At 41.0% G+C, this 57,671-nt stretch carries 53 protein-coding genes (2 of these 53 cut by a window edge); 24 read left to right on the top strand and 29 right to left on the bottom strand.

The window, feature by feature from the left end; translation table 11 throughout:
• Nucleotides 1–720: the 3' portion of a peptidoglycan DD-metalloendopeptidase family protein gene (locus ABJV04_RS09675; protein WP_348491320.1), read on the top strand. 150 nt of this gene lie to the left of the window's left edge; 720 of the gene's 870 nt are visible here — the last part of the coding sequence; its start codon lies off the left edge, out of view; it ends in the stop codon at nucleotides 718–720.
• Between the two features lie 71 nt (nucleotides 721–791).
• A complete protein-coding gene (gene rpoS, locus ABJV04_RS09670; protein WP_348491319.1) occupies nucleotides 792–1,778 on the top strand; it encodes an RNA polymerase sigma factor RpoS in 987 nt (328 codons plus the stop codon).
• Between the two features lie 93 nt (nucleotides 1,779–1,871).
• Here rpoS and ABJV04_RS09665 read toward each other — a convergent pair whose 3' ends face one another.
• Both ABJV04_RS09665 and tpx read right to left on the bottom strand, forming a co-directional pair.
• Nucleotides 1,872–2,372, bottom strand: coding sequence for a gluconokinase (locus tag ABJV04_RS09665; RefSeq protein ID WP_348491318.1), 501 nt, complete (start codon nucleotides 2,370–2,372; stop codon nucleotides 1,872–1,874).
• A gap of 267 nt (nucleotides 2,373–2,639) precedes the next feature.
• A complete protein-coding gene (gene tpx, locus ABJV04_RS09660) occupies nucleotides 2,640–3,134 on the bottom strand; it encodes a thiol peroxidase (protein WP_348491317.1) in 495 nt (164 codons plus the stop codon).
• A 201-nt stretch (nucleotides 3,135–3,335) separates the two neighbouring features.
• Between tpx and ABJV04_RS09655 the strand changes: the two genes are divergently transcribed.
• A complete protein-coding gene (locus tag ABJV04_RS09655; protein ID WP_348491316.1) occupies nucleotides 3,336–3,854 on the top strand; it encodes a hypothetical protein in 519 nt (172 codons plus the stop codon).
• Between the two features lie 76 nt (nucleotides 3,855–3,930).
• Nucleotides 3,931–4,506 (top strand): TetR/AcrR family transcriptional regulator, encoded by a 576-nt coding sequence (locus ABJV04_RS09650; RefSeq protein ID WP_348491315.1) that lies wholly within the window; start codon nucleotides 3,931–3,933, stop codon nucleotides 4,504–4,506.
• 43 nt (nucleotides 4,507–4,549) lie between these two features.
• Here the strand turns inward: ABJV04_RS09650 and ABJV04_RS09645 are convergent, their stop codons facing one another.
• The 4 genes from ABJV04_RS09645 to folA form a co-directional block, all read right to left on the bottom strand.
• Nucleotides 4,550–5,629: a hypothetical protein gene (locus tag ABJV04_RS09645; protein ID WP_348491314.1), complete on the bottom strand. Its 1,080-nt coding sequence runs from the start codon at nucleotides 5,627–5,629 to the stop codon at nucleotides 4,550–4,552.
• Between the two features lie 78 nt (nucleotides 5,630–5,707).
• Nucleotides 5,708–6,274, bottom strand: a complete 567-nt coding sequence (gene yeiP / locus ABJV04_RS09640; protein ID WP_348491313.1) for an elongation factor P-like protein YeiP — start codon at nucleotides 6,272–6,274, stop codon at nucleotides 5,708–5,710.
• Nucleotides 6,275–6,367: 93 nt separating this feature from the next.
• Entirely contained in the window at nucleotides 6,368–6,853 is a 486-nt protein-coding gene (locus ABJV04_RS09635; RefSeq protein WP_348491312.1) for a GyrI-like domain-containing protein, read from the bottom strand.
• Between the two features lie 12 nt (nucleotides 6,854–6,865).
• A complete protein-coding gene (gene folA, locus ABJV04_RS09630; RefSeq protein WP_348491311.1) occupies nucleotides 6,866–7,360 on the bottom strand; it encodes a type 3 dihydrofolate reductase in 495 nt (164 codons plus the stop codon).
• Between the two features lie 320 nt (nucleotides 7,361–7,680).
• On the opposite strand from folA, the gene ABJV04_RS09625 reads away from it, so the two are divergent.
• Together ABJV04_RS09625 and ABJV04_RS09620 are read left to right on the top strand one after the other, a co-directional pair.
• Nucleotides 7,681–8,058 carry a PA2779 family protein gene (locus tag ABJV04_RS09625; RefSeq protein WP_348491310.1) on the top strand — a complete coding sequence of 126 codons (378 nt, stop codon included), beginning with the start codon at nucleotides 7,681–7,683 and terminating at the stop codon, nucleotides 8,056–8,058.
• A 15-nt stretch (nucleotides 8,059–8,073) separates the two neighbouring features.
• The gene (locus ABJV04_RS09620; RefSeq protein WP_348491309.1) at nucleotides 8,074–9,087 is read left to right on the top strand and encodes a PA2778 family cysteine peptidase; all 1,014 of its coding nucleotides are present in this window, start codon (nucleotides 8,074–8,076) and stop codon (nucleotides 9,085–9,087) included.
• Between the two features lie 6 nt (nucleotides 9,088–9,093).
• Here the strand turns inward: ABJV04_RS09620 and cgtA are convergent, their stop codons facing one another.
• The 3 genes from cgtA to rplU all read right to left on the bottom strand — a co-directional run bounded on the left by cgtA (nucleotide 9,094) and on the right by rplU (nucleotide 10,967).
• Complete coding sequence (gene cgtA, locus ABJV04_RS09615; protein WP_348491308.1) at nucleotides 9,094–10,263, bottom strand: Obg family GTPase CgtA; 1,170 nt, start codon at nucleotides 10,261–10,263, stop codon at nucleotides 9,094–9,096.
• Between the two features lie 119 nt (nucleotides 10,264–10,382).
• Nucleotides 10,383–10,640 carry a 50S ribosomal protein L27 gene (gene rpmA / locus ABJV04_RS09610; protein WP_216049065.1) on the bottom strand — a complete coding sequence of 86 codons (258 nt, stop codon included), beginning with the start codon at nucleotides 10,638–10,640 and terminating at the stop codon, nucleotides 10,383–10,385.
• Nucleotides 10,641–10,655: 15 nt separating this feature from the next.
• Nucleotides 10,656–10,967, bottom strand: coding sequence for a 50S ribosomal protein L21 (gene rplU / locus ABJV04_RS09605; protein WP_216049066.1), 312 nt, complete (start codon nucleotides 10,965–10,967; stop codon nucleotides 10,656–10,658).
• A 225-nt stretch (nucleotides 10,968–11,192) separates the two neighbouring features.
• Here rplU and ispB point away from each other — a divergent pair, with 225 nt between their 5' ends.
• Nucleotides 11,193–12,164 (top strand): octaprenyl diphosphate synthase, encoded by a 972-nt coding sequence (ispB, locus tag ABJV04_RS09600; RefSeq protein ID WP_348491307.1) that lies wholly within the window; start codon nucleotides 11,193–11,195, stop codon nucleotides 12,162–12,164.
• Nucleotides 12,165–12,194: 30 nt separating this feature from the next.
• Here ispB and pepQ read toward each other — a convergent pair whose 3' ends face one another.
• Complete coding sequence (gene pepQ / locus ABJV04_RS09595; RefSeq protein ID WP_348491306.1) at nucleotides 12,195–13,514, bottom strand: Xaa-Pro dipeptidase; 1,320 nt, start codon at nucleotides 13,512–13,514, stop codon at nucleotides 12,195–12,197.
• 119 nt (nucleotides 13,515–13,633) lie between these two features.
• Entirely contained in the window at nucleotides 13,634–15,556 is a 1,923-nt protein-coding gene (locus ABJV04_RS09590; RefSeq protein ID WP_348491305.1) for a transglycosylase SLT domain-containing protein, read from the bottom strand.
• A gap of 339 nt (nucleotides 15,557–15,895) precedes the next feature.
• On the opposite strand from ABJV04_RS09590, the gene fadB reads away from it, so the two are divergent.
• Together fadB and fadA are read left to right on the top strand one after the other, a co-directional pair.
• Nucleotides 15,896–18,055: a fatty acid oxidation complex subunit alpha FadB gene (fadB, locus tag ABJV04_RS09585; RefSeq protein WP_348491304.1), complete on the top strand. Its 2,160-nt coding sequence runs from the start codon at nucleotides 15,896–15,898 to the stop codon at nucleotides 18,053–18,055.
• 21 nt (nucleotides 18,056–18,076) lie between these two features.
• Nucleotides 18,077–19,237: an acetyl-CoA C-acyltransferase FadA gene (fadA, locus tag ABJV04_RS09580; protein ID WP_348491303.1), complete on the top strand. Its 1,161-nt coding sequence runs from the start codon at nucleotides 18,077–18,079 to the stop codon at nucleotides 19,235–19,237.
• Between the two features lie 80 nt (nucleotides 19,238–19,317).
• On the opposite strand, the gene ABJV04_RS09575 is transcribed toward fadA, so the two are convergent.
• A complete protein-coding gene (locus ABJV04_RS09575) occupies nucleotides 19,318–20,013 on the bottom strand; it encodes an alpha/beta fold hydrolase (RefSeq protein WP_348491302.1) in 696 nt (231 codons plus the stop codon).
• A 719-nt stretch (nucleotides 20,014–20,732) separates the two neighbouring features.
• Between ABJV04_RS09575 and ABJV04_RS09570 the strand changes: the two genes are divergently transcribed.
• Nucleotides 20,733–21,413, top strand: coding sequence for a YitT family protein (locus ABJV04_RS09570; RefSeq protein ID WP_348491301.1), 681 nt, complete (start codon nucleotides 20,733–20,735; stop codon nucleotides 21,411–21,413).
• 9 nt (nucleotides 21,414–21,422) lie between these two features.
• On the opposite strand, the gene ABJV04_RS09565 is transcribed toward ABJV04_RS09570, so the two are convergent.
• The 14 genes from ABJV04_RS09565 to rimK all read right to left on the bottom strand — a co-directional run bounded on the left by ABJV04_RS09565 (nucleotide 21,423) and on the right by rimK (nucleotide 34,305).
• Entirely contained in the window at nucleotides 21,423–21,851 is a 429-nt protein-coding gene (locus ABJV04_RS09565) for a VOC family protein (RefSeq protein WP_348491300.1), read from the bottom strand.
• Nucleotides 21,851–23,260 (bottom strand): aldehyde dehydrogenase family protein, encoded by a 1,410-nt coding sequence (locus ABJV04_RS09560; protein ID WP_348491299.1) that lies wholly within the window; start codon nucleotides 23,258–23,260, stop codon nucleotides 21,851–21,853. Before ABJV04_RS09560 ends, ABJV04_RS09565 begins: the two co-directional genes overlap by 1 nt.
• A gap of 143 nt (nucleotides 23,261–23,403) precedes the next feature.
• Nucleotides 23,404–24,702: an adenylosuccinate synthase gene (locus tag ABJV04_RS09555; RefSeq protein ID WP_348491298.1), complete on the bottom strand. Its 1,299-nt coding sequence runs from the start codon at nucleotides 24,700–24,702 to the stop codon at nucleotides 23,404–23,406.
• A gap of 166 nt (nucleotides 24,703–24,868) precedes the next feature.
• Entirely contained in the window at nucleotides 24,869–25,060 is a 192-nt protein-coding gene (locus ABJV04_RS09550) for a DUF2065 family protein (RefSeq protein ID WP_348491297.1), read from the bottom strand.
• Nucleotides 25,061–25,233: 173 nt separating this feature from the next.
• Nucleotides 25,234–25,971 carry a response regulator transcription factor gene (locus ABJV04_RS09545; protein WP_348491296.1) on the bottom strand — a complete coding sequence of 246 codons (738 nt, stop codon included), beginning with the start codon at nucleotides 25,969–25,971 and terminating at the stop codon, nucleotides 25,234–25,236.
• A 71-nt stretch (nucleotides 25,972–26,042) separates the two neighbouring features.
• Nucleotides 26,043–26,756 carry a spondin domain-containing protein gene (locus ABJV04_RS09540; protein WP_348491295.1) on the bottom strand — a complete coding sequence of 238 codons (714 nt, stop codon included), beginning with the start codon at nucleotides 26,754–26,756 and terminating at the stop codon, nucleotides 26,043–26,045.
• A gap of 9 nt (nucleotides 26,757–26,765) precedes the next feature.
• On the bottom strand, nucleotides 26,766–27,449 hold the full coding sequence (locus ABJV04_RS09535) for a spondin domain-containing protein (protein ID WP_348491294.1): 684 nt from the start codon (nucleotides 27,447–27,449) through the stop codon (nucleotides 26,766–26,768).
• Between the two features lie 134 nt (nucleotides 27,450–27,583).
• Nucleotides 27,584–28,012 carry a group 1 truncated hemoglobin gene (locus ABJV04_RS09530; protein ID WP_348491293.1) on the bottom strand — a complete coding sequence of 143 codons (429 nt, stop codon included), beginning with the start codon at nucleotides 28,010–28,012 and terminating at the stop codon, nucleotides 27,584–27,586.
• A gap of 5 nt (nucleotides 28,013–28,017) precedes the next feature.
• Nucleotides 28,018–28,878, bottom strand: a complete 861-nt coding sequence (locus tag ABJV04_RS09525) for a DUF3034 family protein (protein WP_348491292.1) — start codon at nucleotides 28,876–28,878, stop codon at nucleotides 28,018–28,020.
• A gap of 7 nt (nucleotides 28,879–28,885) precedes the next feature.
• Nucleotides 28,886–31,120, bottom strand: coding sequence for an EAL domain-containing protein (locus ABJV04_RS09520; protein ID WP_348491291.1), 2,235 nt, complete (start codon nucleotides 31,118–31,120; stop codon nucleotides 28,886–28,888).
• A gap of 93 nt (nucleotides 31,121–31,213) precedes the next feature.
• Nucleotides 31,214–31,876, bottom strand: coding sequence for a methylamine utilization protein (locus ABJV04_RS09515; protein ID WP_348491290.1), 663 nt, complete (start codon nucleotides 31,874–31,876; stop codon nucleotides 31,214–31,216).
• Between the two features lie 39 nt (nucleotides 31,877–31,915).
• Entirely contained in the window at nucleotides 31,916–32,371 is a 456-nt protein-coding gene (locus ABJV04_RS09510; protein ID WP_348491289.1) for an ATP-dependent zinc protease, read from the bottom strand.
• A complete protein-coding gene (locus ABJV04_RS09505) occupies nucleotides 32,372–33,400 on the bottom strand; it encodes a succinylglutamate desuccinylase/aspartoacylase family protein (protein WP_348491288.1) in 1,029 nt (342 codons plus the stop codon).
• The gene (rimK, locus tag ABJV04_RS09500; protein WP_348491287.1) at nucleotides 33,400–34,305 is read right to left on the bottom strand and encodes a 30S ribosomal protein S6--L-glutamate ligase; all 906 of its coding nucleotides are present in this window, start codon (nucleotides 34,303–34,305) and stop codon (nucleotides 33,400–33,402) included. Before rimK ends, ABJV04_RS09505 begins: the two co-directional genes overlap by 1 nt.
• 267 nt (nucleotides 34,306–34,572) lie before the next feature.
• Here rimK and ABJV04_RS09495 point away from each other — a divergent pair, with 267 nt between their 5' ends.
• The 5 genes from ABJV04_RS09495 to ABJV04_RS09475 all read left to right on the top strand — a co-directional run bounded on the left by ABJV04_RS09495 (nucleotide 34,573) and on the right by ABJV04_RS09475 (nucleotide 43,737).
• On the top strand, nucleotides 34,573–35,412 hold the full coding sequence (locus ABJV04_RS09495; RefSeq protein ID WP_348491286.1) for a mechanosensitive ion channel family protein: 840 nt from the start codon (nucleotides 34,573–34,575) through the stop codon (nucleotides 35,410–35,412).
• 388 nt (nucleotides 35,413–35,800) lie between these two features.
• Nucleotides 35,801–36,790: a zinc transporter ZntB gene (locus tag ABJV04_RS09490; protein ID WP_348491285.1), complete on the top strand. Its 990-nt coding sequence runs from the start codon at nucleotides 35,801–35,803 to the stop codon at nucleotides 36,788–36,790.
• 17 nt (nucleotides 36,791–36,807) lie between these two features.
• Nucleotides 36,808–38,145: a magnesium transporter gene (locus tag ABJV04_RS09485; RefSeq protein WP_348491284.1), complete on the top strand. Its 1,338-nt coding sequence runs from the start codon at nucleotides 36,808–36,810 to the stop codon at nucleotides 38,143–38,145.
• 109 nt (nucleotides 38,146–38,254) lie between these two features.
• A complete protein-coding gene (locus ABJV04_RS09480) occupies nucleotides 38,255–40,003 on the top strand; it encodes an autotransporter assembly complex family protein (protein ID WP_348491283.1) in 1,749 nt (582 codons plus the stop codon).
• The gene (locus ABJV04_RS09475) at nucleotides 40,000–43,737 is read left to right on the top strand and encodes a translocation/assembly module TamB domain-containing protein (protein WP_348491282.1); all 3,738 of its coding nucleotides are present in this window, start codon (nucleotides 40,000–40,002) and stop codon (nucleotides 43,735–43,737) included. The genes ABJV04_RS09480 and ABJV04_RS09475 overlap by 4 nt, the downstream gene beginning before the upstream one ends.
• A gap of 166 nt (nucleotides 43,738–43,903) precedes the next feature.
• Here ABJV04_RS09475 and ABJV04_RS09470 read toward each other — a convergent pair whose 3' ends face one another.
• Nucleotides 43,904–44,380 (bottom strand): MarR family transcriptional regulator, encoded by a 477-nt coding sequence (locus tag ABJV04_RS09470; RefSeq protein ID WP_348491281.1) that lies wholly within the window; start codon nucleotides 44,378–44,380, stop codon nucleotides 43,904–43,906.
• Nucleotides 44,381–44,708: 328 nt separating this feature from the next.
• On the opposite strand from ABJV04_RS09470, the gene proB reads away from it, so the two are divergent.
• Both proB and ABJV04_RS09460 read left to right on the top strand, forming a co-directional pair.
• Nucleotides 44,709–45,812, top strand: coding sequence for a glutamate 5-kinase (proB, locus tag ABJV04_RS09465; RefSeq protein ID WP_348491280.1), 1,104 nt, complete (start codon nucleotides 44,709–44,711; stop codon nucleotides 45,810–45,812).
• On the top strand, nucleotides 45,809–47,056 hold the full coding sequence (locus ABJV04_RS09460; protein ID WP_348491279.1) for a glutamate-5-semialdehyde dehydrogenase: 1,248 nt from the start codon (nucleotides 45,809–45,811) through the stop codon (nucleotides 47,054–47,056). Before proB ends, ABJV04_RS09460 begins: the two co-directional genes overlap by 4 nt.
• A 130-nt stretch (nucleotides 47,057–47,186) precedes the next feature.
• Here the strand turns inward: ABJV04_RS09460 and ABJV04_RS09455 are convergent, their stop codons facing one another.
• On the bottom strand, nucleotides 47,187–47,597 hold the full coding sequence (locus tag ABJV04_RS09455; RefSeq protein ID WP_348491278.1) for a DUF2177 family protein: 411 nt from the start codon (nucleotides 47,595–47,597) through the stop codon (nucleotides 47,187–47,189).
• A 250-nt stretch (nucleotides 47,598–47,847) separates the two neighbouring features.
• Here ABJV04_RS09455 and ABJV04_RS09450 point away from each other — a divergent pair, with 250 nt between their 5' ends.
• The 6 genes from ABJV04_RS09450 (at nucleotide 47,848) to ABJV04_RS09425 (ending at nucleotide 55,101) form a co-directional block, all read left to right on the top strand.
• Nucleotides 47,848–48,282, top strand: coding sequence for a hemerythrin domain-containing protein (locus ABJV04_RS09450; RefSeq protein ID WP_348491277.1), 435 nt, complete (start codon nucleotides 47,848–47,850; stop codon nucleotides 48,280–48,282).
• 318 nt (nucleotides 48,283–48,600) lie between these two features.
• The gene (locus ABJV04_RS09445) at nucleotides 48,601–49,527 is read left to right on the top strand and encodes a phospholipase A (RefSeq protein ID WP_348491276.1); all 927 of its coding nucleotides are present in this window, start codon (nucleotides 48,601–48,603) and stop codon (nucleotides 49,525–49,527) included.
• A gap of 203 nt (nucleotides 49,528–49,730) precedes the next feature.
• Entirely contained in the window at nucleotides 49,731–51,353 is a 1,623-nt protein-coding gene (locus ABJV04_RS09440) for a diacylglycerol kinase family protein (protein WP_348491275.1), read from the top strand.
• A gap of 297 nt (nucleotides 51,354–51,650) precedes the next feature.
• Nucleotides 51,651–52,136 carry a hypothetical protein gene (locus ABJV04_RS09435; RefSeq protein ID WP_348491274.1) on the top strand — a complete coding sequence of 162 codons (486 nt, stop codon included), beginning with the start codon at nucleotides 51,651–51,653 and terminating at the stop codon, nucleotides 52,134–52,136.
• 17 nt (nucleotides 52,137–52,153) lie between these two features.
• Nucleotides 52,154–53,131 carry a mechanosensitive ion channel family protein gene (locus ABJV04_RS09430; RefSeq protein WP_348491273.1) on the top strand — a complete coding sequence of 326 codons (978 nt, stop codon included), beginning with the start codon at nucleotides 52,154–52,156 and terminating at the stop codon, nucleotides 53,129–53,131.
• A gap of 437 nt (nucleotides 53,132–53,568) precedes the next feature.
• Nucleotides 53,569–55,101, top strand: coding sequence for a diguanylate cyclase (locus tag ABJV04_RS09425; RefSeq protein WP_348491272.1), 1,533 nt, complete (start codon nucleotides 53,569–53,571; stop codon nucleotides 55,099–55,101).
• A 13-nt stretch (nucleotides 55,102–55,114) separates the two neighbouring features.
• Here the strand turns inward: ABJV04_RS09425 and ABJV04_RS09420 are convergent, their stop codons facing one another.
• Nucleotides 55,115–56,515 (bottom strand): hypothetical protein, encoded by a 1,401-nt coding sequence (locus ABJV04_RS09420; protein WP_348491271.1) that lies wholly within the window; start codon nucleotides 56,513–56,515, stop codon nucleotides 55,115–55,117.
• 359 nt (nucleotides 56,516–56,874) lie between these two features.
• Here ABJV04_RS09420 and ABJV04_RS09415 point away from each other — a divergent pair, with 359 nt between their 5' ends.
• Nucleotides 56,875–57,671, top strand: the 5' portion of a protein-coding gene (locus ABJV04_RS09415) for an MATE family efflux transporter (RefSeq protein WP_348491270.1). Its footprint extends 505 nt past the window's final position; the window shows 797 of its 1,302 coding nt (coding positions 1–797); it begins with the start codon at nucleotides 56,875–56,877; its stop codon lies beyond the right edge, outside the window.

The raw sequence follows: 57,671 nt of genomic DNA, 5'->3' as shown, positions 1-57,671 counted from the left end.
GGTAAAGACTACCACGACTTTCAAAAAGACGGATTTAAAGGAAACAAGTACGTCGTGCAAAAAGGCGATACGTTATTTTCCATTGCCTGGTTTTCGGGCAACGATTATCGAGATATTGCCACTCTTAACAAAATCAAGAAACCCTACGCCATATATCCGGGTCAAGAATTAGTCTTAAAATCAACACCTCGTCAAGGGTCTAAAAGGATAAATAACCCTCCTGGTCAGACCAGAAAAGCAAAAACAAACAGGACAGTTGACCCGCCGCAAAAGCAAGCGTATGGTGAAAGTAACAAAGATGTTAACAAGCCTTACAAGCGGTCAGAAACCATTGAATTTCCTACTAGAATAGAGAAATGGATATGGCCAGCAAAGGGGCAATTAGCAACGAAATTTTCTCTTTCTGAGCAGGGAAGTCGAGGTATTGAAATCAGGGGTTCTAAAGGCGACAAAGTAGTTGCCGCCGCTGATGGCAAGGTTGTATACACGGGTAATGCTTTGAGAGGTTATGGTCAGTTGATCATAATTAAGCACTCTGAATCGTTTTTGAGTGCTTATGCGCACAACGATACTGTGATTGTAAAAGAACAGCAGTGGGTTGCAGCGGGGCAAAAAATAGCCTCGATGGGTAGTACGGGTACCGACAAAATTAAGCTTCGTTTTGAAGTTAGGTACAGGGGTAAATCTGTTGACCCTTTAAAGTACTTACCTAGCAAATAATAACAATAAATAATAATTAGAAAGACCTATAGGAGATAAGTGGACTAAATAGAATCTTTTAGGAGAATTATATGGGTGACAAAAATACCATCGTTGTAAATTTGGCTGAGCCGGTTATAAACGAAAAAGAAGTCGACTCTGAGTTAGCAAAAATTGAAGCCGATGATGAGAAAGATCCCATGGAAGAAATACTTGCAGGCCAAGAAGAAATTCAAAAAAACTTGGATGCTACGCAGTTGTATTTAGGTGAAATAGGATTTTCACCTCTGTTGTCAGCAGAAGAAGAAGTATATTTTGCAAGACGCGCTTTAAAGGGTGACGAAGCCTCACGCAAACGTATGATTGTGAGTAACTTGCGTTTAGTGGTCAAAATAGCAAGACGTTATAACAATCGTGGATTGGCTTTATTAGACCTAATAGAGGAAGGCAATCTAGGGTTAATTCGAGCTGTAGAAAAGTTCGACCCTGAACGTGGATTTCGCTTCTCAACATACGCAACTTGGTGGATAAGACAAACCATCGAAAGAGCGATAATGAATCAAACCCGTACCATTCGGTTACCAATTCATGTGGTTAAAGAATTGAATGTGTATCTTAGGGCATCAAGAGAACTCGCCCAAAAACTAGATCATGAGCCTACCGCAGAAGAGATCGCAGGTTCCCTCGACAGACCCGTTGAAGACGTAACAAAAATGCTACGATTAAACGAAAGAATCACATCTGTCGACACTCCCATTGGAAATGATAATGATAAAGCTCTGTTGGATATCATTGCGGACGAAAAGGGTTATGGTCCAGAAGAAGATCTACAAGATAAAGATATTAAATGTAGCATCGTCCGTTGGTTGGAAGAACTCAACCCGAAACAGCGAGAAGTTTTAGCTCGACGCTTTGGATTGATGGGTTATGAACCTTCCACCCTTGAAGATGTTGGCTCTGAAATTGGCCTAACAAGGGAAAGAGTTAGACAAATTCAAGTAGAAGCCTTGCGGCGTTTACGAGATATGCTAGGTCATCAAGGGTTAAATTTAGAAGCACTATTTAATAAAGAAGATTAACCCCTTAAACGAATGTAAAAAGACGTCATAATTGACGTCTTTTTTGTTTTTATAAGAGCTAAATAGCGTTCTGACTAATAGGTAAATTGGTAATTATGAGGACTTATTCGTTGCCAACAATTGTTCCGAAACTCTGGCGGTGATTTCATCAAGGGGTTGTGAGATATCAACTAAATACCCATAACTGGGCAATTCAAACGTGGTTAACTGTGAGTCTAACAAATTGGAATCAAAAAAATGTCCGCTTCTGGCATTGAGTCGCTTAAGAAGTAATTCTCGAGAACCACTTAACACTATCCATTTTATCTCTCCACGACACCTCGACTTTAAGGTTTGACGATAGGACTCTTTCAAAGCTGAGCATGCCAGTACAGCGCCGCCTTTTGCTTCCCAATTAGCCAAATTTAATGACAAGGTTTCTAGCCAAGGTTGGCGATCTTGATCATTAAGGGGTTTTCCATTTTTCATCTTCTGCAGATTCGTTTGCGGATGAAAATCATCAGCATCGAAAAAAGGTAACTCTAAAGCCTTTGCTAATTGACTACCTATGGTTGTCTTCCCTGAACCGGAAACTCCACATACAATCAGTATCACTGCTTCTCCAAAATTAACTAATCGGGACACGAACATCGTAGTAGGAAATGATAGTTGAGAGTACCGTCTCTAAGTTTAAAACTGTTACGCTTAGGGTAATTGAGTGGTCAACCCATATTCGCTCTGAACGAATTATAGTGGGTGTCTAATCATGCTAAACAATCACCTTGGTTAAGTACCGCCTCGACTAATTTACCTGTAGGGAAAAAGGCAGCAACAACACCTTTTCTTTGCTGCCTACCTCTCAATTACTTTTTCATGCTCAATTTATAGGGCCGCTAATACCGCATCGTAATCAGGTTCATCTGCGGTTTCAGCCACTTGTTGGGTAAACACAACCGTGCCATCCGTGTCGATAACCACTACAGCTCTAGACAGTAATCCCGCTAGTGGGCCAGTTTTGAATGTAACTCCATAGTCTTCGCCAAAAGATCCACGAAAGCTCGAACCGTTGATTACATTATCTATTCCCTCTGCACCACAAAATCTAGCAGCGGCGAAAGGAAGATCCTTTGAAACACAAATAACGTTGGTATTTTCCAGGTCTGCAGCTTTTTCATTAAACTTGCGAACCGAAGTAGCACAAGTAGCCGTATCAACCGAAGGGAAAATATTCAGTATAAGTCTAGTTCCCGCATAATCAGATAAGGTTGCGGGTGATAAATCGACTTTAACTAGGTTGAAGTCCGGAGCTTTGCTCCCTACTGCTGGTAATTCACCGACAGTTTCAAAAGAATTACCTTGTAATGTAACAGTTGCCATTTAACACTCCATTTATTGAGGATTTATTTCATATTAGACTACAGTATAGTGTTCAAATGATCCAAAGGATCACTAATGTGAAATGGAAGTCTATCTTTTAAGGTCTAGTGATGTAGCCAACGAAATTACGGTTAATAAGTTACCACTAATTTTAACTTCTCAGAGGCATTACTCATTGGTTTCACACAAGCAAGGACAACTATGTCATCTAATTTACGTTTAATTTTATCTGCCCTGATTTCTTTTGTATTTTACTTTGCTTGGACCTACTGGGCTAACAATATGGTGTCCGAAGACTCCGCTTTGGTGCTGCGTTCCGCTTTAGTGCAAGGTACGCTTAGTGCAACTATCACCTTACTGTTTACCTTTGCATTGGAAAAATCAGTGAAAAAATTTGGTCAAAGTAGTTTTTCACTTGTATTTGTGGTGCCCATCATTTGCACCGTGCACTCTAAAACAAAGCAAAACATCGCCATTTTTAAAACCTTCAACGCAGCATTAAATTTGTCTGCTCAAAAAGCCAGTGGTGCCGCTGTACCAGGTACACTATTGGCACCGCTTCTGCCGCTACTGGTTCAAGCAAGTATCGCGATAACAGTAAATTGGTTGAACCAAACCCCTAACCTTTGGTTGACCGTGGCACCTAGTATATTTTTTACCGGTGTTTATGGTTACATCTATACCTTCACATTGCTCAAAGAAAGAGAAGCCAGCGTATAAATGTAACCTTCAGACAGGCGGAACGGGTGGTCTAAGAATAGTTGAACCACCTCTAAACCTATCGTAAGGTAGTGGGATGAATACAATAAATCCCACTAAAGTTGCACTTTTAGACTTAGCTCAAGAGATATTGCAAACCAAGTCATTTTCCAGTGTTTCTTTCCAAACACTGGCTTTGGGCATTGGAATTAAAAAAGGCAGTGTTTACTATCACTTCAAAACTAAGGAAGAGCTAGGCGAGGCCATCATCGAGCGTTTAACCTCAATGTTGCAGCAGAACTTAGTGGATATTCAAAATGAACCCTCAGAAACTCAACTAACGATTTATCTAAATTGGTATGAAAAACATATTGAAGCTGCACAAAAGCTGTGCCCTGCAGCAAGCTTCGCGGCCACTTGGGATGCTGTTCCCGCACGTACAAAGTTAAAAGTACAAGAATTGTATGACTTACATCACAAAGCATTGCTGGGAATAATCCAAAATGGCAGAGACTCTGGAGAGTTTGCAGTCACAAATAAATCACCTAAAGAACTGGCTATAATCGTCTTTGCACTATTGCAGGGTGGATTAGTCTCTTCACGAGTATCACAAGCTAAAGATGAGTTTGCAGCTTGTAAAGCTGCAGCCTTACAGATGGTTAAAACTGGCTAGCCGCCGCATCAATATCACTGCTAACTTAATCAAAAAATTCTGTTTAAAGACAAGGTTTATAGTAAGGGTTTTGTGACAACGCAATGGCATCTTCAACCAATAAACTGGCTGCGTCTTGTTCACCTAAATGACTAAGATTATCTAGCCAACTACGAAATAAACGCTGATCAAATAACGCTAAATTTGTCGCTTTACGAAAAAGGGCTGCCGAATTCTCAAAATTTTGAGTACGTCTAATCTCAAGTTCATTCAAAGCCAGATCATTCCCTTCTAGGTCATAAATCACCTCTTGATATGCCATACCGATATTTTGCGTCAAATTGGTTTTGCCTTGCTGCTCCATTGTTTCACCTAAGGATAGACAGATCTGTAAATACTCTACATCTTGTTTTGGTTTTTCCGTACATAACTTAGATATAATATTAAAAAAGCTTGGCTGGGCCGCCGCGGCACCAAAAGCCGACAGGGCATTTTGAGTGAAGTTTTCGTTGGGACGACCTTGTAAACTGTCGACGTACAATCGTATATAATCAGCAAAACTTTCTTCAAAAAGCGGCGATGTATTTACTTGGCGAAGGGCATTTTTCACTAACTCTGTAGCATTTCTACTGGCATAAAAATTGGCTATAGCAAACCAAATTACGCCATTATCCCCGCCGGCCGAAATGGCCTGCTCAACGAGTTGCTGATTGCAACCTTCATGACTGTTTACTTCAGTACATAGACCTAAAAGTTGTTCTAAGGCTAATGGATTACCGGGAAAGGTTTGATTAAAGGATAATAACTTATCTAACCGCGTGTCTTGCTCTGATACATCAGAGAAAAATGCATAGGCTAACTGCTTATCCACAGACGTTGAGCTGGCAAAGGTAGCGAAGATTTCTGAATTAGTCAGTCCTGCATAGTCGGTAACTTGCTGCAAGTCACATTCTACAATGTAGTCTTGTTTAACCCAAGGCTCTGCATCTGTTGCGTCTAGGTCATTATTAAAAATTGGGTCGGGAACTACAGTTGAAGGTGAGGATTGCGAGTATTTTGCAGTTGGAGTTTCAAGGGTTTTCGACTGCTTAAACTCCAGTCGTTTTGTAACTTCATCAAATGTTGAGAAATAAATCAAAAACACACACGAAATGACCCCACTTAGCAGTAAGGTCATTGTGATAAACTTGTTCATCTAATGAAAACGGTATTTAAACCGCGGTTAGGCGCGACTTGTGAATTTTTGCTCAGCCGTGTTGATTTTAATTTTCTCACCTGAGGCAATATATTCTGGTACCTGAACCACAAGGCCAGTTGAAAGGGTTGCAGGCTTAGTTCTCGCACTGGCCGATGCCCCTTTAATCGAAGGATCGGTTTCGGTGATAACAAGCTCAACAGAAGGTGGTAATTCAATACCTACGGGTTTACCGTCAACAATTAATATCTGTAAACCTTCGGTTTCTTCGGTAAAAAACAGTAGCTCATCTGCAATAGTATCTTTGTCTAATGAAAACGGCGTGTAATCTTCATTATCCATAAACACGTATTCGGTCCCATCTACGTATGAAAACATCACTTTTCGACGGAAAAACTCGGCAGTATTGATGATTTCATCGGCTTTAAAACTTTCATCGGCCTTTGCCCCAGTAGAAACCTCATACAAACGCATGCGATACAAACTGGCACCGGCGCGGCCACTGGGTGTGAGTTTGTTGATATCTTTTACTAGGTAAACTTTACCATTATGTTCAATTGCTGCGTTCTTTTTTACTTCACTAGCTTTTGGCATTGTTTTGCTCAACTTAAAAATTGCTTACTAATAAAGTACCACGAAGCGCAAAAACACAGAAGCAATTAGCGCGCTAAAATGCATTTTTTGATACTAATTAAGAGGTAAATAAATATCGGTAATCATTTCTGCCTCTGTCAGTTGCTCACCAAAGCTGACACGCTCGAAAAACAAAGGAAACTTAGCCGGAATATTTTCTGTGGCCTCAAGCCAATGGTTGAACAGATAAGTTACTTTATCGGATAATAAATGTTCAGCCCCAATGTATCTAATATAGGCGCATCGGCCACTGGGAATGGTGTCAAAATGCATATTTTCAGGCAGAGAATATTCCTGCGTATTCACTTCTACACCTAAGCCTAAACGATATTGAGCCTCGTCAGTCACCCTAGGATCATCATACATAAAATTAAAAGTACGACTGGTGTTTGGCGAAAGCTTATTTGCTTTACGCCAAGCAATAAAGTTTTGGATACTAGATGGCAAGGCACGAGGTGGGCCTTGATGGGTTAGTATCGCCACGTGAAGTTCACTGAAATCAACAATCTCCACGTCACTGAGGTTAAGGTTTAAATGCATTTAGCCGACTCATTAACTTTCTGAACGCTTCAAGGTAAGAAATTGATAGTTATATTTATTCTTTTCGTCAGGACCATGAGATTCAGTTTCAATCAGCTCCCATTTAGCGGCTTTTGTATAATCGGGGAAGTAGGTATCGCCTTCGACGTCTAAGTCTATTTCCGTTAAATACAAACGATGACATAAAGGTAAAAAGTGATTGTAGATTGTACCGCCGCCAATCACCATGAGCTCTTCAACCTCACCTGCGGCAGTTACGGCATCTTCACAACTGGGCACAACAGTGGCATCCCTGAGTGTGTATTCGGGATCTCGACTAATAACGATATTTAATCTACCGGGAAGGGCTTTACCAATAGACTCATAGGTTTTCCTTCCCATTACAACAGGTTTACCTAGTGTAGTGCGTTTGAAGTGACCTAAATCTGCTGGAAGATGCCACGGCATGCTGTTATCCGCCCCAATTACCCGATTTTTTGCCATGGCGGCGATCATTGATATCAACATATAAACTTACAGCCTTTAAACAGTAAAAATTTTAGAAAATAAATTATCCAGTTATCTTTGAAAATGCATAAGGCGAACACGCGTTTGCATTAAACCCCATACTAACACTTTTACCTATCAAAATGTGTCGTGTAATAGTTACAGAAGCCCTGAAAATATTCACTACTTATACTTAAAATAAATACTTCCATTGAGCTAAAGCCTTTGTTTTATAAGCTTTTCTGTTATTGGTTCGTTTTTTGCTACTTCACCATTTTAGATTGGTTCTACACCAATCAGATAAAATTAATCATTTTTAAAACCAAGTTAAGGAAGTACCTATGAAACTCACTAAACTCTTGATTACAAATTTAATGGCCTTGAGCCTTTTTAGCGGAATAGTCCATGCCGAAGCGGTTAGTTCATCAAGTGTAATGGAAACTCAATCAACTCAATATAATAAACAACAAATTATTTCGATGTTTGATAAACAAGAGGTACAAAATAAACTGGTGGATTTAGGGGTAACTCAAGAAGATGCTTTAGCCAGAATTAATGCCATGACAGATAGTGAGATCAATCAACTTAATAGCCAACTCAATGAAGCCCCAGCAGGCGGTGTAGTTGGCACCATAGTGACGGTGCTAGTGGTTGTTGCCGTGTTAGACGTTTTGGGGATTACTGATGTGTATCCTTTTATTCGTCCCATTAACAGCTAACTAAAACACTAGGCAATGAAAAATATTCGTCGGGTAGCGCAGTGGTTGTTAATAGTAGGTTGCTTCTGGCTAGCAGGCTGTCAATCCACGCCACAAGCGAACGCATTAAAAACGTCCGCACCAACGGATATTCCCCGTCAGAAGAATCTAGATGGGGTTCCTTTTTATGCGCAACAAGAGTTTTACTGTGGGCCAACCACCTTGTCTGAGATCTTTACCTACTACGGCAAACCTGTCTCTTCCGAGCAAATTGCCCCTAAGTTATTCATTCCTGAAAGGCAAGGCAGTTTGCAGTTGGAGATGGTTTCAGCTACTCGGCAATATGGTTTTCTCGCATACACTGGGAAGGGAACCTTAGAGCAACTGTTTTATTCAATTGAACACGATGTTCCGGTTATCGTTTTCCAAAACCAGTCCATTGCTTGGTTGCCTATGTGGCACTATGCAGTGGTTACTGGATATGATCTCGACAAACAGGTGATCCAGCTTCACACCGGCTTAACAGAAAGCCACACTATGTCGTTTGAACTCTTCGAACGCCTTTGGCAAAGGGGAAATTACTGGTATTTAATGCCCCTTCCCCCAGGATTGACCCATCAAGATTTAGACGAGTTTAAATATACCAGTGGCGCATTTGATCTATTACAAACAGGGCAAATTGACGCTGGATTAACGAATCTAATCGCAGCCACACAGCAATGGCCAAATCAGTGGCTTGCTTACTTTTTGATTGCCAATCATTTTGCCGAATCAGATAACGAGCAGGCTAATCGATGGTTTTCTAAAGGATGGCAGCAGGGAAAATACCAAACCGCCTACCTAAACAATTATGCATACTCCCTGTCAAAACAAGGTTGTGGTCAACAAAGTAAGCAACTATTAGAGTATGCCTTAGACAAATTTCCAGACGCGGAACTGTTGAAACGCAGCTACGTAGAGCTTACTGCTCATAAAACAAAGTCAACAGAAACAAAAACGCCTGAAACTCGTTCAGGCGTTCAATGTCAATTACCAAGCTTAGTAGATTAAAAAACGCTACTCTCGGGTGTAAACCACTTCCACATCGTAATCATCATCGTCGTCGTCATCAAAATCATCATCATCTTCAATGTGATCATCTTGTTGCGTCTGGCTATGATATGCATCCCATTTAAAATCGACTTCTTCTTGAGACTCTTCCAAGGCATCCATTTCATTTGGTAATGTATCTAAATAATTCATCACCGCACGACAAAGTTCATCAGTGTTTTTCTTCTGGAAAGCCGAGATTTGGAAACTTGGTCCATCCCATTCTAGGGCTTCTATGATGTTGTCACAGATCTCTTTTGCTTCTTCTTCAAGTAACAAATCGATCTTGTTAAACACTAACCAGCGAGGTTTAGCGGCTAATTTAGGGCTGTATTTGTCTAGCTCGGCGATAATCGCTTTCGCATTTTCCACCGGATCAGACTGATCGGCAGGCATTAAATCGATCATATGTAACAATACCCGACAACGCTCTAAGTGTTTCAAGAAGCGAATACCTAATCCAGCACCATCGGCGGCGCCTTCGATTAAACCAGGTATGTCGGCAATCACGAAGCTACGTTGAGAATCTTGTCTTACCACGCCTAAATTAGGTACTAGTGTAGTAAATGGATAGTCAGCCACTTTCGGTTTTGCAGAAGATACAGAACGAATAAAGGTGGATTTACCGGCATTGGGCAAACCTAATAAACCAACATCAGCAAGCAACATTAACTCTAGGCTCAACCAACGGATCTCACCTGGAGAGCCATTAGACTTCTGTCTTGGCGCTCGGTTAGTACTACTTTTGAATCGCGCATTACCAAGGCCGTGAAAACCACCTTGAGCCACTTTTAAACGCATACCATGCTTAGTGAGATCACCTAAGGCTTCACCTGTATCTTTATCTGTTGCTCGGGTACCGACAGGAACTTTAAGCTCTAAATCTTCACCTGCGCGACCTGTACAATCACTACCTTGACCGTTTTTACCCCGTTCAGCACGATGGAAACGTTCAAAGCGAAAGTCGATCAAGGTGTTAAGATTTTCATCTGCTACCAGATAAACGCTGCCGCCATCACCGCCATCACCTCCATCGGGTCCTCCCCTAGGAACGTATTTTTCGCGGCGAAAACCGATAACGCCATTGCCGCCGTCTCCAGCTTCAACACGTATTTCAGCTTCATCTACAAATTTCATCTCACACCTCAATTAAGCATTCATAGGCCAAGTAATATATTACTCCGCCTCTACTTTTTTCTCTAGCAATAAAAAGCCCCGCAAGAGCGGGGCTTTTTTGATTTATGTGTTAGCTCGTCTTACTCAGCAACGATGCTTACATATTTACGGTTCTTAGGACCTTTAACACCAAATTCCACTTTGCCATCAGACAATGCGAAAAGAGTGTGGTCTTTGCCGATACCCATGTTATCTCCAGGGTGGAAACGTGTTCCACGCTGACGAACAATGATATTACCAGCTAATACAGACTCGCCACCGAAACGCTTAACGCCTAAACGTTTACTTTCTGAGTCACGACCGTTATTAGTACTACCACCCGCCTTTTTATGTGCCATTAGTTCGTACTCCTATTAAGCGTTTATGCCAGTGATTTTCACTTCCGTGAACCACTGACGATGACCTTGGGTCTTACGAGAATGCTTACGACGACGGAATTTGACAATTTTAATTTTGTCACCACGGCCATGAGAAACTACTTCAGCAGTTACTTTGCCGCCATCAACATAAGGCATACCAATTTTTACATCATCACCATTACTAACCATCAAGACATTATCGAACTCAACCGCTTCACCCGGTGCAACTTCGATCTTCTCAAGACGAACGGTTTGGCCTTCGGCCACACGGTGTTGTTTACCACCACTTTGGAAAACCGCGTACATATTTAACTCCGCTCTGCGCCCACGGCGCTACAATTCAAAAACAGGGCGCGAATTGTACGTGAACTGAACTATCGTAGCAAGCCCAATTCTTAATTATTTTGGTAAAAGATCAGCTTTTTCTGTGAACAGCCATAATATTCGCTTACTTGACTAGATAGATCTGTGTATTTATGTAGAATTGCACGCATATTAACAGACCATAAAAAATGAGCCAATTGACTTACAATGGACTTAAATAACATACACCAACTTGCTGATCCTGATATGCAAGCTGTTAACGCCTTAATCCAGTCTCAAGTGAATTCAGATGTGGCCCTGATCAATCAGTTAGGATTCTACATTGTAAATAGTGGCGGTAAAAGGATACGCCCCCTAATAACCGTTCTTGCTGCCCGTGCCGTAGGCATTGAAAGCCAGCAACATCATACTTTGGCGGCGATTATTGAATTTATACATACCGCAACGTTATTGCATGACGATGTAGTAGATGAATCAACAATGCGACGGGGAAAAGAGACAGCCAACGCTGTTTTTGGCAACCAAGCCAGTGTTTTAGTGGGTGACTTTTTGTATACCCGCTCATTCCAAATGATGGTCGACTTAAAGCGCATGCGAGTAATGGAAATTCTTTCTTCGGCTACCAACGTGATCGCTGAGGGTGAAGTTATGCAATTGATGAATTGCAACGATCCCGAAACCTCAGAAGAAAACTATATGGAGGTCATCTACAGCAAAACGGCACGCTTGTTTGAAGCGGCGACTCTTTTAGCTGCAGTGATCACCGATCAAACTCCCGAGATCGAAAAAGCCATGCAAGATTATGGACGTTACTTGGGGACAGCGTTCCAGTTGGTGGATGATATTCTTGATTATGCCGCCGATAGCGAGGAAATGGGTAAAAATATTGGTGATGATTTGGCGGAAGGCAAACCAACCCTACCTTTGCTTTACGCTATGTGGAACGGTAATGAGCAACAATCTGCCCTTATTAAAGAAGCCATTGAATTAAACAACGGCATGGAAAGTTTGGATCAGATTTTAGCCGCAATGGAACAAACCGGTTCATTGGTCTACACCAAAAACAAAGCACTACAAGCTTCAAAACAAGCTATTGAAGCCTTAGCTCCCTTGCCTGATTCAGACTACAAGCAAGCCCTTATTGGCTTAGCCCAAATATCAGTAGAACGCGCCGCTTAAACAGCGGCGATTTTTTATTGCCAAAAGCGACTAATTCAATCCCATCTCGCGGGTCATATTTTCATTACGATCGCGGTGCACAATTATATTGTCTTCAATACGAATACCACCGTAAGGTCTAAATCCGTCAATTACATCCCAATTTAAGTATTTAGACTGCTCAGTGGCTCGCAAATCTGCCAATAAACTATCAATGAAATATAATCCTGGTTCGATGGTGAACACTTGTCTTGATTCAATTATACGAGTGGTACGTAAAAACGGGTGATCTTCTGGCGGCGGATTCGGCGTCCCCCGATCATCGGCAACATGCCCTGCCACATCATGTACCTGCAAACCTAAAAAGTGGCCAATACCATGGGGGAAGAAGGTTTTTGTTATGCCATTTTCCACAATATCCTGTGCAGACAAGTTAACAATATTAAAGTGACTCAGCAGCTCAGCAATATACTTATGTGCAGCTAAATGCACCTCGGTATAAGCCACTCCAGGCTTCAATAAATCAACCAATTTGAGGGTTACTTCATCCATGGCAGCCACTAACTCAGCAAAACGATCATCTTGCTGACTATAGGTGCGAGTAATATCAGCAGCATAACCGTGGAAACTTGCCCCAGCATCGATTAAAAATGAGCGAGATTTAGTCGGCGCTGCTGTGTCTTGTTCCATATAATGCAATATCGCAGCATTTTCATTAAGTGCCACTATATTGTTATAAGGTACTTGATTATCACTTTGTTTCACCGCCTTTAAATAGGCTTGGTTAATATTAAACTCTGACATACCACTGCGAAATGCCTGTTCAGCCGCCAAATGTCCCTTAACAGCCAATTGGTTTGCTTCGCGCATACATAGCAACTCATAATCGGTTTTATAGGCTCGGTAGTAATGCAAATAATGTAACACTCTATCTGGGTTTACCATCTCAAAGCCCAGAGCTGTGGCAACCTCTAGGTATTCCCCAATGTAGGCATAGTTTTTCTTATCGTAGGGAAGATGTTTCTCCACAGCATCCGCTTGAGTCAATAACACAATATCGAATTCAGTCGCCCAAAAATCAGAGGGCTCTGGCGGGACTTTGTGCCAGAAGTCTTTAGGTCGATAGAAAATTAACTTTGGTTTATCAACGCCATTTACCACCAACCAACAATTAGGATTATCAATTATCGGTAACCAAGATTTAAATTGAGGATTGACGTGAAATGGGTAGTGATTATCATCCAAAAACATTCGTTTGCTTTGGCCAGAGTGAATTATCAAGCCATCAATGCCCTCACGCAATAAGGCTTCTTTAGTGCGCTTTTGCATTTCGATTATGTGACTAGGATATAAATCAGAAAGTGTTTGCATAGTAATTATATGACTTCATTTGGATTAACTAGAATAACGCTAGATTAACATATCCCAATGGGAACTGGTCAATAACGGCGGTGAAACTTAGGTACTTGGATGTAAATCAATCTCCCCATTTACAAGGTTTCTCCCCCCAATTGCATATTAGCGAGTTGATAAAAAAGAGGGGATTCTTTACCCAGTTGCATGGCATATATTTGCTGATAGGCTAAAACCGCTTTAACGTAATTGCGGGTTTCTTTATAGGGGATAGTTTCTATCCAAACATCCATTGGCACACTATGATCTTTGGGGATCCATTTTTGAACTCGTCGCCAACCGGCGTTGTATGATGCTGTCGCCAGTACCGGATTGTTATCCATTTTATCCATTAAATAACGTAAGTACTGAGTGCCATATCCGGCGTTAATATTTGGGTCAAAAAGTACATTAGTTTTAATCTGTTTTTTCGCCAGATAACGAGCTGTACCTGGTAATAGTTGCATCAAGCCTTTGGCACCGGCACTAGAATTAGCATCAGACATAAACGAGCTTTCTCTGCGGGCAACGGCGAATGCCCAAGCAGGGTCCACTTGATTAGCTTCCGATTGATTCACTAACTCTTCACGATAAGCCATCGGAAAACGTCGTTTAATGTCGTCTAGATAGCCGGTGTTAGAAAATCCGTATATGGCGCGATCATGCCAGCCCCAACTATCTGCCAGAACTGCTGATACCAGCTTTTGCTGTTGATCAAGTTGCGACTGTAGATGAAACCACTCTCGCCTAGCCGAAGTGAATCGCTGCAATTGCAGAAATTCGTAAGCCCGTTTTGCGGCATCCATATTGGCAACTGTGTTTAGGGTCTGTTTATCAAAATCCAGCGGACGATCAATAATTTGTGGGGTTTTGGCTAGCTTACCACTGGCTAAAAATCCGTAGTAATGACGCTGTTTTGCTAACCACTGGTAATTTTGATTGGCATTATCGAAGGCTTCCATTTTTTCCAACGCACGGGCTTGCCAATATCTAGCGCTTAATTCAGAGCGGTTTTTTTCTGGCATCTGCTCAATGACTTCTAATGCATGTTGCCAATTTCCACTTTTTAATACATGGGCAAGGTGCCAACGAAATAGTTGCTCTTCTGCATTTTCATGACTCGCTTTTTCTAACCACTCATCGGCTTTTTCATGCTCGGCAACAGCTAACGCCACCGCAAATTTACCAGCAAGTTTATACTGGCGAATTTGATCAACATCGAACTTACTTAAAACTGATTGCCACGTTTTAATCGCTAACTCTTCTTCACGCCATATTAAGCGTCCTAAACCGTACTGAATAATATCCAATTCTAATTGGGGATTTTTGTTGGGGAATTTAGACAAGTGACTAACGTAATTAGGAGAACGGCGCACCCGTAACCATAAATCAGCTAAATATTGTTTTTCAGCAGGTAATAGGGTTTTAAGGTAGGGAATAAGCGTGTGGCTACCACCATTTCCAGCCAGCGCTAAACGTTTCAGCACCTTATCTTCTGTTCTAAACCCTGCTTTTGTCCAAGCATCAAACACAGTGTCACATTCATTTGGCTGAGACTTACCTACCACCCAAAGTTGAGAGGCTTTTGCAAACACACTTTCATGGTTCTTTGGATCTTGCAGTTGATAGGTTAAATATTGACAGGTTAGTTCAACATTGGAAGTCGGTCGAAAATACGCCATGTACAAATCTGCATAGTTTTTCTTTTTTAAATAAGTTAACCACACATAACGAAGAGAACGGCCCAATGGCGAGCCTTCATGCTCGGCTAAGAACGCCTTAATTTTTTCTTGGTTGGCAAGGTATGGGTGAGCCTTAAGCGTCTTTTGCTCAATATAAGGCTCTAACGGATATCCTTTCAGTTGCTCTCGTAAACGGCCATATTCTGGTGAATTTGGCTTGGCAACCATGTTTTCCAACGCTTTAAACACATTTCTTTGATGAGCTAAAGCATCTTCAGTGGCGGTCTCTTGGGATTGCGCTAATAAGGAACTGCTGAAACAACAAAATATTGTCAGCACAACAAAAGCGTTCCGGAAAAAGTAGTTCATAACGGCTGTCATATCCCCGAATGATAAAATATCTGAACAAAGTATCCACTCACTTCTTTTGTTCAAAAAATATTAATACATAAATAAATTGAATAATAGACATCCGACCACATGTTATTATGAGCTCAGACTTAGGTTGAGAATTACTATAATCTCGACAACAATTTACTGCTTTAGTGCAATAAATTACACATTTATATTTGAATAAGTAATTAAAATAAAACCCTACAATGATGGCTAACCTATTTTAGATTTTTTACTGTAGTTAATCATAGCCATTTATTCTGCCTTAAACTGAAGGAGATAACGATGATTTTTGAAGGCAAAAGCCTTTGTGCGAAATTACTGGACAATGGTCTCGCTGAACTTGTGTTTGACGCACAAGGTTCCGTGAACAAATTTGACCAGCAAACCGTCAGTGAATTAGATCAAGCTACCCAAGCATTAGCTAACAATAGCGACATTAAAGGTCTTCTAGTTCGTTCTGCTAAATCTACATTTATTGTTGGTGCAGACATTACCGAATTTACCGGCCTTTTTGATATGCCCCAAGAAGAAGTTCTAGAGTGGGTAGCGAAAACTTCACAAGTGTTTGATAGATTCGAAGATCTACCCTTTCCAACGGTAGCAGCGATAAATGGCTTTGCTTTAGGTGGCGGTTGTGAAATGACTTTAGTTTGTGACCTTCGTGTTGCCGACACCACTGCCAGCATAGGTTTACCAGAAGTAAAATTGGGTTTAATGCCTGGTTTTGGCGGTACCGTTCGTTTACCGAGACTAATTGGTTCAGATAACGCCTTAGAATGGATGACAACTGGACGCGACAGAAAAGCCCCTAAAGCCTTAGCTGAAGGTGCAGTTGATAGCGTAGTCGCACCAGAGCACCTAATCGAAGCAGGTAAAAGTATCCTATTAGATGCTATTGCTGGCAAATTTGATTGGCAAGCTCGTCGCGCCCAAAAGAAAGCGCCTCTTACCCTTGGTAAGAATGAAGCCATGATGAGTTTCTCCACTGCTAAAGCAATGGTTGCAGCCCAAGCCGGGAAACACTACCCAGCACCACATATGATGGTTGATACCGTAAGTAAAGCCGCTGGTCTTGATCGCGAAGGTGCGTTGAAGCTTGAAAACCAAGGTTTTACTCAGTTAGCTAAATCTGATGAAGCTAAAGCACAAGTCGGCATTTTTCTAGCGGATCAACTTGTTAAGAGTAAAGGCAAAAAGCAAGCGAAAGCAGCTAACAAAGCAATCAAACAAACAGCCGTTTTAGGCGCAGGTATTATGGGCGGCGGAATCGCCTACCAATCTGCGGTCAAAGGTACGCCTGTTATCATGAAAGACATTGCTCAACCTGCCCTTGATCTTGGTTTAAACGAAGCTGCCAAAATCTTAGGTAAAGGCATGCAACGTGGTAAAGTCAGCGCTGCTAAAATGGCCTCAACCTTAAACAATATCGTGCCGACTCTGGAATATTCTGCGATTAAAGACGCCGACCTAGTAATTGAAGCGGTCGTAGAGAATCCAAAAGTTAAAGGCATTGTATTAAAAGAGACTGAACAAGCTGTTGCCGATGACGCAATCATTTGTTCTAACACCTCAACCATCTCCATTAACCAATTAGCCCAGAGCCTAGATAAGCCTGAGCGTTTCTGTGGCATGCATTTCTTTAATCCAGTTCACAAAATGCCATTGGTTGAGATTATTCGTGGTGAAAAGACCTCTGAAGAAACCATTAATACCGTAGTAGCCGCTACCTTAAAAATGGGCAAAACCCCCATAGTAGTTAACGATTGCCCAGGATTTTTAGTCAATCGAGTGTTATTCCCCTACTTCGCCGGTTTCAGCAAAATTGTCTTAGATGGCGCTGATTTTGTGGCCGTAGATAAAGTAATGGAAAAAATCTTCGGTTGGCCAATGGGTCCTGCATATTTGTTAGACGTAGTGGGTATGGACACCGCAGACCACGCATCAAGTGTGATGTCTGACGGCATACCTGAACGCATGCAAAAAATTGGCGATGATCCTGTTACCGCGTTGTATAAAGCTGATCGACTTGGTCAAAAGAATGGCAAAGGGTTCTATAACTTTGGTGTTGATAAACGTGGTCGTCCTAACAAAACTCCAGCACCTGAAGCCTATGAGTTAATCAAACCTATTTGTGTTCAAAGCAAAGATTTTGATAAAGAAGAAATCATTGCTCGCTTAATGATTCCTATGGCCAACGAAATGATTCGTTGTTTAGAAGAAGGCATAGTGGGCAGTGCAGCTGAAGCAGATATGGCATTACTATACGGTTTGGGCTTCCCACCGTTTAGAGGTGGTGTATTCCGCTACATTGAAACAATGGGATTAAGTAATTTTGTTGCCTTGGCGGATAAATATGCGCATTTAGGACCGATTTACCAAATCACAGATGGAGTTCGCGAAATGGCCGCTTCTGGTAAATCTTACTTTCAACTTTCAGCCTAAACAGACCCAAGGAGACTTAACATGAAAGACGTAGTTGTTATTGATTGCATTCGTACCCCTATGGGTCGTTCTAAAGGCGGTATTTTCCGTAACGTTCGAGCAGAAACTTTGTCTGCTCACCTAATGAGTAAATTGCTAGAACGTAACCCTGGTGTTGATCCAAGTGAAATTGAAGACATCATTTGGGGATGCGTGCAACAAACCAAAGAACAGGGTTTTAACGTTGCCCGTAATGCCCAACTATTAACCCAAATACCACGCTCAACAGCAGCAGTGACGGTTAACCGCTTATGTGGTTCCTCTATGCAGGCCTTACATGATGCAGCTAAAGGCATTATGACCGGCATGGGTGATGTGTATATGATTGGGGGTGTTGAGCACATGGGGCATGTTCCTATGAACTTTAACCTCGATTTTCACCCTGGGTTGGCAAAACACACAGCAAAAGCATCTGGCAACATGGGTATGACCGCTGAGCTACTAGGTAGACAAAACGGTATAACTCGTGAAATGCAAGACGCCTTTGGTGCTCGCTCACATCAATTAGCACATAAAGCGCACCTAGAAGGTCGCTGGAATGAGATTGTTGCCACTGAAGGCCACGACGCAAACGGTGTATTGAAACTTATTGATGCAGATGAAGTAATTCGCCCAGACTCTACCATTGAGACTATGGCGGCACTTCGTCCAGTATTTGATCCAGTAAACGGCACAGTGACCGCTGGTACTTCATCAGCAATATCTGATGGTGCATCCGCGATGCTGCTTATGTCTGCAGAGCGCGCCAAAGCCCTTGGTTTAACGCCTCGCGCTAAGATTCGTTCTATGGCTGTGGCTGGATGTGATGCTGCAATTATGGGCTTTGGTCCAGTACCTGCAACCAAAAAAGCACTTAAACGTGCTGGCATGACTATGGATGATATTGAGTTGGCAGAATTCAATGAAGCCTTTGCTGCCCAAGCATTGTCATGTATCAAACAGTTAGGCTGGATCGATACATACGAAGACAAAGTTAACCTCAATGGTGGTGCAATTGCATTAGGCCACCCACTGGGTTGTTCAGGTTCACGTATCTCTACCACCTTGCTCAATCTAATGGAAGCTAACGACAAATCAGTTGGTTTAGCGACCATGTGTATTGGTCTTGGTCAAGGCATCGCCACTGTGTTTGAGCGGGTATAACCCCCTTATCAACATTTAGCATGCATTTAAAAACACCTAATGGATCTTATCCATTAGGTGTTTTTTTTATTTCTCTTTAGTTATTGAATCAAACTTAGTTGAGTTGCGGCTGTATCGGTTTGCAAGCCAAAGTGACCCAATACATAAGTGTAGCTGGCATCTTCGTTCCATATTCGACTACTATGTACTCCCCCCACTGAACAAACCCCAGTACTACAAACGATCTGATCAATATTGCTTTTAATGGAATACACTTTTGCACCTAGTGGAGTGCCATAAAGCCCATCAAGAAAGGGACTTTGCACCGATAAACCATAATATCCACAGGTTGAATTCCATACGTTATATGGATATACACCACATGACCACAGGCCACGCAAAGCGCCGGCAATCCCCACAAAGGTATCAACGCTACTCGATACCGCCAACTTGGAAACCTGTTGAGCGGCTAAGGTCACGCCCATTGAGTGGCCAATAATATCAATTTTACCGGTGCAAGATTGCGCAATGGCATTGGTAATCGCCTGACGAACTGGGGTTTCTTCACTACCAGAATGATTATTACAAACGGCACAGGACTTTGAGCCCCAATCAGGTCGAAATATCTCGGCGGGTGCATATCCGTCATCAATCAAAAGATTGTAGGTGTTATCCCAGCTATCTGGGGATGCGGTATTACCATGCACTAATACAACAGCATCTTTGCAACTGCTTGCAAATGCATTGAGGCTGACAAACGAAATTAACATAACCAATAAAGTAGAAATAATTTTCATAGTAGGAACTCGTGGCTTAATAGAGATACTATTTTTAGTTAATGAGATGTTAATTATCTATAGTACTTTAGTGCAGCGCAGAATAAATTGGCAAAAATTGAGTTCTAAAATACCGCTGAATGTCTCCCTCAAAGACCGCTTGAAAGTAAAATCAAAGGTTAAAATATCCATACCACTAAACATTTTTGTAAAGCCCATTTGGCTTGGAGTAAAAAGATATTTGATGATGAATATTCAGGTTAGTTTTAGTCAATGTTTACCCTTTATTTATCAGAAAACATATTTGACCTACACACCCTCACTCATTCGTCCACCTCCCAAATAAGTTAGTACTTACCTACAACAAAAGCATCATTATAATAGGAGATTTTTCAAAACATTGGATGATTAAAAAAGCATAAGGTGAACATAGCAATCCCCCTTTATCGTCGGGGAATACTGCTAGATTTGGGACATAAACTTAGAATTCTGGGACAAAGATAGTATTAAATTTAGGACCAAAAGTTGTAATTCTGGGACATTTTCCCATCAATCCCACCGCTAGTTACATCTTATCAACAGTCCATTTACCCTAGCGTAAAGAGTCGTAAAGAAAGCGATACTTTAGGTGTTCAATATTCCACCAACCCATGCAGCCCCTAACCTTTCAAGCTGCGCTAATTACGGTACACTTGCGCCAAATTCCAAAGCCACCATTTAGAGAAGGAAACCCATCCGTTATGCCATTCCCTACACACCGATTCTACGAAGATGTTTTAGCACTTTTCAGTGCAGGTATATTCGTATCCTTAGGCGTTGTATTTTTTGGAACTCAGGGAATTTTAACCGGTGGTAGTGCAGGAATTGCAATCATAGGAACACACTTCGTACCCTTTAGTTTTGGTGCAGTGTTCTTTGTGGTTAACATACCTTTCTATTTTTTAGCTTGGACTAAGTTAAGCAAGCGTTTCACCATCAATACCTTTATCTCAGTAACGTTAGTCTCGCTAATGACAGAATACATGGATCATTTTATCGTCATTTCTGACCTTGATCCTGTGTTTGCGGCCACTGTAGGTGGCATGCTTATTGGGATTGGCATGTTGATCATGTTTAGACACAAATCAAGTCTTGGCGGGCTGGGAATTTTAGCCCTTTATCTGCAAAATAAATTTAATCTTAGAGCCGGTCATATTGGTTTAGTCGCGGATTGTATTATTCTAATGTCATCACTGTTGATGTTTGATTTTAACATAGTGGTATTGTCGGTATTAGGCGCAGTGACATTAAACATTTTAATTGCCGTCAATCACATTCCAGGTCGATATACAGCGACTAAAAAAGTTAAACAGAAACAACCTGAAGCGCCAGCTCAGCAAGAACTGATGTTTGACGATTCGATACACACCTCAGGTAATTAAGGCTCTTATTTACACCGCAAACAACTGTTGTAAATCGTTAAAGGCTTTAAACTCCAAAGCGTTGCCACTAGGGTCGAGAAAAAACATAGTCGCCTGTTCCCCTGCTTGCCCGGCAAAACGCACATAGGGCTGAATAATAAATTCGGTATTATGTTGTTTCATTCGCTCTGCCAATATATGCCAATCAGCCATGCTTAATACAACCCCAAAGTGAGGCACAGGAACAGATTTATCGTCCACTTCATTTGGTGTGGGCGTTGACGGCATTTTATCAACTAAATGAGTGACCAGTTGATGACCGTAAAAATTCCAGTCAATCCACTGTTCACTTTGTCGCCCTTTAGAGCACCCTAACACCTCGCCATAAAAGCGTTCGGCTTGTTGCAGATTATCTACTGGGATAGCCAAATGAAACGGGCGGATATCACTATTTGCCATTACAGAATCCTTTTTAACATGGACAATTTTAATTTACTAAAAGGGGGATAACGTAAGCTCACGTCAAACTTGAAACTTCGTTCCATTACCGTTTTTAAGTGACTTAGGCGGTCGAAGCCAGAGCGACCATGATAACTCCCCATACCACTGTTGCCGACACCACCAAAGGGCAAATTAGGGTTCGTCATAAACATAAAACCATCGTTAACACACACGTTGCCAGCCGAGGTTTGATGTAAAACCTTTTGTGCATAATCATCGTTATTTGTATAAACATACAAAGCCAGAGGCTTAGAACGCTGATTAACGAATGGAATCGCTTGATTAATGGAGTCTAAGGTAATAATAGGCAAAATTGGTCCAAATATTTCTTCCTGCATCAACTCACTATCTAAAGACGGGTTTAACACCAAAGTGGGTTCGAAATAGCCGGTTTGCACATTTTGACCACCGCCAAACACCACATTTTGATCTTCTAAATAACTTCCTAAGCGTTGGAAATGTCGTTGATTGATAATTTTGCCATAATCTTCGCTGGTCTCTGCTGACTCTCCGTAAAAAGCCTGTATTTTCTTCTCAATAGCCACCAGCAATTGATCCGCTACGCTTTTATCAACCAAAATATAGTCGGGTGCCACACAGGTTTGCCCCGCATTCATCCATTTACTCCACACGATTCTGGCGGCAGCCACATCAATATTCGCGGTATTATCGACAATACATGGGCTCTTGCCCCCCAGCTCTAGGGTGACAGGTGTGAGATGTTTAGCCGCAGCCGACATCACAATTCTGCCCACAGCTTCTCCGCCGGTATAAAAGATATGATCAAATCGCTGGGCTAATAGTTCTGTGGTTTCATCTACAGCCCCCTCCACCACGGCGAAAGTGTTCGTATCTAAGTACTCAGGAATAAGCTCTGCCAGCAGTTTCGACATATGACTGGCTAATTCTGATGGTTTGAGTACCGCACAGTTACCTGCCGCTATTGCCGCCACCAAAGGAGCAAGTAGTAACTGAAAAGGATAATTCCATGCACCTATGATTAACACGGTTCCCAAAGGCTCGGGCAGCACATAACTTTTACCCGGTTGAGCTCCTAAAGGGGTGGATTTTTTGCGGGGTTTCATCCATTTTTTCAAATGTTTAAGAGTGTGTTTAATATCGCTTAATACAAAACCTAACTCAGATATCCAGGCTTCGGTTTTACACTTGCCTAAATCTGCCGCTAAAGCTTCTAGCAATAGGTTTTGTTTTTCATGGATTAACAATTCTAGTTGTTTGAGTTGCTCAACACGCCAGGCATATTCTTTACTGTAGCCACTGGCAAAGACTTCACGTATGGCCGTAACTTTGTCTTCAATATCGGAAATCTGCTCAGTTGCAGTAGCATCCGGATTGGCCGTATTCATAAACACCCCTTAATAAGTTTCATATCCCTACTAGTACACATATAGTTATAACCTAATTATGCAATGGTAATTATGAATTATTGTTAACCTTTGCCCATAAAAAAAGCCGCTTAATAGCGGCTTTCTAATATAACAATCAGCGGTTATGCAGAAAAAGGATGATTCAAAACAATAGTTTCGTTTCTATCAGGGCCAGTTGAAATAATATCAATGGGCACGCCGGTAAGTTCTTCAAGACGCTTGATATAATTTTTCGCCGCTTGGGGCAATCCATCATAACTGGTCACACCAAAGGAGTTTTCACTCCAGCCTGGCATAGTTTCATATACTGGCTTGATGAGGTCATAATCATCAGCTGCCATAGGTGGTACATCTTTAATCGTACCATCAGCGTGCTGATAACCGGTACAGATACTCAACTCATCTAAACCATCCAGAACGTCTAGCTTGGTCAAACAGAAACCAGTAATAGAGTTAATTTGAACAGCACGTTTCATTGCTACAGCATCAAACCAACCCGTACGACGTTTACGACCTGTAGTGGCACCAAACTCATGACCTTTAATACCTAGATGCTGACCCACTTCACAATCCAACTCAGTTGGGAAAGGTCCAGAGCCAACACGTGTAGTGTAAGCTTTAACAATACCAAGCACATAATCTAAGTTAAGAGGACCAAATCCAGCGCCTGTTGCCACACCACCTACAGTTGTATTTGATGAAGTAACATAGGGGTAAGTACCGTGGTCGATATCTAGCAAGGTACCTTGTGCGCCTTCGAACATTATGGCATCACCACGTAATCTGGCTTTGTCCAATACGTCAGTCACATCCACAACCATAGATTTTAAGATGTCAGCAACCGCAAGGGCATCTTTTAACACTGTGTCATAATCTACAGGGTCAACTTTATAGTAATTAGTCAGTACGAAGTTATGGTACTCAAGAATTTCTTTTAATTTAACTGCAAAATCTTCAGCGTTAAATAAATCACCCACTCGCAGTCCGCGACGAGAAACCTTATCTTCATAAGCCGGTCCAATACCACGACCAGTAGTACCAATTGCTTTAGCACCACGAGCTTCTTCCCGCGCCATATCTAAGGCAATATGATAGGGAAGTATTAAAGGACAAGCTTCACTGATAACCAAACGCTCTTTGACCGGGATGCCGCGGTCTTGAAGCATTTTCATTTCTTTTAATAAAGCCTCAGGGCTTAGCACCACACCATTACCGATTACGCAGGTAACATTGTCACGCAAAACACCAGAAGGAATTAAATGCAGAACGGTTTTTTCGCCGTCGATTACGAGTGTGTGACCTGCATTGTGTCCGCCTTGATAACGGACCACATAGGTCGCTTGATCTGTGAGTAGATCTACTACTTTACCTTTACCCTCGTCACCCCATTGGGTGCCGAGCACTACAACATTTTTAGCCATTGAAGAAAACTGTCAGGAAATTAGGCGTGGATTCTACCAAAATTTGTGCTGATAAATCATCCGTTTTTTCAATTTCTAAGAGGTTTATTGCTAACTTATAGTAATTTTATAGGAAAAAGTGTTCTAGCGTGGGGTCACAAAACAGATTTATATATTTCTAGAAGGGTTATTTTCCAACTAGGAAGAATAAACTCACGGCACCAATTATCACCATAACACCACCAATAGTGCGAAGCTGTTCACTTGGCTGAGATGCGATTTGATAAATATAACTTTTCCAACGTTTGGGGAACAACATAGGTCCAATCCCCTCAATCAAAAGTACAATTGAAAAAGCGATAAGTATAGTACTGCCCAAAGTCACGTCCCTATGAGTATATTCAAGAGTTAAAGATTGACAGTATAGTGATTTTTAACTTTCAAAAAAACCAGTGTCAATAATTTGCGACACTCAGTATGCCCTATATTGATAGAAATAGGACAAGCAACTCATAATAAATTGGAATTAAAAGCAATTTAATTATACTTTTGCTAATTATTAGAAAGAAGTTTGTTTACCCCTTCAGGATTAAATTTATACCCTACTCCCCAAACAGTCTGCACTATCAGTGGCGTTGTGGCGTCTTGCTCTATTTTCGCACGCAGACGATTAATATGAGAATTAACTGTATGTTCGTAGCCACTATGATGGTAACCCCAAACCGATTCCAGTAATTGGCTTCGACTGAACACTTGATTGGGATGGCTAGCTAAATGAAATAACAATTCAAATTCAGTAGCGGTGAGATCTAGAGGGGCATTGTCGAATAGCACTTGGTGATTTTTTTGATTGATCACTAAATTACCAATAGACAGTGTTTTTTCATTTTCAGGTTGGTTATGGCGACCTGCGTCTGCTAAAAGTGCAACTTTTCTAAGCTGTGAGCGCACTCTTGCTTGCAACTCTCTAACACTAAAAGGTTTCGTCATGTAGTCATCGGCACCTAACTCCAAACCCAGTACACGGTCAGTTTCAGAATTTTTGGCAGTTAACATGATAATGGCTTGTTGTGGTTTTTTATCCCTTACCTGACGACAAATATCTAAGCCACTAATCTGCGGTAACATAACATCTAAAATCATCAGCGAATAATCTTCATTCAGTGCAGATTCTAAAGCAGCTTTGCCATTATCAATATGGGTTGTTTGAATGCCTAATTCGGACAAATTAAGTCGAATCAAGTTTGCAATATCCTTATCATCTTCTACCAAAAGCACATTATCTGTCATATCAAATTACCTAAAAATTCAGTTAACTCTAGCAACCCTCGATTAACTAAAGTTAACTGATTGTCGCCCTACTATTCGACCCGTGTCACACTAATAGTGACTACTGGATTGTCGAATTTATGTTGTGAATCCAACACCGAAGAGGCTAAGTTATCTGATGAAGTTACCACACCCGGGTGAGCAGCTACAAAATCTACGTCATCGCGAGCATCTTCAAAACCTACACCACCATCAGCTGGTCCAGGAATTGTGCCAGCTGCTTCAGAGTTCCCCTCGGTACCTGCATCATAGGCAGACATTGAGCCTTTCCATGAGTCTCCAACCGCTAGTTGAGACAAGTCCCAAGCATTAAGACCGGTAAAAGCATCATTTGTATTCACTAACATTGTCGCAACGGTTAGTTTGGCATCGGTAATATCTTCAATAGTCACTTCAAAGGTTTCATTACCGCCAGGTCCAATAGGAGCATCACCAGAAGCAGATGCTAACACCGTGGGCAGAGCAAGCAGGCCTGAGTTATCTCCAGATTCCGCCATAGTTTCTAGTTCAACAGATGCCGACTCGCCTATCATCCAGAAGTTATCATCGCCGTGTAACATTACCGCAACCGGAGATAATGGCTGGCCATTAGTTAGGTTAGTTACTGTAACTTGATAAGTCACGTCCACTGGCGCTGGTGTGACCGGCGTTTCAGGATCATCGTCATCATTACAAGCGACCAATCCTAGTGAAAGTGAAGCAAGAATGGCTAAACGTAGTGGTTTATTTTTTAATAAGTGCAACATAACAGTCTCCTAGTTTACGGTTACTGTTACTTTGGCAACCGGATTTAACCAACGGTGAATACTATTCACAATATCGCTGGTGCCACCACTGGCTTGGTCATCACCGATGTTACCGCGATGTATATGCACAGTTGCGTTGGACTCTTCGCTGGTAACGCCAGAACCATCACTGCCTAGAAGTGGATCAAGTGGTGGAGGTACAGGCATGCTAGTGCGCAACTCATCATTTGCTTCTGTACCCGCATCATATGCATTTAGGTAGAAGGTATAAGTTCCAGCTTCGCTAGGAATTGCCCAGTTGTCTAACCCAACAAAACCATCATTTGACGGTAATATCATTGCGGTAATCGATAATACGGTATTGGAATCATCGGTGGTAAGAGCAGTGCTAGTAGACAATGAAGGTGCAAGTAGACCGCCTGCTGGGTCAGCAACCATATCAGCATTAACAGATGTTCCAATAGTCATTAATCCATCTAAACTACCCATTTCAGCCATAGCTTCAATTTCAGCAGAGGCTGTTTCACCTAGTTCAAATAGGCTCGCATCAGGGGTATGTGCCGCAACAAGTAAAGGGGTGAAGTAAATTCCCTGGGTAAGATTTTGGATTTCAACGGTAAGATCGGCAGACCAGGCTGGTTGCATAGCAACAGTTAGTAGGCTAGCAGCTAGTATTTTAGTACTTGATTTCATAAATTTTCCTCGACAATAGTATTAGTTGACGAGGAAAATTGTGGACGGAAATTATCCCAAAAGTATCACGAAATAATGACGAAACCTTCAAGAATCACACGAGTTAGGAAAATAATGGTTTTATTAAGGAGATTTTATAAATACAACATTTCTTTTCGAGTCGGTGCCATTTCCTTTAGAACTTTATTTTGCAACCTATGGGGTACTTCCGCTTTATTCATTGCATTAATTAAAAGATCAACGGTACGATTAAAATGCTGTTCAGTAATATTCATACCTGTATGAACCTGCTCCATGGTATCGCCGGAATATTCACAAGGACCACCGGTTAAAACACAGATTTGTTCGCTTAGCTTTTGTTTAAAGCGGTCAATGTTTGCACCTTCGAAATAGGCTAAAATTTGCTGGTCATATTCAATTTCGAAAACGAAATTATCAACTATTTCAGCAACTTTTTCAGCCCCCCCAATTTGCTCATAAACACTGATTTTCGCTGTGGTTGTTACACATCCTATTAAACCCGTTAGCGCTAAAAGCAAAAGTCCGTAGAGGTTGATTTTCATATTATTCACCATAATTGACCATTGACTGAGAAATATAACCCAGTCTGCTTTTGCGCCCCTGCAATGGACCCCAGGTCGGCCCAAGCTACGGTTAAATTTAAATTCTTAGACGGCATATAGGTTAGGAAATAATCAACCCAATCTTCTTCCCCCAAACCTAGGTTATCTGGTTTTTGCCGATATTCCATACCAAGGGCGACATGACGAGAAAATAAGATGCCAGCGGACGCTTCTAACATAATCTCATAATTGTTGTTGGCAGCAGAACCAAAACCAAGCAATCCCATTTCATTTGCTTTGGTTGCTCTAGCAGTCAGATTCCAAACTGCGTTATAACCTCCAATTGCACCTAAATGAACCTTCGTCATTGCAACGTAAAAGTCAGTTCCACTAGAATCAGAGTTTGCCCCAAGCGCATTGGCAATAAAGCCATCTTCAAGACGTTTATGTTGAATGCCGACACTCACTTGTGGCAAATCTGAATACACAACATCACCATACACATGGTATTTCAAACCAATGATGTTTTGCTTTATTTCCCCACCTAAAGTTTTCAAGTCAAACCGTTGATGAGCCAAACTCAGCTCTACTTTGTCATAAAAAGATACTGCACCTGAAATCGTATTTAATCGATAGTCATCCAAATCAACCTGAGTAAGCGCTACATTCACTGAAACTTGTTCTTGGCTATCGTAGCCCGTTAACGTTGCCCAAGGAACAATGCCACCACCTCCACTACCTTCAACTTGCATCAGGCCAGCAGTGCCAATCAACTTACCATCTGCACTGTAGGCAGCAGAAGAAAATACATTTAGTATTAGCAAAGCCCCTACAGCGTATAATTTAAACAGTAGATTGATGTTCATATTGTCCTCAATCAAACCAATTGGTTTGTTTGTTTTTCAAGCACCAGTCAATCATATCTTCGACCGCGATTGGCCTACATACATGATATCCCTGTACCCAGTCACATCCCCACTCTTTGAGTAATTGGAGACTTTGCTGATTCTCAACACCTTCCGCAATAACCCCTAAATTGAAGTTGCGAGCTAATTCCAAAATAGTTTGCACAATTTGTTGATCACTGTTTTGTTCTGCTAAGTTGAGTACAAAGCTCTTATCAATCTTAAGTTCAGAAACAGGTAGTTGCTTTAAATAGGCCAATGACGAATAACCAGTACCAAAATCGTCAATTGCCAAAGAAAAGCCCACTTCTCTGAAACGATTCAATTCAGTCACCGCCTTTTGCGGATCAGCCACTAAATCACTTTCTGTTATTTCAAAGGATAAACTACTGGCGTTAACGTTATGCTCTTTTAAATATAGTTCAACAGTTTCTAAAAGTGTGGGATTAAGAATATCTTTAGCAGATAAATTGATAGCAATACATATATTCAAGCCTCTATCCGCGATTTTTCTAGCATCAATAATAGCGCTTCTTATCACAAAATCAGTGACTTTTCCGATAAGGCCTGCTTGTTCAGCGATCCCGATAAATTCATCAGGAGGCACAAAGCCTAAACTAGCACTGTTCCATCGAATTAGCGCTTCTGCATGAGTTACCTGACCTGACTTCAAATCTAATTTTGGTTGGTAGACCATTTTCAGTTCTGATTCTGCTGATATCAAGGCATATTTAAGTTCGGATATAATCGCTAATCTTCGCGTATAGCGCTTTTCAAAATCTTCTTGGTAGTTAACGATCAAACCAGGTGAAGTTCGTGCCTCATCAAGGGATATATTTAAGCGCTTAAACACGCTTTCGGTATCATTACAGTTCTCAGGGCAAGATAGTATGCCAACTGCCAACCGAATATTCATGACTACATCGCCAATCATAATCGGCAATTCAATATCTTTTTGGATAGCTTTTAATTTTTCTAAAGATACTGGCTTATCTGGTATCCAAAGAAATTCACCGCCATTTAGTCTAGCGCTTTGACCACCTAATTGCTTAATTCGACCTGCAATGGCTTGCAAACAGTTATCGCCATTTTGATAACCAAAAATGTCATTTATACCGCGAAAGCCTAGAATATTTGAACCAACAACTTGGAAAGGCTGATTATTCTTAAATTTTTGTGAAATCACATCTCTAATCTGATATCTATTTTGTAAGTCAGTCAACATATCGTGACTAGCTTGATAGCTAATTTGATTTTGTCGTTCTCGAATATTGGCTTGCATCGTTTGGAAAGAGGTAGCCAAGTTATCTATTTCAACAGTATTGGATTCTATATCAACAGGCTCTTCATAATTACCACCAGCGATTTTTTGCGCTACCAATGACAACCTGCCTAGGGGTTTTGAGAGCTTTCGAGCAACCATAGCGCCAAGCAACAAAGCCAAAAGCACACTGAGTAAAGCAATCATGCTAACTTGTAATTGCAGTCTATTAAATTCCCCAAACAATCGTTGGGAGTCTTCTGACATCGTCACCCAAACTTGGTCATTTTGTCGCTCTTCTAACAGAAATGACTTTGATATATATTGATTTTCAGGCAGAAATGATAACTTAAACCACGATATATCTTCGGGCTCAGAAGTGACGTTAGCGTTGATTAACTCACTTGGTAACGTAGAGGTTTTGAACATTTGCTTTTCTTGACGAGTCACTCTTATGGTCGCATCCAACTGCGTAATATTCTTCATTAAGGTCATTAGACTTTGATCTATTTCGAATCCAACCATTGCTAAAGCTGGTGCGCCTGGCACACGAACTCGCAATAAAAGAGCTTGATAAAGCTTGTCATTAAAAAGTAAAATTTCACTTGCGCCCCCTTCAGCAATAGCTTGTTCTATTAACTGCGGGTAAGGAAAGTCATTGCCTAAAAGAAGGCTGTTTGAAGTACTATTTTTAACTATACCATCGAGGGATATGAGCGCCATTAGGTCGGCGGAAATGCGTTTGCCGTGATTGACTAAAACGCTATCAATTGTTGGACTATCTTGACTACCAATTGCCGCTTTAAATCCATAATCAGACGTCAGTACATCAGCAGAACTAAATAGAGTATTTTCTCTTGCTTCGAGCACTTGAATAAAAACAGATTCGGCAACTTTGAGGTTGTTACCTAATTGAACTTTCGCCTGTTCTATTGTAGACACCCAAACATTTGTAAGAATAGCAATAGTACACAGCAGAACGAGCCCACTACATAATCTAAAAACATGTTGATTTAAAGATTTTATCGACATTAATTAGCCATGTTTTCCAAATTTCCTAGAGCCAAAACGATTAGACTCTTCTTCTTTCTCTTTTTGCAAGATATTAACTGTAACACGAATATTTTCATCTTCACTATCAATAGGAATTTTTATTCGCTCAGTCTGCTGAATTGACAAGCCAGCATGCCAAACCGTAATTTCATCAGGTAAAGATTGGTTAAAAGTGACTATACCAGTTTGTGAAGTTACTTTTGCTATTTCATTATCTGCAACGTAAATGAATCCAATCATATTATCATGGATATTACAGCCCAACACACCAACACCAGCTTTCGTATATTGAACAGGAGCGCCATGGGAGCCTTTATATAGTTTGATTTCAAATGGATTGATAGCAGAGAAACTATAGACATGATGACGAATTTCATCACTATTAGGAAATGTTACCTGCTGACCTTTCTGAATGACCAAAACCTCTGGGGAAAATTGTTGATCAATCTGATCCATAATTGCAACAGGTAAGCTCGGAACATTATCGCTAGCTTCATTAGCTATCTTCTCCATCGCAATACTGACTACCGCGTTTTTTACCGGATCACCGTTTTGATCAACGATCTGGATCTGCTTAGCCGAAACGTTCAAACAAAGAAAGACAGTTAAAGCTGAAGTGTAAATTGACCACCATTGAGATTTCATACAATTACTCCAGGTAAATTTAACACTCAGTGTGCCTTACTACTTTTGACCAAGCAAATACTCTTCACCTGGATCAACTAACAAACGCCCACTCATCGCCTCTCGACCTAACAACATGAGGTAGGTCATTTCCGAACGATCCGTGAGACTCAGTTGAATTTTCCAAGACCGGCCTGCTATTTCCAGCAGGGTTTCAATTAAATACCGACGTTCGCGGGTGGCAGTAGAACTTTTTATCTTGCGCACGGCTGCAACTTTCGCTTCACGTCGAACGATTTCATTTACATCATGTATATGGGGGTGAATATTGAAGCTCACCCAAGTTTCACCGTCTTTTTCGAACTCTTCAATATCATCCACATGCAAAGAGGAGGTTGTCGCTCCCGTATCTACCCGCATAGTTAAATTTTGAATGCTTAGTTCAGGTAAGTTACATAGCTCTAATGCGCCGATCACTGGCATATTTTGGTATGTTTGCACTTTTAAGGTTCCCATTTAATAAACCATGGGCACTTCGCCCAGTACCAAGTTATCTTGCAACATTTCAACATTTTCAGCCACGCTATCTGGCTGTTTAAAATAAGCGATGTGATACATAGCTTCGCCTTCTTGAGCCAAAGGAATATTCTGTTTGCCGATGACAATTCCTTCTGCTGGGCATAACAGCATACCCAACTCGTTACCAAATGGATCAGCGATTCGGGCTAAAGGGTCGCCTTTTTCCACATGGTCACCCAACTGGGCAACATGCTGAACAAAACCACTTTCATGGGCTCTTACCCAGCCACTTTGGCGGGCAATGAAAGGCTCTATAGCATGCTCTTTTTTCGAGCTGCTTTTATTCAACATGCCGATGTCTCGCATAATGTTGATAATACCTTTGACGCCCGCACGAATAGAAAACTCATCGTAGCGAAGGGCTTGGCCTGCTTCATACAAAACCACCTTTACTCCTAGATCGGCCGCAGCTTGACGCAAAGAACCATCACGGATATCTGCGTTAAGCATCACCGGCAAACCAAATGCTTTGCACATATTTAAGGTTTCTGGGTCGTCCAAATCTGCTCTCACCTGAGGTAAATTACTTCGGTGGATAGCGCCAGTATGTAGATCAATTCCTACATCACACTTGGCCACAATTTCTTTCAAAAAGGTGTGAGCGATACGACCTGCTAATGAGCCCTTTTTACTGCCGGGGAAGCTACGGTTCAAGTCTCGTCTATCGGGTAAATAACGACTTTGGTTTAGCACCCCATACACATTCACCATAGGCACCGCAATTAAGGTCCCTCGCAAGTTTTTAATGGAACGATTTCTAATTAAGCGACCAACAATTTCAATCCCATTTAATTCATCACCATGAATAGCAGCGCTAACAAAAATAGTGGGGCCAGCTCTTCTGCCTCGTTGCACATACACTGGAATAGACATGTTGGTATCGGTATATAGGGGCGGCATTTCAATATGCACATGCTTTTTCTCCCCTGCCCGTATTGCTACGCCACCAATAATAAGATCTTCCATCAGCCTTTACCCTTGGTTTTCGTGCGATTGGGTTTAGCGTTGTTTTCGAGAAATGTAATGATCATGCCAGCTACATCTTTGCCAGTGGCCTTTTCAATACCTTCTAACCCTGGAGATGAGTTAACCTCCATCACCACTGGGCCATTATTGGAGCGCAATAAATCTACCCCACACATATTTAAGCCCATGGTTTTTGCCGCATCTACCGCTGTTTTGCGCTCTTCAGGAGAAAGCCTCACAACCGTTGCTGTGCCTCCTCGGTGCAAATTAGAGCGAAACTCACCATCGGCGGCTTGTCGTTTCATAGCCGCAATAACTTTTCCACCGACCACTAAACAGCGTATATCTGAACCTCCAGCTTCTTCGATAAATTCTTGCACCAAGATGCTGGCATTGAGCCCCATGAAGGCTTCAATAATAGATTCAGCGGCTTTTTGGGTTTCCGCTAGTACCACACCAATTCCTTGAGTGCCCTCTAATAATTTGATCACTACCGGAGCTCCGCCTACGTTTTTAATCAAATCATCAATTTTATCTGGATGATTAGCAAAACCGGTCCGAGGCATTCCAATCCCTTTACGAGATAACAATTGCAGTGAGCGCAACTTGTCTCTAGAGCGACTAATTGCAACAGATTCATTGATGGAAAATGTTCCCATCATTTCAAACTGTCTAACTACCGAAGTGCCGTAAAAGGTTACAGACGCCCCAATCCGCGGAATAACCGCATCATATTGAGGTAAGGCGCTTCCTTTGTAGCGCACCGAAGGTCGACTGCTAGTGACGTCCATATAACAATGCATGGTATCGATGATATCGACAGTGTGCCCTAGGGACTCGCCAGCTTCTTTGAGCCTTCTAGTCGAATAGAGGTTAGGATTTCGCGATAATATTGCGATACGCATTGGAAAACTCCGTATGATAAAATGGGCTGCATAGTACTGGCCTTTAGGTAAACCACAAAGCTATTTTTGAGGAATATTTGTGCAATTTAATTTGCTACCTAAAGAATTAAAAGAATAGCCTCTGACTCGTTAATTTGCATACTGCTATAAACAGTTTTAAATAAACATTTTGTACTCATTCTCTGTCTACTGTAGCCTAGCAAATAATATTTCTTCAGCTCTGCAAAAACACCGGTTTGCAGCAACCAAGGACACCCCATTCTGAGCATGATCGAATTGATTTACCAACATCGTTTAATTTCCACTTTGGCCGTTGCCATAGTGATGATTTCGTTCAAATATTCGTTGGTCAGCCTAGTGCGCAAACGGGCAAAGAAAAAAGGACTAGATAAGCGTTATTTGGTGAGTAATATTAAAAACTTGCTGAACTTCATAATGATAGTGCTCTTGCTCAGCTTTTGGATAGACGAAATTCAAAACTTTGCGCTTTCTATCGCGGCCTTTGCGGTGGCAATTGTGATTGCAACCAGGGAGTTTATTCAATGCATTATTGGCTTCTTTTATGTGATGTCTACTCGCCCGTTTAGAATTGGTGATTGGATTCAAGTGGATGGTTTTGCCGGTGAAGTATCGGCCATAGATTGGGTAAAAACGACTATGTTAGAAGTCGACATTGACCGCTATCAATATTCAGGTAAAACCCTCTATGTTCCGAATAACAGGTTGATCAGTAGCCCCATCAAAAATCTGAATTTTTTGAAACGCTATGTAACCCATCATTTCACTATTACTCGGGATGAAGATATCAATCCATATCTAATCATTGATAATTTGCGCGAAAAAGCTAAACATCAATGTGCAGATTTCTATGATGTCGCCACCCGTTACAATCAAATTATCGAACGACGCCTAGATGTCACCATTCCAGGTCCCGAACCTGTGATAGAGGTGTCAACAAATAACGTGGGACATACCGAAATCCGTTGTACTATTTTTTGTCCTACAGAAAGAGCCATAGAAATAGAACAAAAAATCATGCAAGAGTTTATGGAATTATGGTTTGTGGAGTTCAATAAACTACAACAACTCCCTCAACATAGAAACTGAATCTGCGAACAAGGCACAGGCCCATAACTAAAGGGGAATTGCATGCCTATTGACTATCCAGCTGCTGATTGTCGATTAGCTGAAGTTGTTTCTGCTGGGTATTCAATTGCTATGAACTGATTTAACGGATCACCATCAAACTGTCTGTTGAACGTGCAGGGGTCACACAAAATTTATTGTCTGGTATTCCTATAAGATGATGATCTCGCGACTATACTCAACGTACTGAAGGCTATGAAGGATGCATTTAGACATGTAATCATCAGCAAACGGGATTTGAAGCCAACAATATATCTATTTCTTATTGGGTGGGACGTTTTGCAAATCAACATTCAGATTATTGACACCTTCGGGTTTCAGCAAGAAAAAGGGACAAGGAGAATAATAGATGTCTGATCAAAATCAGCATACAGTGGTACAAAGTAGTCTAATTTGGTCATTATTTGTTGATGAAAAAGGCGACTGTAGCGATGCTAAAACCACAGATATATTCACCCCCGAAGTAACTGCTGGATATCATTGGGTACATTTACAATCCGACACTCCTGATGCTTGGGACACCATGAAAAATCTAGGCTTGTCAGATGTGATATGCGACTCACTGTCGGCTTTAGAAACCCGACCAAGAGCCCTGTTTCAAGACAATGGTGTATTAATTTATCTACGTGGAATCAATTATAATCCCGACTCAGATTTAGAAGATATGGTGTCGTTACGGATTTGGTTTAATCAACATCATGTGATCACTGCCCGTCGCAAAGACCGTAAACTATTTTCAGTCCAAGATGCCAGGAATATGATTGAAAGTGGTGACTCCCCCACAGACACAGCTGACTTTATATTGTTACTCATTGGCAAGATTGCCAGTCGAATTAGTGAAGTGGTAGAGGCATTGGATGATGAGCTTTCGGCGTTCGAATCTGAAGGTGGGCTGGAAAGTAGTGACCGATATGCTTTGAGTTTAATGCGTCGAAAATCCGCCGCCGTAAGGCGATACTTAGCACCACAAAGAGATGCCCTAGATAGTTTATTTAGAATGGCTAAATTCTTTAATCAAGAACAGGCATTCGAATTAAGGGATTTAACCGACCGAATGGCTCGCTATGTAGAGGATCTGGATTTAGCCAAAGAACGAGCAATGGTTCTACAAGATGAACTGCGCAACCGTATTGCTGAGCAGCAAGGGATGCGCATGTATGTATTATCCTTAGTGACGGCTATATTTCTCCCATTGTCGTTCTTAACGGGTATATTTGGCATGAATGTAGCGGGTTTACCAGGCACGGAAAATCCTGAAGCATTTAACTATTTGGCCACATCAATGTTAGTTCTCGCAATATTCATGTTGGCAGCAATGCTGTGGAAAAAATGGTTATAAATTAAGGTAGAAGTAAAATGTCAGAGCAAATTTCCGATTTAATCCATGAAGCAGTCAATCTCGATGATGAATCTGATAGCGAGTTACTGCACAGTAAAATAGCCGTTCAGGACGAAGCCGATATAGCGCTGTTGTTAGAGTCTTTACCTCTAGAACAACGTTTAAGTGCATGGCATGCATTACCTCGCCATAAACAACTCGATGTGTTGGTAGAAATGCGTGGGGATCCAAGAGAAACCTTACTAGCAGCCACACCAGATGAAGAACTAGAAGCCCTATTTACGGATGTTGATGCGGAAAGCTTACTAGAGTTATCAGACTCTTTGCATAGCCGTTTATTAGACCTCGCCCTAGCTGCCATGGATAAAAAACAACGACAATTGTACGAAGGTGCAAATCAATATCCTGAGGAACAAATAGGCCACTGGCGCAATTCAGAAAACTTAATTTTACCTTTATCTGCCAAGGTCAGCGATGCAAAGCGCTTTTTACGACGGGAAGTTCCAGATTACGCAGACTGTATTTATTTAGTTAATAGAGCTGGACAATATTCTGAAGCAGTGAAGCTTTTCAAAATTTACTCGACGCCGGAACACACACATCTAGCAGATATTGCCGAGGATGACATTACCATTGTGAAAGCCACTGATGATTGCAATAGTGCGGCATTAAACGTTCAGCGTTCGGGTTACACGAGTTTACCATTAGTTGATGAAAACTTTCAGTTTTTAGGGCGTGTGGATATTGGTGCCGCTTGTGAATTACTGAATGAATCATACGAGCGTCAACTGATGGCCAGTGCAGGTATGGATGAAGACGAGGATCTTTTTTCTTCGGTGCAAAAAAGTGCCAAGAACCGTGCGTTATGGTTAGGTATTAATTTAATTACCGCCTTTTTAGCGTCTTGGTTTATTGGTTTATTTGAAGCAACCTTGCAACAAGTTGTGGCTCTTGCGGTCTTAATGCCTGTAGTAGCCAGTATGGGGGGGATTGCTGGGAGTCAAACTTTAACCTTGATTATTCGTGGCTTGGCTCTTAAGCAGGTCAATGCGGCAAACTTAAAAGCGCTTTTAATCAAAGAACTCAAAGTTGGTGGGCTAAACGGCATAATTTGGGCCATCGTTATAGCTTCAGTTGCCTCCTATTGGTTTGGCAGCGCTATGTTAGGGTTGGTTATCGGCAGTGCTATTCTAGTCAATATATGTGTGGCAGCTTTGGCTGGCGTGGGCGTTCCCGTGTTATTAGATAAATTAAAATTAGACCCTGCGTTATCCGGCTCAGTCATTTTAACCACTGTCACTGACATTGTTGGTTTTGTGGCTTTTCTTGGTTTAGGTGCACTCTTTTTACTCTGATAACTTAGACGTCTTTTATTTTGTCACGAATTTTGCTTATGCATAGTGTTGAGAATAACTAAAACATTAGTTTAGTTGTTAGGTCTGAATTAGTTGGATAATTTATTTAGTGTTTAAAGAATTAAAAAATCCTTGGTTATTGAGCTTGTTCCTTACTATTAGTAGTGGGCAGGCTTTAGGAATTGACGTGGCATTAGAGGGTGTCGATGATGGCGCTCTAGAAACTAATATCACTGCTCACCTTAGTACCCTCTCGGCTCCAGCCGATTGTAGTTTATCGATAGATGAAAAAATTACTATTGAGAATAAAGTCACCGAAGCTAGTCAGGCATTCGGTTACTATAACGTGTCAATTGACTCTATTGGTTTCGATTCCCCTGAGAAATGCAGCTCACTTGAACTTACCATCACATCAGGTCCACAAGTAAAAATTACTCAACTGGATGTCATAGTTACCGGCGAAGGTAAAGATGACGAAGGGTTTAAATCGATAATTAACTCACTTCCCCTTAAAAAAGGTGAGCCATTAATTCATAACAAATATAAATCCGCCAAATCCAAATTTAACTCTGCCGCTTTAAATCGAGGCTTTTTTGATAGTAAATTTACAACCAGTGAAATAAAGGTTGATGTGGAGTCTAGTACTGCCGAAATACGTCTCGAATATCAGACAGGTCCTCGTTATCAGTTTGGTAAGTTAAAAATTCCACAAGACCAAAGAGCTTCGGAACTGATTATGCAGGTTTTGCCATTTAAAGTAGGTGAACCCTACTTGGCATCTAAGTTAGGCGAATTTAATCAAAGTTTGGGACAAACTGATTACTTTAGGCAAGTAGTTGCCCGCCCGCTATTGGAAGAAGCGGAACAAAATCAGGTTCCCATCGAAGTGGTTGCGGTAAGTCGACCAAGAGATATTTTCGATGTGGGCTTAGGAGGAGCTACCGATACTGGACCTAGGGTTACCCTCGGCTGGGAACGACCTTGGGTGAATAGTCGTGGTCACAGTATGAGTGCTGATATCTATGTGTCAGAACCCAAACAAACCGCTAGTGTTAGATACAAAATTCCAATTGAAGATCCGTTGAACAACTACGTCACCGCACAGTTTGGCTTAAAATCCATATATGATAATGATACTAACAGTGACACCATCTCTTTAGCCTTGCAGCGACACTGGACCGGTGAAGATAACGAGTGGAACAAAATCGCTTTCGTTCGCTTAGAACAATCACGCTTCCAACAAGCTGAAACTCCAGAGCAAACCACTACCCTACTAATTCCCGGATTTACACTTTCTCGTCATCGCAGTAGAGGAGGTTTAGATGTGAATTGGGGTGATATGCAGCAACTCACTATAGAAACGGCAAGTGATGAGGTTGTTTCTGATATCAACTTAGCCAGAGTTACTTTCCAAACTAAGTGGTTACGCAGTATTGGAGACCATCGATTTTTGGCACGTGCCGAGGTGGGCGCTCTTTCTACCAGTGACTTTGCTCAAGTACCATCCGATTTACGTTACTTTACTGGTGGCGACCAAAGCGTCAGAGGGTTTGCATACCAATCATTAGCGCCTAGGCAAATTGATGAAGATGGAGAAGAAGGTGAGCTTTTAGGGGCGCGATACTTGAATGTTGCAAGTTTAGAATACAGTTACCCTGTGGCAGATGATTGGCGAGCGTCAATATTCACTGATGTAGGTGGAGCGAGTAATGAACCTTTGCAAGAGTTAGCTTATAGCGTGGGGATTGGAGCGAGTTGGATGTCACCAGTTGGCCCCATTCGAGTGTACCTCGCCAGTGGTCATGGTGATTACGGCAATTCAGTACGATTGCATTTAGCAATGGGGCCAGCTTTATGATGTGGTTAAAACGCACAGGGAAATGGACAGCATTTATACTGTTGTTTTTATTGGCTTTGCTAGGTTTTCTTTTCACTCCATGGGGAACTTCAGCGATCATTGCCATCGCTAACAACTCTGTTGACGGCCTTAGAATTGAGCATAAATCGGGTGGTTTATTGGGTACCCTTGAATTACCCAAAATCGAGTATAAATCAGAAACTATTGATGTTGAGGTAGGCAATTTCAAAACCAACATTGATTGGTCTTGCAGTATGCTAATACAAGTCTGCCTAAGTGATATTTCTTTGGCTAACGCCACCATTTTTGTGGCCGAAACTGAGCCTACCGACAATCAAGAAAGTGTTGAGAAAGTTACTTTACCGGTGGCAGTGATTGCGCCAAACATCCAACTCAACAACCTATTGGTAGAGATTGAAAACGTCGCCACCCTTTCTTGGCAGTCATTATTCGCCAACCTAAATATGCACGATGTCTTAACTGTAGAGTCATTGAAAATTAATCAACCGAAAATCCTTTTAGTAAATCCTGAACCGGCAGTTGCAAAACAACCAACCCCAATAGATATTGCACAAATATCTAGTTGGCAATATCACCCCATTGAATTGCCGCCATTGAAGATCCCCATTGATTTGGATGCTAAAAACATAAATATTAGCAACGCCCTTGTGCTGCAAAATGAGCAGGAACTCTTTGCATTCAATCGTTTAGTAACAGCAATTCGTATCGACGATAGCAACCTTGCAGTTAATAACTTTGAGTTGCAACACGAACTAGTCGACGTGCAAGTCGATCTAACCCTAAATCAAGATTATGTTTTAGCCCTTTCAAGTATGCTTAAGACAACGACTAATAATCAAAATCAATTAACTGTGGAAGCCACAGCTGATGGAGACTTAAACGCGTTAGAGTTTTACACTCAGGCGACGGGCGATATCAATGGCACAGCCAAAGGTTCGGCCACATTAAATTCATCAAAATTACCCGTAGATGTAGAAATTGACTGGCAACCTTTAACTCTGCCGTTAGAACAGCCTATCCAAATATCGTCAGGCAATCTTAGCTTAAAGGGTGATTTAGAAAACTACCAATTTGACCTACTAACTAGTTTGTCGGCAAGCAATATTCCTGAAACTCAGGTACAAATTGAGGCAAATGGTAACAATCAAAAAATTCAACTTAACAAGGGACAAATTAAGACTCTTGGTGGAAATATAAATAGCACCGCAGAGATTATCCTAACCGACCAAGCTCGCTGGCAAGGCAATACACAAGTTGAACAAATCCAACCGTCATTATTCTGGGCGGATCTAGAGGGAAATATTAACGCCACCTTAAAACACAATGGGGTGTATGGCCCAAAAACCCTGCAAGCAAATGTACAACAACTAAGCGCCGATGGTGATTGGTTAGGTTACCCTCTTGAAGCCAACGGCCAGGCTTTTTATGATAAAAGTACGGGTCTCGAGATCCCAGACTTAGTGCTGTCTAATGGTGACAACAGACTATCCATCAACGGAAAGTTGGATAGTCAGAATGCACTGGAAGCCATCATAAACCTTGACGGTCAAGAGTTAACTCAGCTCTATCCAGACTTACAAGGAAACACTGAACTAAACGCCTCTATTTCTGGAACTTTGACTGAGCCAACGATTGATTATCAATTTTCAGCCTCTCAACTTAAGTTCCAAACAATCTCACTAAGCAGTTTAGTTTCTAACGGACAGGTCAAGTGGGACAAGAACAAACAATTTGATATCCGCACAGACCTTGAGCAATTAGTGATTAATCAACAATTAATTAATAATGTTCAAATAGAGCTCAGTGGTGATGGAGAGCAACATGAGTTGATAACGTTGGTGGATAGCCAAGCCTTTAAAATAAACTCTAGAATCGAAGGACAACTTGAACAAACTAAGTGGACAGGTTCATGGGTAGAAGGCAACTTCACCAGTCAATGGGGCGCTTATTCTTTAGAGCAACAAAAGCCGCAACTAATCGCTGACTGGCAAAATCACCACTATCAGATAGATGCGCACTGCTGGAATGATCAGCAAGCTGAGTTATGTGTTAATCAAGCCAGCTTCAAAGATCAAGTCGCGCAATTCGACGTGCATGGTAATCAACTTGAGTTATTACAAGTGGTGAGTCAATTCGTACCCCAGTTACAGAATATATCCACCGATACCCAGTTTTATTTTACCGCTAAAGGTAAGTGGGTAGCTGATACCTTACCCGTTGCAACTATTGCAGGACACTTTTCACCAAGCAATATTACTATTAAGGGTCTAAAAAAAACCATAAAGATGCAAACGTTAGCCTTTGATATGTCTATAGATGGTGAACAATTGGTATCCCATTTCGATTTTCAAACCCAAGCCTCAGGTGCTATTGATTTAGACTTAACCATTAACGAACTTGAACAGAAGCGTAGTTTGCAAGGTAAGGTAAAATTAACCCAAATTTTAGCTAAGCCATACCAAGAGCTAATCCCACAATTGACTGAATTATCAGGCTCAGTTAACGGAGATTTAGCCCTTTCTGGTGATTTAGAAACACCACTTTTAAATGGTAAGTTGCAACTTAAAAACTTCAATTTCACGGGAGAACAAATTCCTGGACGAGTGTCAGACTGGAACCAAGATATGGAATTTGGCGGTCAAAGTGCCAAACTAAATGGAGATTTCAAATTTGGTAACGGTGAAGGAAGCAGTTCGGGGTCTCTGGATTGGTCAGAACAGCTTATTGGTGACTTTAACCTGAAGGGTGATACATTTGAATTGGAATATCGCGATATAGTCAGAACCCGATTTTCACCAAACTTACAAATAGATATGACTCAGGATGCGATTAATGTATCTGGTAACGCCGATGTATTTTATGCTCGCATTAAAGTCAAAGATCTACCGGAAAATGCTCAATCCCCTTCTGAGGACACCGTAATCCTCAACGAGCCAATTGCGGAAAAAACCGCGACTCGTGACCTAAATATGGTGTTCAGTGTCAATATTGATCCGCAAAAAAGTGATGATGTAAAACTAGACGCATTTGGTTTAGAAACCGACCTTCGCGGAGCTATAGAATTAAAACAGTCAAACCAGAAACTGACAGGTAACGGCAGCCTCAGTTTAATCAATGGTACTTATCAAGCTTATGGGCAAGATTTAGTGATTCAGAAAGGCAATATTATTTTCTCTGGTCCCTTAGATAACCCTCGCTTGGACATAAGGGCTATTCGTGACGAAACAAAAACCGAGGATAACGTAATTGCAGGTGTTAAGGTCACAGGTGCTGCCGAGCAACCTTCCGTAGAGATATTCTCCGAACCAACGCTGATTCAAAGCGAAGCCTTATCTTATTTACTAATGGGTCGCAGTTTAGGCAGTGAAAGCCAAGCTTCTAATGACCAAGTGCTTGCCGCCGCTCTGCTTAGCCAAGGGCTTAAAGGAAGTGAAAATAAAGTTGATCAATTAGGCCGAAAATTAGGTATCGAAGATTTAGCCTTAGGTGCAAATAGCGGTGATGATGGTACGCAAATTTCTTTATCTGGAAATATAGCGCCTGGAGTGCAATTAAGGTACGGCGTGAATGTGTTTGATTCGTCAACGGAAGTTGCCTTGCGTTACCAAATATTACCAAAACTATTTCTAGAAGCGACTAGCGGTGTTGAACAAGCCTTGGACATATATTATCAGTTTAGTTTGGAGTCTAGCTCCAGCTCTGATAACGATTAACAACAATCCCTTACTAGAGATAGATTGTCGTCAAAAATTATTGGATTTCATCCACGATAGTTAGCGCTAAATTCATTTAAATGGCTATTTGAATCAATTTTATGCAAATCAATTAGAACACTAAACAATTTAAAAGTAGCTAAACTTGGTATGAACTCGACACGCCTTATTCAGGGGCCTGAATTCCGCCGACTTGTAACAGGGGCGCGGCATCGATATCTTCAGCATTCATCATTAAAGCCATTCTCTCCATAGTCGCAAGCATTTGCGATTGTTCCCATTCTTCCATGGCTTCAAAACGGGCAATAAAATGTTGCTGCAACAAGGTAGGTGAGCCTTTAATTGCCTCTTTTCCTGCCTCTGTGAGATGAATTTCGACTTTACGTTTATCAATCGCAGACCTTTCACGGATCGCGAACCCTCGACTTTCCAACCGATCAAGAATACTGGTTACAGTCGCAGAACTTAAATTTATGCTGTTTGCTATGTCCTTCACCATAACCCCATCGCTGAAAGAAATGTGCTGTAAGACAATAAGTTGAGGGGCGGTTAAGCCAGTTTCTTTACTCAACTTCTTTGAATACAAGTCGATTGCGCGGATGACCTTACGCAGAGAAACTAAAAGGGATTCGTATTTTTTCATGATGCTATTTACTTAATAATTTGCATTGAACTCTACCAAATAAAGGAAATAGCGCAATAAAAAAGCGTTTTAATATAATTATTTACAATTATTTATAAGGGAAAATATGAATAATAATTCAATTCAAATGAATATAAATTCATATACCAGTGGATAGGGTAAATAGCTATCCATCATGATCATTATATTAACAATTGCCACTGCTTGCTTAGACCCCCCGTCGTTGCTTATTTGAGCAAAAAAAGGGATAATATAGTTCGTACACTAATTAATTCAATACAATTAATTAGCTTGAATCAAATTTATTAATAGTAACTAAGCAGGAAAAATGAATACGTTTAATTGGAAACGAATCGTAATTAAAGTGGGAAGCGCACTTATTGCACCTAAAAATCAAGGATGCAGTTCACACTTTCTATTGGGAATCGCACAATTTATTGTTAAATGTCGCGCTAAAGGAATCGAAGTGGTTTTGGTTTCTTCTGGTTCAGTGGCTGCAGGACGTCACCTTTTTAAGGGTGAAACTGAGAACATTGCTATCAAAAAAGCAATGGCTGCAGCAGGACAAACCGAAATGATGGCGACATGGGACCGTTTGTTCGACTTTCCATCTGCGCAGATCCTACTGACCCATGGTGACCTTAGAGATAGGGAACGCTATGTGAGCATTCGAGAAACTATTTTCACATTACTCGAAAATGGCATCATTCCTATCATTAATGAGAATGATACCGTAACAACCGACAACTTGCGTGTTGGTGATAATGACAACCTAGCTGCTATGGTAGCAGGTGCAGCTGACGCAGATTCGCTGATCATCTGTTCTGACATCGATGGTTTATATGACAAAAACCCGCATACTCACGATGATGCCAAGCTTTTATCTTGGGTTTCAGTGATCGATGAAGACATTTACAAAATGGCTGGTGGAGCCACCAGCGCTACCGGTACAGGCGGAATGCGGACTAAAATTGAAGCGGCTGAAAAAGCGGTTTCCCATGGTATTGATACCTTTATCGTCAATGGGTTTACCGAAATAACCTTTAACATGCTGCTGGAAGGCAAAAACCCTGGTACTCACTTCCAACCCTATGAAACCCCCATGAAAGAACACGAGCATTGGATGAAACATACGTCCAAAGAGCAAGGTGTCGTAGTGGTAGACAATGATGTGGATATTTCAGCCCTAGACGACGAAGAGTCCTTGACGAGTGATGAAATTCTCGAAATTAAAGGCAGCTTTTCAGTTGGTGATACAGTGCTTGTACGTAAAGACGACGGCACTCGATTAGCAAAAGCACGCTCAAACTACAGCAGTTGTCTTTTGACATTTATTGCTGAGCAGACCGATCAAGATTTTGCCAACGAATTTCAGCGTCAGACTGGGCCAATAATATCTGAGAAAAATATAGCACTATTGGAGAAACAATGAGTTTAATTAGAGACCTATCTCTACAGGCTGCCAAAGCAGCCAGAACACTAGCGGTATTGGATACCGACAAGAAAGACCGTGTATTACGAGACATGGCTAAAGCCCTGAGAAATGGCGAGCAACATATATTGAAAGCAAATAAAGTGGATTTAGATAATGCTAAACAAGCACAATTATCTGATGCCATGATGGACCGACTCACTTTGAATACTCAGCGAGTAGAAGATATGGCTGTGGGCATTGAAACCATAGTCGATCTAGCCGACCCTGTGGGTATCCAACGTGAATTGGGCCAACGTCCCAACGGATTAGAAATTAGTAAAATGCGCGTCCCTCTTGGGGTAGTTTGTATGATTTATGAAGCACGCCCTAATGTTACAGCTGACGCTGGTGCCTTATGCTTTAAATCAGGAAACGCGGTTATTTTACGTGGTGGTAAAGAAGCGCTTGCTTCGAGTAAAGCGATTTCAGAAATTCTACAAAATGTACTGGTCGAGCATGGTTTACCCCCTGAGCTCATTACTGTTGTACCTAACCCTGATCGAAAGTTGATGCAGGAATTGTTAGAGCAGCGTGACTTTATTGATGTGGTGATCCCCCGTGGCGGAGAAGGCTTAATCAATTACGTTACTGAAAATAGTAAAATACCGGTTATTCAGCATTTTAAAGGGGTGTGTCATCTCTATTTCGACGCCGATGCTGATTTTGAAACAGCAATTCAATTGTTGATTAACGGCAAAACTCAGCGCACTGGCGTATGTAATGCAATAGAAGGGCTGGTTATTCATAAAGACATAGCCGAACAAATATTGCCCATCGTCAGCGATGTGTTACTTCGTCACTCAGTGACAATCAACGCTTGTGAACGCTCTGCCGAGCACATTGCACGTTGCAATGTCATTCAAGATGAAGACTTCGGTGAAGAGTATTTAGATTTGGAAATTGCGATCAAAACAGTCGATAGCATGGACGAAGCACTAGATCACATTGCAAGATTCGGTAGTAACCATACTGAGGTAATCTGTACTCAAAACGAAGTATCAGCTAAGCGTTTCCAGCGCAGTGTTGATGCCTCTGTAGTAATGGTCAACGCCTCTTCGCGCTTCTCCGACGGCAGTCAATTAGGCTTAGGTGCCGAGATAGGCATAGCAACCACAAAATTGCATGCCTATGGACCAATGGGGTTAGAGTCATTAACCACTGAAAAATATTTGGTAAATGGCAATGGTCAGATTCGCGCTTAATTAATATGTGCTTATTAGTGCCCATTTGTTAAGTGCCCACAGTACTTATCACTTCTAAAAAAATGCGAAAGCGACTATTAGCTTTCGCATTTTTTTTGGTTATTTTTCTAGTTAAACGTCTTCACATACCTTAAAGGCTGTCCTGGCTAAAGTAATTTAGCAAGAACCATCCCGATAAGCTGCTAGCCGCAGTGACAAAAGTTCCCCATGCCCAATCTTTCAGGGTGATACCTAACGGCCATCCCTCCAAGATTGCATAATTCGTTAAATTATAGGCACCATAGGCCGCCAAGCCTAAAACAGCGCCGTCTAAAAACACCTGCCACCACTGTGCATCTATATTTTTCAGCACCACTAAATACACTGCCGCAGCACAATACAACAAATAGAAGGTTACCCAAGGGGTCATAGGGTAAGACTCTCGCAACATCCCCTGCATGGCCTCAAGATAACTATTTTTAGCAACTAACCCCAGCCAGATACCATCCAAAATAAGGTAACAGACCGCAACTCCCCCATAAGCTATGAAAAATGACTTCATTTATTACTCCCTGTGTTTGTTTGAATTTAAACATCAGGTATTTATACCCCTCAAGTCTGAAAAAGATACATTTGCGCTGTAATAATTTCCGTCACTATGGCTATTGGCTTACCTTTTGAAAACCCCAAAACAAAAATTAATAATTAATTTTCAACGACTTAAATCAATTGATAAGTTGTGGCATTAAGTTCGCAATACTCTACTTAGTAATGACGATTTTAATCAAATAACATTTGTTAGGGAGAATCCAATGGAAATTTTTGAAGCAATCCGTAGAGACCATGAAAAGCAACGTCTTCTAATGAAGATATTAGTCGAAACCTCTGGAGATACAGAGAGCCGTCGAGATTTTTATGCTGAACTCAAACAGGCGCTAGTAGATCATGCCATCGCCGAAGAACGTTATTTTTACTCGCCGTTGATGAAGTCTGATCAAACAATTGAACAATCAAGACATGCTATTGCTGAGCATCATGAAATTGATGAGTTACTTGAAAAGCTGGATGAGACTGAAATGACGTCACCTGGTTGGTTAGCAACCATGAAAAAGCTTAAACATTTAGTCGAACATCACTTAGCAGAGGAAGAACAAGAGTTTTTCCAACAAGCAGGCAAAGTATTAACGGCATCTCAAAAAGATAACCTTGCTGACAAGTATCAAGGTGAAATGGAGAAAGCTCACTAAATTTATTGTTCCTCTCCCCTTACTTAGGGTCCTGTTGCTCTGATTAAGTTCTAGAGCAAGCCATCGTTTTCGTCACTACCGAGAACGGTGGTTTTTTTTATTAGACAGTTTGATTGCCCACTTGCTGCTAACCAAATTAGATTATCTCTGGGTGAAGATTTCAAAACCTAGAAAAGCTGCAAGCATAGATTCCACCGAAACTTTAAAGCCACGATAGAGTAATGTTGATTATTTATGGAAAACTTTACTTTTATGCTTTTAAATGGCGGTAAATAATGAAAAGATCCCTTCACTTCATTCATCAGAGCAGCAACTTCTATGGCACGTTTAAATCAAAGGATAGTGAACTTTGTCTGTCTTATCAGTCTATTTAGCAGTCAATTCACCATGGCCCAAGTTATTAGTGATTCGGAGTTGGAAGTTAAACCGGATGAGACCGAGGAAACCTTAACGGAAAAACGCGACGCCTCCGATGATTTAGCATTAAAAATACCGTTCGCCATAACGCAGTATAAAACCAATTATATTCTACCGGTGTCTTACGTAAAAAACCCGAACACCATAGGCGTAACAGAACTGGATTCTGAGAACGTCGACAATTTAGAAGCAAAATATCAAATCAGTGTAAAACTGCCGATCCATATAAACGAAGATAACTTGTCGGGAGTATATGCTGGCTTTAGTGTGACCTCATTTTGGCAAGTATATAACGACGAAGCGTCAAAGCCTTTTAGAGAAACCAACTACGAACCAGAGATTTTCTATTTTTGGAAAACTCAGTATCGTTTTCTAGGTATAAAATTCGACCAAGTTCATTTAGGTTTAAATCATAATTCCAATGGCCAAAGTGGTTTAAAATCTAGAAGTTGGAACCGTCTATATGCCTCTGCATTGTTTAGCGATAAAGATTCAGTTTATTACTTAAAAGCTTGGTATCGAATTCCAGAAGATGAAAAGGAAACTATCAACAGTTCTGAAGGCGATGACAATCCAGATATCACTGATTATTTAGGCCACTTTGAAATTGGTTATGGTAAAAAAGTCGGTAATTTCAACTTTCTTACTTTATTGAGAAACAATTTAAAATCAGATAATAAAGGCAGTATTGAGTTGAATATCACCTATCCTTTAAATAAACGATACGATGTGGTTTTCCAATATTTTAACGGATACGGCGATTCTTTGATTGATTACAATCGTCACCAACAGCGTTACGGAATAGGTATTCAGCTCAAATATTTATAATGAATAACCCTATTTCTAGAGAAAAACTTTAAAAATAGAATGTAAAAACTACGAAAGTGTCTGTATTTATTGCGTCGTTAATCGATAACAGACAAATGTAATTAAGGTTTTATCATATAATTCAATAAGATAAAAACCAATAAGGTTGGCACGCAGTTCGCTTTACTTTGTCGAGTAGATTCAGTTTTCGAAATAGGTGAAGTATGTTTATTATAAAATACTATGGGCTGGGTGGTTTACTTTCTTTAGCACTTGCTTTGCTAGTAGATAGTTTGTTGCTTAAAGCACTGTTTATCTGGGTTGGTTTTTCACTAGTCTTAGTTACCTTTGCCTACGCTCTTCAATCACCTAAAATTTTCAGAAAAAAAATTGATGGTTCTATCCCCTTTTACGTGAAGTGGGTTTTTATCCCGTTCTTTTTTGGTGTGCAGTTGTACAACGCTTGGGCGCGCAAAAACGACAGTGTTCCACCAATCCAGAAAATTCGTGAAAACCTTTTTTTAGCTTGCCGTCTCTTCCCTTCAGACATGCCAGAGTTGAATCACTTAAATGTTAAAGCCGTACTCGATGTTACTGCAGAGTTTGACGGGCTAGATGTGTCAGCACAGGGTGAAAATATGGATTATTTAAATGTCCCGGTATTAGATCACCAAAGCCCCTCTAAAGAAGATCTTTTGCAAGCCATCAGTTGGTTAGACAACCATATAAAAGCCGGCAAAGGTGCGGTAGTGCATTGTGCATTAGGTAGGGGCCGCTCTGTATTAGTGATGGCTGCCTATTTATTAAGTAAAAACCCTGAGCTAAGGGTGGAAGAAGCTATTCAGGAGATTAATCAAACACGCTCTACTGCTCGTTTGAATAAACATCAACTCAAAAAATTAAAAGATTTGCACAGCCAAGGGGTATTCACTCAAAAGAACCGACTTGCGATTGTGGCAAACCCTGTTGCTGGCGGCGGTAAATGGCAAGACAGCAAAGAAGAAATTATTCAACGCTTATCTCCTCACTACGATCTTGAAATATACCAAACCACACCAGATCAAGATGGCAAAGAAATGGCACAAAAAGCTATTAAACAAGGAGCTAAGTATATAGTGGCTTGTGGCGGTGATGGCACTTTGACAGAGGTGGCTTCGCAAATTGTTAATACAGATCTTACCTTAGGTATAATGCCGATGGGGACAGCGAATGCTCTTGGTCATGCCTTGTATGGGCCAGCATCTAAAGTATCCCCCGTGAGCGTCGCATGTAATGCTATTGTTGAAGGTAGTGAAAAGTTAATTGATACAGCTACATGTAACGATGAACTTGTTCTACTAGTCGTTGGTATCGGTTTTGAACAAAAAATGATTGAAAAAGCCGATCGTGATGAAAAGAACAATAGTGGTCAACTAGCCTATATTGGTGCTTTGTACGATGCCATAGAAGTCAACAACTCGGCTAACTTGAGCATTCAAATAGACGATAATGATCCCCAATCCATTCACACTGGTAGCTTAGTTATCGCCAATGCAGCACCAGCTACAACGGTGTTAGCTCAAGGAGGCGGTCTACCCGATTTTACTGATGGGTTATTAGATGTTACTTGGCTCACCAAGACTTCAACAGCCAGGGAAAATTACCTCAAACTTGCCCAACTGGCATTGCGAACCCTAATCGATAGTGACGATAACGACAATATCCATCATCTTACAGCCAAGAAAATAACGGTTAACGGAGAAGGAAAGCTGAAGTATGTTGTGGATGGAGAGAACCGTGAAGCAGATAGTATTCAGGTTACTCAACAACCCCAGTCATTGAAAGTTTTCACTCAGCTGGATAATTAGAACTTATCAGCGAAGTAAGCACTACAACACCACTTTTTGTATCGATAACCGGTACGCAATGTTGCTGTAACATTGTTAAACCTACAAGTTGTTCTAGAATTACTATGTAAAATTTACTCTCCATTCAAGCTCGTCAAGTTTGAAAAAATCAAAAAGACAATATTATTCAATATCTTACTCTATGGCACGAATGCTGAATGTTAAATATGGTTGCATAGTGTTTTACAAAAAATTGCTATATAGGGTGCTAGCAGCAAGGCACTTCGAAACCGAAATAAGCTCATTAAGGAGTTGAAAATGTCAGTTAATAGTAATGCTCAAGAAGATCAACAGGAAACTAACCGCACACTCCTCAAAGCTGTCATCCAAATGTGTCGCTTAGGCGGCGATTTTTACAACCTTATAGGTCAAAATATTAAGCACTATGCTGTTAAGCAAGTATGCTTCGATACCGCTAAAAGTTACTTCAAGCAAATCCCTGAGCTTGTGAAAATTGGTGAAGAACACTACAACTTGCCTGAACAAGAAACCATGACCTCCACCTCCATCGAAGATTATTATCAGAATGTTTTAAGTAAACAGGTCGGTTTGAGTCCCTCAGATTTGGTTCAGCATCTCATTGAAGTTGAAGAACAACATTTAAGCCAATTAAATGATGCAGTCAGCGCCACCAGCGAACTCGAAGTAAAAGCAGCCATTGCCAATGTAGTCGCTCAAATCGTAGTGACCTATCAAAAGCTGACAGAATTAACATCTTCAATTTCAGATAAAGAAACATCATAGACGTACAGGTATTCAACATGGAACTAATAGAGATTGATAAATTTTGGACCTTAATTCACGACAAATTAGAGGGATGGCTGGAATCAGGAGTTAAACATTTACCGAATTTTGTCGTCGCCATTCTACTTGCCATTTTATTCGGCATTATTGCTAAATTTGTGGGAAGAGGTGTCCGTAATGTATTGCGCAGAACCTTAGAGTCGAAACAAATTGCAGACCTGTTGGCATCGATTATTAAAGCAATGGTGTTAGTAGCTGGACTGTTTATAGCCCTAGACTTCTTGGGTTTGACTGGTACCGTCACCTCATTATTAGCAGGTGCTGGCATCGTCGGTTTGGCCTTAGGGTTTGCCTTCCAAGATATGGCAGAAAACCTTATTGCAGGGATTGCCATGGGTATTCGAAAACCGTTTCAAATTGGTGATGTAATCGAAGCAGACAAAGTTTTTGGAACGGTGCAAACCATCAATCTGAGAAATACCCTAGTAGAAACGTTCTTTGGTCAAATTGAAGTTATTCCAAACAAAATACTTTTCCGAAATATTCTAACTAACTATTCATCTACTGGACGACGACGGATAGAGGTACCTGTAGGGATATCCTATGGAGACGATCCCGAACAAGCTGCCGAAAAACTAGTAGAGGTAATTAATCAGTGTGATTTTGTGATTAATAAGGAAGAAACTGCTGTCTTTGCAGAGGGGTTTGGCGCTAGCAGTGTAGATTTATTAGTGTGGTTTTGGATTAAGTACCCCGGCCAAACAGGGTTTATGCAAGCCAGACACGAAGCCGTTGTGAAGATTAAAAAAGCCTTAGAAGAAGCAGATATCCTGATCCCTTTCCCCATCAGAACACTCGATTTTGGTGCCAAAGGCGGTGAGAAACTGAATACAATGCTAAGCAGTAAGCATAACAATGATAAAGGTGACAGCTCTGCTAACGACTCGGAGTCAGCCCCCCAATCTGAACAAGGTTCCAATAACGAGCCGAATTAATAACCTCGGTTCCTAAAGTTTCACGGGCTCAAAAGCATGTTGAGTCCGTGCAACCTTTTGAGAATAACCTACGGAAATCCAGCTAAGTAGTATGCTAGATTTTTAATCTCTGCAGTACCTCAAAAAACTTTTACAACACAACCATACTAGCAGATACAATATCGTCTGATGCTCACCCAATAATCCGTATTTTTTGGAAAAACGGCTAAATTAACAATCTACCCCTTAAACTGAATATTTGAACGATGGTGATATTCGCAATCAAGCTGCTTTGACCTAGACTAATAGCCAATAGCCTTTTTGAACTTTTGCATAGATAATTAGTGGTTATATGCTTCACTTTGAAGAATCAACATGGCCATAAAACAGACTATATATATCAGTTAGAAATGAAAAGTATTGAGAATGGTAACTCATGAATAGGATGTTAGTTTCCCATGACAGTTAGAATGAAAAATCGCTCACTAGAAGAGGTTATCCTTTTAGCGATTACCGGTTCAGCAACATTAATATTATTTCCTTTTTTTATTTTAACCTTCTTAGGCGATGACAAAGCTCACATTCTAGTGGACTTTATTGCAGTCAGTGGAATTTTCATCACATTCCTTGGGGTTTGGTTTACCAGGAAGATTAAATTATTTAGTGGTTTATTTGCCATTGTTGCTCAAGTAACCATCATACTGGCCATTTATTTTAAAGGCGCCGCCTTAATTTACTGGGTTTTTCCTATCATCATAGCCAGCTTCTACTTGTTACCCACTTTAATTGCAGGCTTATTCAACGCTGTTTTAATTATTATTGTTTGCTTGATGACTTATGAGCAATTTGACAGTTTCACCCTACCTCGTATTATCGCTGCATTTCTCGTCACCAATGCTTTTTCGTTAATATTTTCAGTTTTTATGCAAAATAAAAATCGGCAGTTAATGGCAAGAGGTAAAATTAACCAATTGCACACTAAGATTCTCGAGTTAATCGTAAAGTCCAATAAACTCTCCAAGGTGCTACCTGCTATTACTCAAGCCATAGAAAACGAAATCCCAGAAGCCATTTGCGGCATTTTATTAATCGATAAAAAAGGCGAAAGCTTAACCTTAGGGACCGCCCCAAAGCTTCCCGAATTTTATAATAAAGGTGTAGATGGCTCACCTATAGGCCCTGGAATGGGGCCATGCAGCGAAGCCGCGTATACGGGAAAAAGAGTAGTCGTGTCAGATATTGCGGCTCAGGCTAATTCGAATGCATGGGCAAAATTGGCGCAGAAAGCGGGTTTAGCAACCTGTTGGTCCGAACCGATCATTGGCAATCAAGGGAATGTACTTGGCACTTTTTGCATTTACTACAGTAAAATTACCACCCTAAAAAATTCTGAATTTAAGCTCATTGAGCAATTTGTAAACCTTGCCCGTATCGCAATAGAGCGACAAAGAGCAGATCAAATTATATGGCAACAAGCCCATTATGATAGTTTAACAAAGCTACCAAACCGTAATCTACTGCATGAACATTTAGCTAACTCCATCGCTAATGCCCAGCGAGATTCTAAACAACTTGCGATTGCAATGTTGGACCTAGATAACTTTAAGAGTGTAAACGACACTTTAGGCCATGAGGCCGGCGATACAGTGCTAATTGAATGTGCCAAACGAATAACAAGCTGTATTCGAAATAACGACATTGCCGCTCGCTTAGGTGGAGACGAATTTATTGTGGTGTTTATCGGCACCACTTTGCCTGAAGATGTTAAACATGTCGCTAAAAAGCTCTCAGAGACCCTAGCGCAACCATACAAACTCGCAGGCAAAGATGTTTTTTGTACTGCCAGTATCGGAATTGCCTTGTTTCCAAAGGATGCCCAAAGTATTGATGCTTTATTCAGAAATGCTGATCAAGCAATGTATACCGCGAAAACCCAAGGACGCAATGCAATTCACTACTTCAACGATGAAAGTGACCTAAACAACGACTGAGTTTAAAGTCGTATTACCACTGAACTAGCCCTAAACTTTCCCGAAGTTTTAATATATGTTCAGGAGCACCTTCTCGATCGAAGCTGTCGTGCCAACGCCAATAGTTAGTATGGGTAAATAATCGCGGGTAACGATTAGGGTAAGCGGCTTCGACGTCAATATCTAAAATAGGTGAATCAGGTTGTTCTTCAGACACCAGATCTTTTGAAATTTGAGGGTTTGCAAACGCTCTACTTACAGGGCCCGATATCAAGTCTCCGAAGAAAATATTAAAGGGTTTAGAGTAGATATTTGTCCATCGCACTAGACTAAAAACCGCACCATGATGCAAAAACTTATCATCTCCAGTTTGATAGTAGTAATGTTCATTCTCCTTCACAGGTGGCGATGTAGGGTATTCACGGTCTAGTTTTCTATCTACAAAGTCCATTTTATTATCAAACAATAAAAAATCAGCATAAGTTAGAGGACTACCTAAGGTAACTAGATCCGACACCAGCCATTGAGACATCCCGCTATTTTCGCCGTGGGCTTCTCCATCACGTTTTAACTGTTCAAATAATTTAAGTTGAAGTTTACGATATTCATCAACGTTAGGAAGATGATCCATACTTTCCATTGCATGGATTAGTTTTAATGCATCCTCAGACAGGGGTAACGACTCCCCAGCGGCATTTTTGAATTTATTTTTACGAGCCCAATATTGAATTAACACATCATAAGCAATGATCGAACCTAGACTGTGACCAACAAGAACAATGCGGTCATACTTCCCAGTTTGAGCGATACTTTCCAGTAATTTAACGCCGCCATCTCGAATCTCTTTTCTGACTTTTATGTTAGATGGCGTAGCCGTAATGTACCTAGCCACATCACCGAGATAGCTGACGATTTTTGCAACTGCAATACTTAAAAGAACAAGTAAAACAGGGCTTATATACAGTTCATAAATCTTATGTAGACTCACACCTCCTTTGCCGCTATCTGTCGGTTCGAAAAAGTTAATAGAAATTAAAATGGCTAATATAGTAAAGATTAACCCCCACAATAAATAAATCATTGGCTTTAAAGCGGAAGGATAATCACTGGGTTTACGTCTTAACATCGAGAAAACCCACCCCCGCAAATGCTCCAAAGTGGTACCAACAGTGTGATGCGCCCAGTAATATTCGTAAAAGTCGACTCGAGAGGTGGTTTCTTTTGAGGAACTATTTTTAATAGTGGCGTAATCAGTAGTAAGACGACGGTGCTCAAAAGAACCGGATACTTCACTGGGCTTATTCCAAAAGCGAGTGTTATCTAAATTGGTATCTTTTACCCAAACTGATTTAACAAATTCTCTTACCGTTTCCATTGGCCTCTGTTCACCAATACCGTGAACTAGGACCACCGCTTGTTTTTTTGTTGTTGCCATCAAGATTCCCTCCCTTTAATTAGATTAGTATAAACTTTAAGCTATTTTTCGCTAATGAATATTTCAATTGATTAACGCAAACAGCTTGTTCAAGTTTAATGTAAATAACCAATGACACTAGATAGTCAAAGGGTAGCGCCTACAAACTAGTAATAAAAGGGCAAAACCGCTAACCCACTTCCTTTAGTTACATATTATGGTTTGCTATGGGATAATATTCTTTGGTGGCTCCTGAACCTCATCTAATGTGGCTTAAATGATAGTGAACGCAAAGTAAGCCCAACAAAACTTTAGTAATTTTGACGCCTTTTTAAAAAGATAATCCATTGATAAATTCCAATTCTCAAATCAAAAGAAATATGGCACTTGCATGGCCTCTCGCATTTAACGCCTTGCTAGTTCAGTCCATGTTGATGATTGATACATTGTTAGTTGCACCTTTAGGTGAACTGCCAGTCGCCGCCATGGGCATTGCCACCACTATTGTTGCTTTTGTATTGGGAATTGAAATCGCAATTGGCAACGGTATACAGCTTCTGGTTGGTCGCGCATTTGGTACAAAGAGCCAAGCCGAACTTGCTATTGCCTATTGGTCAGGGTTAGTCATAAATATCTCTACTGCTTTAATCTTTATGCTCGTTTTAACCTTGTTTAGTTCTCAACTCGTTGCCGGCATCACCGATAACCCCGAACTCGCAAAATTAACCGAATCATACATTTCAATTATTAAGTACATTGTATTGCTCACCGCATACACCCAAGTGAGTACGGCATTTTGCAATGGCATAGGAAATACTATGGTGCCCCTTAAAGGATTTATGATTGAACTGCCGGTGAATGCACTATTAAGTTACTTCCTCATCAATGGTGTAGCTGACTACCCAGGAGTGGGATTAGAAGGGGCAGCCTGGGGAAGTTTGATTTCAGTGCTTTTAAGAGCTGTATTTTTATTCTTTGCCCTTAAATTAAATAAAAAAGTGGACATCACTTATCCGGTAAATAGACCACTACTCACTGAAATACGACCGCAATTCGCCGAGATATATCCCATTGCAGCTAACTTTTTTGTTCTATTTGTTGGCGCAACCGTCTACCAATTATTATTTGCTCAATTGGATCTATACGCTTTTGTAGCCATTACTTTAATCTTTCCTTG

The organism is Aliiglaciecola sp. (genome assembly GCF_039982535.1).
Lineage (GTDB): Bacteria > Pseudomonadota > Gammaproteobacteria > Enterobacterales > Alteromonadaceae > Aliiglaciecola.
This window is presented reverse-complemented; position numbering and strand designations above follow the sequence as displayed.

Coding starts and splice junctions, on each gene's coding strand:
- rpoS (WP_348491319.1), top strand. CDS start 792: ATGGGTGACAAAAATACCATCGTTGTAAATTTGGCTGAGCCGGTTATA.
- tpx (WP_348491317.1), bottom strand. CDS start 3,134: ATGGCAACTGTTACATTACAAGGTAATTCTTTTGAAACTGTCGGTGAA.
- ABJV04_RS09655 (WP_348491316.1), top strand. CDS start 3,336: ATGTCATCTAATTTACGTTTAATTTTATCTGCCCTGATTTCTTTTGTA.
- ABJV04_RS09650 (WP_348491315.1), top strand. CDS start 3,931: ATGAATACAATAAATCCCACTAAAGTTGCACTTTTAGACTTAGCTCAA.
- yeiP (WP_348491313.1), bottom strand. CDS start 6,274: ATGCCAAAAGCTAGTGAAGTAAAAAAGAACGCAGCAATTGAACATAAT.
- ABJV04_RS09635 (WP_348491312.1), bottom strand. CDS start 6,853: ATGCATTTAAACCTTAACCTCAGTGACGTGGAGATTGTTGATTTCAGT.
- folA (WP_348491311.1), bottom strand. CDS start 7,360: ATGTTGATATCAATGATCGCCGCCATGGCAAAAAATCGGGTAATTGGG.
- ABJV04_RS09625 (WP_348491310.1), top strand. CDS start 7,681: ATGAAACTCACTAAACTCTTGATTACAAATTTAATGGCCTTGAGCCTT.
- ABJV04_RS09620 (WP_348491309.1), top strand. CDS start 8,074: ATGAAAAATATTCGTCGGGTAGCGCAGTGGTTGTTAATAGTAGGTTGC.
- cgtA (WP_348491308.1), bottom strand. CDS start 10,263: ATGAAATTTGTAGATGAAGCTGAAATACGTGTTGAAGCTGGAGACGGC.
- rpmA (WP_216049065.1), bottom strand. CDS start 10,640: ATGGCACATAAAAAGGCGGGTGGTAGTACTAATAACGGTCGTGACTCA.
- rplU (WP_216049066.1), bottom strand. CDS start 10,967: ATGTACGCGGTTTTCCAAAGTGGTGGTAAACAACACCGTGTGGCCGAA.
- ispB (WP_348491307.1), top strand. CDS start 11,193: ATGGACTTAAATAACATACACCAACTTGCTGATCCTGATATGCAAGCT.
- pepQ (WP_348491306.1), bottom strand. CDS start 13,514: ATGCAAACACTTTCTGATTTATATCCTAGTCACATAATCGAAATGCAA.
- fadB (WP_348491304.1), top strand. CDS start 15,896: ATGATTTTTGAAGGCAAAAGCCTTTGTGCGAAATTACTGGACAATGGT.
- fadA (WP_348491303.1), top strand. CDS start 18,077: ATGAAAGACGTAGTTGTTATTGATTGCATTCGTACCCCTATGGGTCGT.
- ABJV04_RS09575 (WP_348491302.1), bottom strand. CDS start 20,013: ATGAAAATTATTTCTACTTTATTGGTTATGTTAATTTCGTTTGTCAGC.
- ABJV04_RS09570 (WP_348491301.1), top strand. CDS start 20,733: ATGCCATTCCCTACACACCGATTCTACGAAGATGTTTTAGCACTTTTC.
- ABJV04_RS09565 (WP_348491300.1), bottom strand. CDS start 21,851: ATGGCAAATAGTGATATCCGCCCGTTTCATTTGGCTATCCCAGTAGAT.
- ABJV04_RS09560 (WP_348491299.1), bottom strand. CDS start 23,260: ATGAATACGGCCAATCCGGATGCTACTGCAACTGAGCAGATTTCCGAT.
- ABJV04_RS09555 (WP_348491298.1), bottom strand. CDS start 24,702: ATGGCTAAAAATGTTGTAGTGCTCGGCACCCAATGGGGTGACGAGGGT.
- ABJV04_RS09545 (WP_348491296.1), bottom strand. CDS start 25,971: ATGACAGATAATGTGCTTTTGGTAGAAGATGATAAGGATATTGCAAAC.
- ABJV04_RS09540 (WP_348491295.1), bottom strand. CDS start 26,756: ATGTTGCACTTATTAAAAAATAAACCACTACGTTTAGCCATTCTTGCT.
- ABJV04_RS09535 (WP_348491294.1), bottom strand. CDS start 27,449: ATGAAATCAAGTACTAAAATACTAGCTGCTAGCCTACTAACTGTTGCT.
- ABJV04_RS09530 (WP_348491293.1), bottom strand. CDS start 28,012: ATGAAAATCAACCTCTACGGACTTTTGCTTTTAGCGCTAACGGGTTTA.
- ABJV04_RS09525 (WP_348491292.1), bottom strand. CDS start 28,878: ATGAACATCAATCTACTGTTTAAATTATACGCTGTAGGGGCTTTGCTA.
- ABJV04_RS09515 (WP_348491290.1), bottom strand. CDS start 31,876: ATGAAATCTCAATGGTGGTCAATTTACACTTCAGCTTTAACTGTCTTT.
- ABJV04_RS09510 (WP_348491289.1), bottom strand. CDS start 32,371: ATGGGAACCTTAAAAGTGCAAACATACCAAAATATGCCAGTGATCGGC.
- ABJV04_RS09505 (WP_348491288.1), bottom strand. CDS start 33,400: ATGGAAGATCTTATTATTGGTGGCGTAGCAATACGGGCAGGGGAGAAA.
- rimK (WP_348491287.1), bottom strand. CDS start 34,305: ATGCGTATCGCAATATTATCGCGAAATCCTAACCTCTATTCGACTAGA.
- ABJV04_RS09495 (WP_348491286.1), top strand. CDS start 34,573: ATGATCGAATTGATTTACCAACATCGTTTAATTTCCACTTTGGCCGTT.
- ABJV04_RS09490 (WP_348491285.1), top strand. CDS start 35,801: ATGTCTGATCAAAATCAGCATACAGTGGTACAAAGTAGTCTAATTTGG.
- ABJV04_RS09485 (WP_348491284.1), top strand. CDS start 36,808: ATGTCAGAGCAAATTTCCGATTTAATCCATGAAGCAGTCAATCTCGAT.
- ABJV04_RS09475 (WP_348491282.1), top strand. CDS start 40,000: ATGATGTGGTTAAAACGCACAGGGAAATGGACAGCATTTATACTGTTG.
- ABJV04_RS09470 (WP_348491281.1), bottom strand. CDS start 44,380: ATGAAAAAATACGAATCCCTTTTAGTTTCTCTGCGTAAGGTCATCCGC.
- proB (WP_348491280.1), top strand. CDS start 44,709: ATGAATACGTTTAATTGGAAACGAATCGTAATTAAAGTGGGAAGCGCA.
- ABJV04_RS09460 (WP_348491279.1), top strand. CDS start 45,809: ATGAGTTTAATTAGAGACCTATCTCTACAGGCTGCCAAAGCAGCCAGA.
- ABJV04_RS09455 (WP_348491278.1), bottom strand. CDS start 47,597: ATGAAGTCATTTTTCATAGCTTATGGGGGAGTTGCGGTCTGTTACCTT.
- ABJV04_RS09450 (WP_348491277.1), top strand. CDS start 47,848: ATGGAAATTTTTGAAGCAATCCGTAGAGACCATGAAAAGCAACGTCTT.
- ABJV04_RS09445 (WP_348491276.1), top strand. CDS start 48,601: ATGGCACGTTTAAATCAAAGGATAGTGAACTTTGTCTGTCTTATCAGT.
- ABJV04_RS09440 (WP_348491275.1), top strand. CDS start 49,731: ATGTTTATTATAAAATACTATGGGCTGGGTGGTTTACTTTCTTTAGCA.
- ABJV04_RS09435 (WP_348491274.1), top strand. CDS start 51,651: ATGTCAGTTAATAGTAATGCTCAAGAAGATCAACAGGAAACTAACCGC.
- ABJV04_RS09430 (WP_348491273.1), top strand. CDS start 52,154: ATGGAACTAATAGAGATTGATAAATTTTGGACCTTAATTCACGACAAA.
- ABJV04_RS09425 (WP_348491272.1), top strand. CDS start 53,569: ATGACAGTTAGAATGAAAAATCGCTCACTAGAAGAGGTTATCCTTTTA.
- ABJV04_RS09420 (WP_348491271.1), bottom strand. CDS start 56,515: ATGGCAACAACAAAAAAACAAGCGGTGGTCCTAGTTCACGGTATTGGT.